The following is a 57,671-nucleotide window of genomic DNA, read 5'->3' on the forward strand; positions in this document are numbered from 1 at the left end:
GACCTTCCACCCCCACCTCCCCCCCCCCCCCCCCACCCCCACCTCCCCCCCCCCCCCCTCCCCCGCCCCCCCCCCCCCCCCCCGACTCCCGTACTCCGCCCTCTCGGTGGACCATCGCGCCTGGTGGCAGGCCTACTACCGGAAGAGTTTCCTGTCCGTCCCCGACGCCCGTATCCAGCGCTTCTACTGGATCCAGCTGTACAAGGCGGCCTCCGCGGCCCGCCGTGACGCCCCCGTGATGGCGACGAGCGGCCCCTGGCTGGAGCCCACGCCCTGGCCCAACACCTGGTGGAACCTCAACGCCCAGCTGGAATACTGGCTGATCCACGGCTCCAACCATCTCGAACTGGACGCCGTCACCCGGTCGTTGAGCGAGTTCCGGGACAACCTCGCCCAGGAGACGCCGGCCCCGTACCGCAGCGACTCGCTCGGTATCCCCCGCACCACCGATCCCCACCTGGTCAACGGCGCGGCGAGCACCCTCATGGGCTACGGCGTCGGCATCCCCGGCCAGGACCCACCCACCCCCGAGGTCGGGAACCTGACCTGGGCGTTGCACAACGTCTGGCTCAGCTACCGCCACACCATGGACAGGTCGATCCTCCGGGACGTCCTGTTCCCGCTCCTGCGCAAGGCGATCGCCTACTACCTGCACTTCCTCGAACCCGGCCCGGACGGCAAGCTGCATCTGCCCGCCACCTTCTCCCCGGAGTACGGCGGCGACTCACGCGACTGCTCCTACGATCTGATGCTTCTGACCTGGGGCTGCCGCACTCTCCTCGACTCCGCGGAAGTCCTCGGCATCGACGACCCGCTGGCGCCCCGCTGGCGTGAGGTGCTGGCGAAACGGGCGCCGTATCCGACGGACGCGAACGGCTTCATGATCGGCGCGGACATCCCCTTCGCCAAGTCGCACCGCCACTACTCGCATCTGCTCGCGATCTACCCGCTGTACGAGGTGACCGGCCGCACTGCTGACGAACGCGCCCTGATCGAGCGGTCGTTGGCGCACTGGGTGGGCTTCGAGGGCGCCCTTCAGGGCTACACCTTCACCGGCGCCGCCTCGATGTCGGCCCTGCTCGGCAAGGGCGAGGACGCGCTCGGGTATCTCGGCGAGCTCATGACCCGCTTCATCCGGCCCAACACCATGTACCAGGAGTCGGGGCCGGTCATCGAGACGCCCCTGTCGGCGGCCCAGTCGCTGCACGACATGGTGTGCCAGTCGTGGGGCGGTGTCATCAGGGTGTTCCCCGCGCTGCCCGCCGCCTGGCAGGACGTGAGCGTGCACGGCTTCCGTACGCAGGGCGCCTTCCTGCTCAGCGCGGTCCGCCGGGGCGGCGCCACCCGCTGGGTACGGCTGGTCAGCGAGGCGGGGGCGCCCTGCGTCGTACGGCACGGGATGGCGGGCCCCGTCGACGTACGGGACGAGCGGGGCCGCCGCCTGCGTCACACGGACGCCGGCGGCGGAACCCTCCACATCGCCCTGCGCGAGGGCCGGTCGGCACTGATCACCGCCGAGGGCGACCGCCCCGACCTGACCGTCGCGCCCGTACGTCCCGTCGAGGACGCCCCGCGCTGGGGGCTGCCCGTCTCCTGAACACGGTCGGGCCCGCCACTACCGGCGGCCGCGCGCGGACCAGCCGCTGCCGATGCCGGCCAGGTGAAGGGCGAGGACCATGAGGCCCAGCAGCATGATGTTCGTCGAGCTGAAGGTGTCGTTGGTCGAGATGTCCGCAGCGTTGATGAGGAAGGAGATGAAGAACAGGACCGCGGAAATGATGGCCAGCATGGTGCCCACCCCTTCGAATGATTTCGGATGACTCGGACGAGTCCTGGACGGGTTCGAACCGCTTGGTCGTTCACGCTGCGCACGACCCGAATGCCCGCAACTCGTGAAGACATGCAGGGCGACCGGTCAACACCGCGTGGAACACGGACCATTGGCACCGGGAAACAAGTCGTTCGACCAGTCGGACATCGTTCGAAACCTCTTGACGTGCCAGTAGAACGCGATTGACACTCTCGCAACACAACGTCACACAGCCGAAACGGCAGGGTGCCCACAGCCGAGGCCCCGCCATGCCTCAGCAGGGAAAACCCATATGACGTACTTCGCACGTCCGCGCACCCGCGCGAGACGCCGGGCGGGCCGCCTCGCCGGTCTGACCGCCGCGTCACTGCTCCTGGGTCTCGCCGCCCCCACGATCCCCGCCCTGGCGGCGGACACCGTGGACACAGCCGATGGACTGGCCCTCTGGTACAAGTTCGACGGCGCGTCCGGCAGCACCGTCACCGACGCCTCCGGCAACGGCCGCGACGGCACGGTGAACGGGACCGCCGACTGGTCGGACCCCGGACAGGGGCTCGCCTTCAACGGCTCCGACACCTACGTCAAGGTGCCGGACGACGTCATGAAGGGCATGAACTCGATCACCGTCTCCACGGACGTGCTGATCGACTCCGCGCAGAGCACGCCGTACTTCGTCTACGGCTTCGGCAACTCCAGCGGGGGCAACGGCAACGGGTACCTGTTCACCACCGGCAACTCCCTGCGCACCTCGATCGCGACCGGCAACTGGACGACCGAGCAGAACACCAAGCCCTCCGACGGGCACAACCTCACCCGCGCGGTGTGGAAGCAGCTGACCTACACGCAGACCGGCAGCACGGGTGTGCTGTACGAGGACGGTGTCGAGGTCGGCCGCAACACGGCGGTCACGATCACGCCCGGTGCCATCGGCTCCGGCTCCACCACCGCCAACTACATAGGCAAGTCCGTCTACTCCGGTGACAGGCTCCTCAAGGGCCGCATCCGTGACTTCCGCGTCTACGACCGCGCCCTGAACACCTCGGAGGTCGAGCAGCTCTCCCTCCCCGTCGCCACCCAGGGCGTCACCGCCGACAAGGCCGCCCTGAGCCTCGGCGACACCGGCGCGGTCACGGCCGACCTGGACCTGCCGAAGACCGGGACCGCCGGCGGCTCGACCATCAGCTGGGCCAGCGACAACCCGCAGGTGGTGACCGACGCCGGGAAGGTGACGCGGCCGGCCGCCGACGAGCCGAACGGACACGCCACCCTCACGGCGACCCTCAAGAAGGGCACCGTCACCGACACCAAGAGCTTCGACGTCACGGTCCTGCCCGACTTCGACGACACGACGGCCACCGAGCGGGCCGCGCAGGCCCTCGCCGTCCGCAACCTCGACGACGTCCGCGGCAACCTCACCCTGCCCGCCCGGGGCGACTACGGCACGGACGTCACCTGGTCCTCCGCGACCCCGGACGTCGTCTCCGCCGACGGCGTCGTCCACCGCCCCGCGCACGGCGACGGCGCCACCACCGTGGACCTGACCGCCACCGTCACCAAGGGCGAGGCGAAGGCGACCCGCACCTTCACCGCGAAGGTCCCCGAACTCCCCGCGAAACAAGCCCTCAAGGGCTACATGTTCAGCTACTTCACCGGCGAGGGCACCTCGGACGGCGAGCAGCTCTACTCGGCGCTCAGCAAGGGCGACGACCCCATGAAGTGGCGGGAGCTGAACGACGGCAAGCCCGTCCTGACCTCCACGCTGGGCGAGAAGGGCCTGCGCGACCCGTTCATCATCCGCTCCCCCGAGGGCGACAAGTTCTACCAGATCGCCACCGACCTGAGGATCTACGGCAACGGCGACTGGGACGCCTCGCAGCGCACCGGCAGCAAGTCCATCATGGTCTGGGAGTCCACCGACCTCGTCCACTGGACGAACCAGCGGCTGGTGAAGATCTCCCCCGACAGCGCGGGCAACACCTGGGCGCCTGAGGCGTTCTACGACGCGAAGCTCGGCGAGTACGTGGTCTTCTGGGCGTCGAAGCTGTACGACAACGAGGCGCACTCCGGCGACACGTACAACCGCATGATGTACGCGACCACCCGCGACTTCTACACGTTCAGCGAGCCCAAGGTGTGGGTCGACCGCGGCTACTCGGTCATCGACTCCACGATGATCCAGAACAACGGCACCTACTACCGTCTCTCGAAGGACGAGCGGAACAACACCTCCTCCACGCCCAACAGCAAGTTCATCTTCGAGGAGAAGAGCGACTCGATCCTCAACCTGAACTGGACCGCGGTCGCGGAGGGAATCGGCAAGGGCGCGATGAACGCCGCCGAGGGACCGCTGGTGTTCAAGTCGAACACCGAGGAGAAGTGGTACGCGTTCCTCGACGAGTTCGGCGGCCGCGGCTACATCCCGTTCGAGACGACCGACCTCGACTCCGGCACCTGGACCCCGGTCGCCGACTACGACCTGCCGGCCAAGCCGCGCCACGGCACCGTCCTGCCGGTCACCCAGGCCGAGTACGACCGTCTGCTGCGCGCCTACCAGCCGGACCAACTCGTCGAGAACGTCGAGAACGTGCAGGTGAAGACCCGGATCGGTGAGGCACCCGTGCTGCCGGCCACCGTCGTCGCCACCTACGCGGACGGCGTCAAGCGCCCCGTCGCCGTCACCTGGGACGAGGTCCCGGCGTCGAAGTACGCGCAGGCCGGCACCTTCACGGTCACCGGAAGCCTGCCCGACGGCGCCGCGCTCCCGGTCCAGGCCGAGGTCACCGTGTCACAGGAGGGCGCCGACGTACCGGCCGACCTGCTGCTGCACTACGGCTTCGACGAGAGCGGTGGCAACATCGCCCGTGACTCCAGCGGACACGGCTACCACGGCACTTACGTCGGCACGCCCGCCTTCGGCACCGGTGTCGAGGACGGCTCGTTCAAGATGTCCGGCGACTCGAACTCGCCGTATGTGAAGATCCCGAACGGTGTGCTGAAGAACGCCGACAGCGTGACCGTGTCGACGTACGCCAAGTGGAAGGGCGGCAGCAGCTTCCAGTGGCTGTTCGGACTCGGTCCGGACAGCAACAAGTACCTGTTCGCCACGCCCTCCAACGGCGGCAACAGCCTCTACTCGGCCATCAGCAAGGCGAGTTGGTCGGCGGAGTCGAAGCTGACAGCCGGTTCACAGCTCACGCCCGGCGAATGGCGGCACGTCACCGTCACCCTCGACGGGGCGACCGGGTCGATGGTCCTCTACGTCGACGGCGTCGAGGCGGCCCGCACGACCACCACCATCAAGCCGTCCGAGCTGTACGACGCGAACAAGGACTACAGCGGCTACATCGGCAGGTCCCTGTACGCGGGCGACCCGTTCTTCGGCGGCGAGGTCGACGACTTCCGCATCTACGACCGGTCCCTGACGGCCGCGGAGGTGATGGAGCTCAGCGGCAACACCGCGGGCATCGCCAAGGCGACGCACCCGGCGCTGAAGGTGGACGCCATCGTCGACAACGCCGACAGCAAGGTCACTCTGCCGCTGAAGGAAGGCACCGATCTCACCGCGCTGGCACCGGAGTTCACCCTGGCCCACGGCGCGGCGATCAGCCCCGCCTCCGGCAGCGTGCAGGACTTCAGCAAGCCGGTGACGTACGAGGTGACCGGGTCCGACGGCAAGAAGCGGACCTGGACGGTGTCGGCGCTCGTCATGAGGAGCCCGGTCCTGCCGGGTCTCAACGCCGACCCGAACATCGTCCGCTTCGGCGACACCTTCTACATCTACCCGACCACCGACGGCTTCGAGGGCTGGAGCGGTACGCAGTTCAAGGCGTACTCCTCCACCGACCTGGTCCACTGGAAGGACCACGGCGTCATCCTCGACCTCGGTCCCGACATCTCGTGGGCGGACAGCAGGGCCTGGGCGCCGACGATCGCCGAGAAGAACGGGAAGTACTACTTCTACTTCTGTGCCGACGCCAACATCGGTGTCGCGGTGTCCGACTCGCCGACCGGGCCGTTCAAGGACGCGCTGGGCCAACCACTGCTCAAGGCGGGCCAGTTCAGCGGTCAGATGATCGACCCGGCCGTGTTCACGGACGACGACGGGCAGTCGTACCTCTACTGGGGCAACGGCCATGCCTACGTGGCCCCGCTGAACGCCGACATGACCTCGCTCGACCTCACGAAGATGAAGGACATCACGCCCAGCGGCTACAACGAGGGCACCTTCGTCATCAAGCGGAACAGCACCTACTACCTCATGTGGTCGGAGAACGACACCCGCGACGAGAACTACCGGGTGGCCTACGCCACCGGCTCCTCCCCCACGGGTCCCTGGACCAAGCAGGGCGTGATCCTGGAGAAGGACCTCTCCCTCGGCATCAAGGGCCCCGGCCACCACTCGGTCGTCCATGTGCCGGGCACCGACGACTGGTACATCGCCTATCACCGGTTCGCCATGCCCGGCGGTGACGGCATGCACCGCGAGACGACCATCGACAAGATGGAGTTCGGCGCGGACGGCCTGATCAAGAAGGTCGTACCCACCCTGACCGGCGTCGACCCGGTGACCATCGTGCACGCCGGTGCCGACGGCACCGGCAAGGAAGGCGACGCGATCGCGCTGAACGGCACGATCTCCGGTGCGGGCAGCCCGAAGTGGACCGTCGCAGCGGGAGCGCCCTGCACCGTCGCCGCCCCCGGGGCTGCGGCCACGACGGTCACCTGCACGGACAACGGCACCTACACGCTCACCCTGACCGGCGGGCGTAGCAGTGACACGGTGACGGTCAAGGTGGCCAACGCGGCGCCGGCGATCGTCTCGGCCACGGGTCCGCAGTCCCCGGTGGCGGTCGGAAAGGGCACGGTCGTCACGGCCGCGTTCACCGACCCGGGCAGGAGTGACACCCACACCTGCAAGGTCGACTGGAAGGACGGGAGCGCGCCGCAGTCCGGCAAGGTCACCGCCTCCGGCTGCCGGGCCGAGCACACGTACACCAAGGCCGGGATCCGCCGTCCGGTGATCACCGTCACCGACGACGACGGCGCCTCGGACAGCAGGACGCTGCCCGAGCTGATCGTCTACGACCGCACGGCCGGGCCCGCGCTCGGTGCCGGCCTCTTCGGTTCTCCGGCCGGCGCCTACCCCGCCAAGCCGGGCCTGACGGGCAAGGCATCCTTCACCTTCGGCGCGGCCTACACGCCAGGAGCCGTCGCGCCCGTCGGCAAGGTCTCCTTCGACTTCGGCCCGGCCTGGCTGAAGTTCCGTTCCACCGGCTCCGACTGGCTCGTGGTGACCGGCTCCCAGGCCGTCTACCAGGGATCCGGCACGCTGGGCGGCAAGGCCGGGTACGCCTTCCGCGTCACCGCCACCGATGCCCCGGACACCTTCCGCATCAGGATCTGGAAGAAGTCCGGAGGTGAGGTCGTCTACGACAACCTCGCCGGTTCGAAGGTCAGCGGGATCGTCACCGTCGGCGCCAAGCGACGGTAGGCCCGGGAACCGCGCACGGACAGAGCCCCGCCGACAGACACCCTGTCGGCGGGGCTCCGCGTTGTCGCCTGTTCATGGACGTGGTCAATTAACCTCTGCGCAACCTCTTTCGCCCGGATGAACCTCATGGCATGCTCACCGGCCAACGCACTTCTGAACGTCGTTCACATCCATGAAAGGCACATGGGAAGGGCGAACGGACATGAGCAAGGCGCACACGGGCCCCCTGGGTCATCGGAATGGCATGGGCATGACCAGGCGGACCCTGCTGGGCAGTGCTGTCGCCGCGGCAGCCGCCGCCGTCACCTCACCGGCCGCCCACGCGGCCGAATTCCCCTCACTGTGGCGGGAGTTCAACCGCACCCCCTTCACCCACCCGCAGATCCCGTACGTCGGCAGGGCCGGCTGCCGCGGCGGGGCGGCGCACTTCCCCCGCCGCCCCGTCGTCGCCGACGTTCGCCGTTTCGGTGCCGTGGCGGACGGCTCCACCGACTCCGCCCCGGCGATCAACCGTGCCATCGCCGCTGTCGGAAAGGCCGGCGGTGGCACGGTCACCATCCCGCCGGGCACGTTCCGCATCGACGACGTCATCCGCCTGGACCGCTCGAACGTGGTCCTGAAGGGCGCCGGCAGCGGCCGTACGACCCTGTACGCGACGAAGAGCCTCACCGAACTGATCGGGGTGTACGGCTCCCGCTACGGCGGCGACAAGTCGTCCTGGTCCTGGGCCGGGGGTCTCATCTGGCTGGCACCCAGGGCCCGTTGGGAATCCCTCGTCGCCGCGATCCGGGCCCGGGCGTGGCCCTTCGAGGGCTGGACGGGCAACCGGCGCGACGAATGGCGGACGCTCACCGCGGTCGCCCCGGCACGGCAGGGCTCCTGGACGGTGACGGTCGCTGACGCGTCGTCGCTGCGACCGGGCACCCTGGTCCTCCTGCGGCTCTCCGACGACGCGGACCACACCCTCCTCGAGCACATGTGCGGCGGCGGCCCCGGACCCGAGGCCTACTACTGGGACGACAAGACGAAGCTGACCTCGTACGTCCCCTACGAGTGGCCCGTCCGCATCACCCGCGTCCACGGCCGCAAGGTCACCCTCGAACGCCCGCTCCCGCTCGACATACGCCCGGAGTGGACGCCGCAACTCACCACACATGTGCCTGAGTTGACCTGCTCCGGGGTCGAGGGGCTGACCCTGGAGGCGGTGCAGACCCCCCAGCAGCCGCATCTGCTGGACAAGGGGCACAACGGCGTCGTGCTCCAGTGCGCGTACGACTGCTGGGTGGACGATGTGACGGTCCGTCATGTCGACAACGGATTCGGTCTGGTGGCCGCTTCCGCGTGCACCCTGCGCAGGACGCGCGTGGCGGGCCGCGGCTCCCATCACCCCTACTTCTGCCGCGAGGGCTCGCACGACAACCTCATCGAGGACTTCACGATCGAGCAGCGCACCACGCCCGCGCCCGCGGGTACCCAGCTGCACGGGATCAACGTCGAGGGCCTGTCGTCGTACAACGTCTGGTCGCGCGGTGACATGCGGATGGGCACCTTCGACAGCCATCGCGGCCTGCCCTTCGCCAACGTCCGCACCGACATCACCCTGAACAACGACGGCCGTCACGGCGGTGACGCGAGCGCGGGTCCCCTGTTCGGCGCCCGGTTCACGCACTGGAACGTCCGGGTCACCAACGGCCGCGCGGGGCTGGTGAGGATCGACGGCCTGGCGCCGTACTCAGCCACCGTCGGCATCGACGAGGTCAGGGAGTTCGACCAGGTCGACGTACCCGACTTCACAGGCGATCTGCACACGCGCCTGGAGCTGTACGGCAGTCCGGGCGCTGTGCGGCCACGGAACCTGTACGAGGCCCAGCGCCGGCTGAGCGGAGCGGTCCGATGAGCGCTCGATCCCGCCTGTGCGTCCTTTTGACGGCCCTGGCCGCCTTCACCACAGGCCTCGCCGCCCCCGTGTCCGCGCAGACCGCGACCCCGCACACCGTGGTCCTGGACGGCACGCGTCTGCAGCGGACGAAAGTCCGGCTCGACCACGGCGACCCGCAACTCCGGCTCTCGGTCAGGGCGTTGACGTCCCGCGCCGACAAGTGGCTGAACCAGGGCCCCTGGACCGTCGTCGACAAGCCGAGGCCCGCCCCCGGCGGCGACGTCCACGACTACCTCAGCCAGGCCCCCTACTGGTGGCCCTCCCAGCCCCCGACCGCCGACAACCCCTGGGGCTGCCCGTACGTGCAGCGCGACGGCGAACGCAACCCCGAGGTCGACTCCGGCACCGACCGCCAGGACGTCGAGAAGACCTTCGACTCCGCCTACGACCTCTCCCTCGCCTGGTACTACACCGGCCAGAAGCGGTACGCCGAGAAGGCCGGGCAGGTACTGCGCACCTGGTTCCTCGACCCGGCCACGAGGATGAACCCCAACCTCGACCACGCCCAGTTCATCCCCTGCAAGTACGACGGCCGCGCCATCGGCATCATCGACTTCTCGCAGTCGTACACCGCCGTCCTCGACGCGCTCGCGCTGCTGGACACCGGTGCGCCGGGCTGGAGCGGGAAGGACCGCACCGGCATGGCCCGTTGGAACACCGACTTCCTCGGCTGGCTCAAGGACGGCGACTTCGGCAAACAGGAGGGCGCAGCCGCCAACAACCACGGCACCTTCTACGACATGCTGCTCGCCGGCCTCGCCTGCGCGACCGGGGACAGGGCCCTGGCCCGCCGGACAGTCCTTGACGCCCGCAGCAAGCGCGTCGCGCCGCAGATCGCATCCGACGGGAGCCAGCCGCAGGAGCTGGCCCGCACCCGGAGCTGGCACTACTCGACGTTCGACCTGGTCGCCTACACGCGGCTCGCGGCGATCGGCCGGCACGTCGGCGTCGATCTGTGGGCGTACCGCGGTCCGGAGGGGCAGAGCCTGTTCAAGGCGGTGGACTATCTGCTGCCCGCCGCGACCGGATCCGCCGCGTGGCCCCATCCCGAGCTGGAGTTCCTCCGGTACGCGGCGACCGACGTCGTGCATGCGGCAGCCGACGCGGGTGACGCACGGGCCCGGAGAGCGGTCCCGTCGCTTGAGGCACCGCCCGGCGGCGATCTGTGGGCCCTGCGCCCGGCGGCGGAACAACTGGACTCCATCGCGGGGTGAGGGTCCCGGCGGGGCGTGACACCCGGTGGCCTCCTGCGGCCGCAGCACACGCAGGAGGCCCGCCCCGCGCCGGTGGGAGTCGGCATCCGCTCCGGTACCCGTTCCTTTCGCCGGCCTTCGGAGACCGGGCAGGTCACAGCCGTGGTCGCGCCGACCGACCGAGCGTGCCGTTTGCGGGCCGCGCGGGTCGCGGTGACCATGGTGCCATCGAGAACCTGCGTGCCGTCGAGGAGCGAGGGTGGATACGGATCGCCGCCCTCGTCGTCGCCGTGCTCTGCACAGCGCTCGTCACCCTGGCGGCCACGGCCCGGGCCACGGTCGTCTCGCCAGGGTTCTACCAGTCCGTGCTCAACGAGGAGTCGGCCTACGACCGGCTCTACGACCAGGTCCTGGTCGACCCCCGGACGGCCCCCGTCACCCGTGGCCTCCTGGCCCGGCTACCGGTGCCCGAAGCCGTCATCACCTCCAACCTCAAGCTGGTCCTGCCGCCCGAGACGGTACGAGAACTCACCGACACCCAGATCGACGCCCTGGTCGGCTACCTCAACGGCGACCGGGACACCCTCGCCCTGAACGTCGACCTGCGACCGGTACTGGCCAACCTCAACGACCTGGCGCACACCTACTTCGGCGACCTCGTCTCCGCCGTGCAGCAGAAGCCGGAGCCGGACTTCGCGGCGTTCTCGACCGATCTCGACGCCGCCCTCAAGGCCCTCGTCGCCGGACACGCGCCCTCGGCGCTGCCCGCTCTGCCCCTTTCCGAGGAACAGGCCGCCACCGCGGCCCGCCACATCCTGGCCGCCGTGCCCGAACAGCAGCGCGAGGCACTGCGTGACGATGTCGAGGTGGCGCTGGCCGCCGGGGACGTCGCCACCGTCCTGGCCACCGTGGCACCCGCGGTGGTGTCCCGGCACACGCAGGACGCGGCCGCCCGGCTGCGCACGCTCTCCGGGGGAGACAACTGGAACGTCACACGGACACTGGACACCTCCGGCGACGATCCGGCCGCACTGCACCGGGTGCGCGCCTACACCGCCACCGGGCTGGGTCTGGTGGAGGCCCTCGCCGCCGCCCTGCTGGTCGCCGCCCTCGCCCTGCTGTGGGTCACAGGACCCGTATCCGCGGGCCGGAAGGCGATGCTGCTGGGCTGGTCCCTCGCCGCCGGCGGGTTTCTCGCCGCGCTCGTCGCCGTGCTCGCGCGTCTGATCAGCGGCGGCCGGGTGATCAGCCCGCCGTCGGGGTGGGCGCCGAGCATCGCCCGTCTCGTCGACGACCTCCAGCGCACGGCTCTCGACGACATGACGGCGACTGCGCTCGCCACCGCCCTGATCCCCCTGGTCGCGGGTGCGCTCCTCGTGGGGACCGGCTGGACCCTTCAGGTGCGTCCGCGCCTGCACGTCCCCTCCTCACGTCTGCGCCTTCTCGCGGCCGGCACGAGTGCCGCCGTCGTGGCCGGAGTGATCCTGGTGCCGCTCGCCGCGAGCCCCTCCGCGCCCCGCAGATGCCAGGGCAGCCCGACGCTGTGCGACCGGCGCTACGACGAGGTCGCGTATCTGACCTCGCACAACGCCATGTCGACCACCGTCGACCGGTTCATCGGCCCCCTCCAGGACCCGGGTGTCACGGCACAGCTGGACGACGGAGTGCGCGGCCTCCAGCTCGACACCTACCACTGGGAGAGCCCCGACCAGATCACGGCCCGGCTCGACGACTCCGACTTCACGCCCGAGCAGCGCACCCTGATCGCCTCCGCCGTCAACAAGGTCAACCCGCCGCGCGAGGGACTGTGGCTGTGCCACGCCGTGTGCCGGGCGGGGGCGATCCCCCTCGTGCCGACGCTGCGGGAGATCGGCGACTGGATGCGCGCCCATCCGACCGAGGTCGTGACGCTGATCGTCCAGGACGCGATCAGCGGCAAGGACACCGCGGAGGCGTTCCGGCAGGCCGGTCTGACCGACCTGGTCCACACGCCGGACCCGGATCCCGGCAAGGCCTGGCCGACCCTGGGCGACATGATCGACAGTGGCCGTCGGCTCGTCGTCTTCGCCGAGCAGGCGGACGGCCCGGCCACCTGGTACCGCAACTTCTACCGGTACGGCATGGAGACGCCGTTCGCCTTCCGCAGCCCCGGCGAGATGAGCTGCGTGCCGCACCGGGGCGGGACCGGCAAGAGGCTGTTCCTGCTCAACCACTTCATCACGAACAACGGTGGCAGCCGCCTGGACGCCGGCGAGGTCAACTCCCGCCGGTACGTGCTCGACCGCGTCCACCGCTGTGAGCGCGAACGCGGTCATCCGGTGAACTTCGTCGCGGTCGACTACACGACGATCGGCGACGCCGGCAGTGCGGTCGACACGCTCAACTCCGAGCGCTGAACGTGTCGTTGTGGCAACCGCGTCCCGGCGAGGTCACCCGCTCCTGCGGCCGACCCCCGCGTACACCCAGTACTCCGACGGGTTCTCCGGGATGTCCTCGTCGGGGCGCCACAGGGGTACGTGGACCAGGCCCGGTTCCGTGAGGTCGAAACCGGTGAAGAGGTCCCGGATCTCGTCGTGGGAGCGGGCGGTGACCGGTGAGGTGGCCCGGGAGCGGTACAGCTGGGTCACGGCGGCGGCCGTGTCCGGACGGTCCTCGTTGGTGGCGTGGGACATGGCCAGCCAGCTGCCGTCGGGCAGGGCGTCCCGGAACGCGGCGACGATGCCGGCCGGGTTCTCCTCGGGGGTGACGAAGTGCAGGATCGCGACCATGAGGACGGCGACCGGCTGGTCGAAGTCGATCAGCTTGCGCAGCTGCGGCGACGCCAGGACGTCGGCCGGACGCCGGATGTCGGCGTCGACGATGTCCGCGTGCGGGTTGTCGGAGAGCAGGGAGGTGCTGTGGGCGACGGCCACCGGGTCCTTGTCGACGTAGACCACACGGGCGCCCGGGCTCGCCGACTGCGCCACCTCGTGGACGTTGCCCTGCGTCGGGATCCCCGAGCCGAGGTCGATGAACTGCCGGATCCCCTGCCCGGCCAGGAAGCGCACGGCCCGTCCGAGGAAGGCGCGGTTGGCCCGGGCCAGCATGCGCACCTGGGGATCGATGGCCGTGACGGCTGCCACGGCCTCCCGGTCGATGGCGAAGTTGTGCTCCCCGCCCAGCAGGGCGTCGTACATCCGGGCTACGCTCGCCTTGTCCGGATCGGCCCCTGGCGGCAGAGCATCCGTGTCGGTCACCAGAAAGTCCTTCCCCACCAAGGTACTTGACGCCTCATCATATAGTTGCCGTCGACGCCTGGCGATCAGTTGTCCCCGCCGGGCACCCGGACCCCCACCCGGAAAGGCACCACGACCCTGCGGAACGAACCGCGCAGCCGCTCCGACGACACCCCCGCCGTGCCCCCGCCCCGTCGGTCGGCCTTCTCCCCCGCGGCCGACGTCATCGGCTCGGAGCTGGACCTGGGGCTGACCGGCAGCCATGTCGTGCACGCGCTGACGCCCGGCTTCTGCGACGCGGCGTCCCTGTATCTGCTGGAGCGGTGGCGGCGCGAGGAGACCACGTACGCGGGCGCGGATCCCGCCCAGATCGAGGCGCGCCGCCTGGCGCTGCGCGTGGGGACGGACGCGCCGGAGTCCTGGGACGGTGTGCTGCCTGTCGGCGAGGTGCTCGTCTTTCCCCGTGAGACGCCGTACGCCCGCGCACTGGTCGACGGGCACGCGCAGTTGCTCGACGGGGTCGACGACCACACCGCCGAGCGGCTCGCCGCGTCCGCCGGCGAGGACGCGCGGCTCGGCGAGCTCCTCAAGGCGCGTTCGTTCCTGGTGGTGCCGCTGCGGCTGCGGGGCGGGGCGATCGGTTTCGTCGCCTGCTCCCGCGGGCCGGACCGGGGGCCCTTCGTGACCGCGGAGGTCGCCGCCGTGGAGTCGCTGGCCGCGCGGGCCGCGGTCGCCCTGGACAACGCCCGCCGCTACGAGCACGAGCGCCGTACCGCGCTGGCCATCCGGGGCAGTCTGCTGCCGGGCACGATCCAGGAGGTCGAGGGCTGCCGCATCGCCCACGGCTCCCTCCCCGCCGGGCAGGGCTCGATCATCGGCGGTGACTGGTTCGACGTACTGAGACGGCCCGACGACCGGGTCAGCCTCATCGTCGGGGACGCCATGGGGCACGGTCCGGAGTCCGCCGTGGCGATGATCCAGCTGCGCACCGCCGTCCGCACCCTGGCGAGCCTCGACATCCCCGCCGCCGATCTCGTACGCCGGCTCGACGCGCTCGCCAGCGACACCCCGGGCGCCTCCTTCGCGACCTGCATCTACGCCGAGTGGGACCCGCGGCGCCGCACCTGCACCCTCGTGGGCGCCGGTCACCCTCCCCCGCTGCTGCGCGGGCCGGACGGCAGGACCGCTCCGGTCACCCTGGTCAGCGCGGGCCTGCCGCTCGGCCTGGGCGCGGGCACCTACGAACCGACCGTGCTGACGATCGACGCCCCGGTCCTTCTCGCGCTCTACAGCGACGGCCTGGTCGAGTCCCGGGACGCCGACATAGACCACGAGATCGCCCGTCTCGCCCGCTCCCTGGACACGGCCGCCGCCGAGGCGGCCGAGAGCAAGGACTCGCTGTCCGCCCTGTGCCGACGGCTGCTGCACGCCCCCTCCGATCCGGCCGGCGCGGACGACCGCACGCTGCTGCTCGCCGAACTCACGCCCACCGTGGGCTAGTTCAGGCCGTCAGGTTCGCCCATACGGCGTTGCCGCCGGTGAGCCTGGACCGATCCACTCCCCAGGAGTCCGCGAGCTGCTCCACGAGGAACAGCCCGCGCCCGCCCTCGTCGTCGAGGCCCGCCCGGCACTGCCGGAGCGTGGGGCCCGAGTGGTCGTGGTCGTGCACCTCCAGCCTCAGGACCCCGTCGGTGACCAGCCCGATGCCGCACAGGATGCGCACGCTGAGGGTGTGGCACACGGCGTTGGTGGCCAGCTCGGACAGCAGCAGGACCGCGTCGGCACACACGTCGTCCGGCAGGCTCCAGGACTTGAGCCGGGTACCGACGGAGCGCCGGGCCACGCCGACGCTGGAGCGGTGCGCGGGAAGTTCGATCCAGTGGGTTCGCTCCGGGTCCGCGGCGTCTAACAGCTGGCGGGACGAAGTCATGTGGGGGGACACGGTGTTGGCCTTCCGTGGGGGCGGCGGCGCAGCCGGGCGAGACGCATCGGGAAGCGGGACGGTGCCAACGCACGGGAGGGTAGGAGCGGTTGGCGTCACCGTGTTCGCGTTCGGCGGCACGGGTCACACAAGTAACTATGCTCGCACCCAAGTTCAACCTGCAACCAGCTCCCTGATAATTTCAGAAAGCCGGTATCGGTCTGGTGGCGTCATCAAGCCGCTGTCAGACTCGGGCCGGTGACAGACCCTCAGGAGGTCAGGACGTGAGCGAAGGCCGTACGGGCACGGGTGGAACCAGTGCTCCCACCGTTCTGCGCATGATCCTGGGCCGTCGTCTTCAGGAGCGGCGGCAGGACGCGGGGGCCTCCCTGGAGGACGCGGCCAGGGCGCTGCGGGTGACGTCGCTGACCATCCGCCGTCTGGAGAAGGCGGAGGTCGCGCTCAAGCCGCTGTACGTGGAGAAGCTCCTGGAGACGTACGGGGCCGACCGGCAGGAGATCGACGAGTTCATCGTTCTCGCCGAGCGGGCCAACGAGCCCGGCTGGTGGCACATGTACCGCAATGTGCTGCCGAACTGGTTCAGCGCCTACGTCAGCCTGGAAGCCGGTGCCAGGACGCTGCGCACCTACGAGCCCCACTACGTCACGGGCCTGCTGCAGACCCACGCCTACGCGCGGGGAGTGCTGCGCGGCGGCTTCCCCAACGAGGCCGACGCGGACCTCGGACACCGCGTCGACCTGCGGCTGCGCCGCCAGAGCCTGCTGGAGAGACCCGACGCGCCCACGCTGTGGGTCGTGATGGAAGAGGCCGTACTGCACCGCGTGGTCGGCGGCCCCGAGGTCATGCGGGAGCAGATCGAACGGCTCCTGGAGGCCACGGAGCTGGAGCACGTCAGCGTCGACGTCGTGCCGTTCACCGCCGGGGCCCACGTGGGGGCGTGTGCCCCGTTCACGTACTTCCGCTTCGAGGAACCGGAACTGCCGGACATCGTCTACACGGAGGTCCTCTCCGGCGCGATGTACCTGGATCAGCGCTCCGACGTGTCGGCGCATCTGGAAGCGCACAACCGCATGTCCCTGCTGACCTCGGACGCGGACAGCAAGGCGCTCCTGAACCGCATGCGCAAGGAGTACTCATGACCACCACCGACTGTGACGTCTACAACGGGATGCCCGCCGCCGAACTCGGCGACCAGGGCTGGGAATCGCCCTGGAGCGGCCCCAACGGGGGGCAGTGCGTGCAGACGAAGCTCCTGGCCGACGGCCGGGTGGCCCTGCGGCAGTCGACCGATCCGGCCGGGCCCGCGCTGATCTACACCCCGCAGGAGATCGCCGCGTTCGTCGCGGGCGTCAAGCGGGGTCTCGCCGATCATCTGACGGCCGGCTGATCCACGACCCGAGCCGGACCTGCCCCGGCAGCGACCCGCCCGACACCCCCACGCACACCACTTGAAAGGGACAGGATGAGCAACTCGCACGCCGCGCGGGAGATCGACACCAGCCGGCCCCACTCCGCCCGGATGTACGACTACTACCTCGGCGGCAAGGACCACTTCGACGTCGACAAGCAGGCGGCCGAGACCGTCGCGGCCACCTACCCCGGCATCTTCACGTGCGCCCGCGAGATCCGCTCCTTCATGCACCGCGCCACCCGCGTCCTCGCGCAGGAGTACGGCGTCCGGCAGTGGCTGGACATCGGCACCGGCATCCCCACCGAGCCGAACCTGCATCAGGTGGCCCAGTCCGTGGCCCCCGAGGCACGGGTGGTGTACGCCGACAACGACCCCCTGGTCCTCAAGTACGCCGAGCGCCTGATGCGCAACACGCCCGAGGGGCGGACGGCGTACGTCCAGGGCGACTTCACCGGCGCCGAGGCGATCCTGGGCTCCCCCGAACTGGCCAGGACCCTCGACCTGAACCGGCCGGTGGCCCTGTCCCTCAACGCCATCCTGCACTTCGTGCCGGACGACTGGGACCCGTACGGCACCGTGGCCCGCCTCATGGACGCCCTGCCCTCGGGCAGCGCGCTGGCCGTGAGCCACTGCACGGGCGACTTCGCCCCGGAGCTCTGGGAGAAGCTCGTCGGCATCTACGCCGCCGCGGGCACCCGGGCCCAGGTCCGCAGCCGGGAGGAGGTCGCCCGCTTCTTCAAGGGACTCGACCTGCTCGAACCCGCTATCTCCCTGACCCACCGCTGGCGCCCCGACGACCCGCAGGGCCCGGGCCCGGAACTCACGGACGCCGAGGTCAGCGCATGGGCCGGGGTGGGCATCAAGCCGTGACGGAGGCCGGCCGTGCGGGATCCGAGTGCCCCGCACGGCCGGTGCAGACGGCGGACGTGACCGCGGTGTGCAGGGTCGTCACGGAAGCGTGGCCGCAGGCGGGCGGTGATTCTCCGGGCAGGTGGGGGCCCTCGCCTGCCTGATCCGGCGCGATCGGGGCGTGGCACGATCATCGTCATGAGCATCGAGCAAGGGGACCGCCCCGTCGCCCTGGTCACCGGGTCCACGTCGGGGATCGGCGAGGCGGTCGTACGGCGGCTCGCGGGGGACGGGATGCGGGTCGTCGTGCACTCGCGGCGCAGCGCGGAGGCGGGCCGGGCGCTGGCGGCGGAGCTCGGCGGGGCGTATGTGCGGGCCGATCTTGAGGTGGAGGACGAGGTTCGGGGGCTGGTCGAGGCCGCGGTCGGTCACTTCGGGCGGCTGGACGTGCTGGTGAACAACGCGGGCATCAGCTGGCCGATTCCGCACGCGGACCTGGCGGCGGCGACACCGGCGGACTGGCGGCGACTGCTGGAGGTCAACCTCATCGCGCCCTGGGTGCTGTGCACGGCGGCTCTTCCGGCGCTGCGGCAGTCCCCCGGGGGCGGCAGCATCGTGAACATCACCAGCCACGCCGGGGTACGGCCCAAGGGTTCCTCGGTGCCGTACGCGGCGAGCAAGGCCGCGCTGAACCATGTGACCCGGCTCCTCGCGGCCGCGCTGGGGCCCGACGTACGGGTGAACGCGGTGGCCCCGGGCCTGGTGGACACGCCGATGACGAAGGACTGGGTCCAGGCGCACGAGCTGTGGCGGGAGCGCGCGCCCATGCACCGCCCGGCCCAACCCGCCGACGTGGCCGACCTGGTGGCCTCGGTGATCGGCAGCGGCTATCTGACCGGCGAGGTCATCGTGCTCGACGGCGGCCTCAACCTCACCTGAGGGACGCCCCCGGCTGGACCCCGGTCAGCCCGGCACGTCCGTCAGCATCCGCCACCCCGGCGCGTAGTTCCCGTGCAGCACCAGCGAGGCCGCCCCGACCGCGCCCACCGTCTCGCCGATCACGCTCTGTTCGACGGTGACCGCACGGATCGTACGGGCGACGGAGGTGCGGTTGACGGCGGCCTCGACCTCCTCACGGATGATCGGCTCGATGCCGCGCAGCGCCTCGCCGCCGAGGACGACCCGGCTGACGTCGAGAAGGCTGGCCGCGCCCCGGGCCGCCTCACCGATACGGCGCGCGGCGCGGCGTACGACATCGCAGGCGTCGGGGTCGCCCGCGCGGACGGCGCGGCGCAGGATCTTCCAGTCGTCGTGGACCGAGTCCGGGGCGCCGGTGAGGCCGATGCGGTCGGCGGCGGACCGGCCGTGCAGGCGCAGCAGGTCGTCGATGATCGCGGCCGGGCTGACGTACGGGCCGAGGCAGTCCATGGCACCGCAGTGGCAGACGCGGTCGCCGGGCTCCACGGCCATATGGCCGAACTCGCCTGCGTTGCCCGAATCACCGTGCAGGACGGTGTTGTTGAGGACGATGCCGGCACCCACACCAGTGCCGAGGTAGATGAACAGGAAGCTGCCCGCGCGGTCGGCGCCGCCGATCCAGCGCTCGCCGATGGCGGCGGCGGTGGCGTCGTTGTCGAGGGCCACGGGCAGGCCGGTGGCCTCGGCGAACATGTCCACGAGGGGGACGCGGCCCCAGCCGGGGAAGTTCGGCGGGGAGACGACTGCCCCGGTGGTGCCGTCGAGCGGGCCCGGCGCGGCGATGCCTAGGCCGAGCAGGCGGGTGCGGTCCACGGCACTGCGGTCCAGGAGCCGCCCGGTCGCACGGGCGATCCGGTCCACGACGTCGGCAGGGTCGCCGGGGTCGGTGAGCCGCAGGCGGCGGCTGCCGATCACCTCGCCGGCCAGGTCGACCACCACGATGACCGCCGCGTCGGGGTCCAGGTGGACGCCGACCGCGCAGGCGCCGTCGGCCCGGATAGTCAGCAGGGTGCGGCGCTTGCCGCCACTGGACGGGGCCTGGCCGGATTCCGCCACCAGGCCGGCGTCGAGGAGCTTGCGGACGACATTGGAGACGGTCTGGTTGGTCAGGCCGGTGAGGGCGGCGAGTTCGACCCGGCTCACCTGTCCGGTGGTGCGGATGGCGTCCAGGACGACGGCCTGGTTGTAGCCGCCCACCCGTGGCAGGTTCGTCCCGCTGAGCATCGTCACCTGTCGGTCACCTGGTCCCCTCACGTCAGCCGCACTCCCCCCTCGAAGGGCTTCGACGAGCCCTCCGACGGATGAAAGTTTACATACTCGAAGCATTGACTTCATCCATCAAATGGATTTAGCTGACGCCCATAAAATCCGGCCCCCCGGCCAGTCAGCGCAGCGCGGCGCCGAGCGTGGAACCGCCGTCCGACCTGGTCTCCCGGCCCCAAGAACTCGCGGCTTCCCCTCAGGTTTCGCGTCCCGGAGGAACCACTGTGCGCTCGAGAATCGTCACCGCCGCGGCCTTCACCGCCGCCACCGCCCTGGCCCTGACCGCCTGCGGTTCGGGCTCGTCAGGCAGCTCGGCCAAGTCCATCAAGGTCGTCTACTGGCAGAACCTGGACAGCACGAACAAGCTCCAGGCCAACTTCCTCGCCACGATGGTGAAGCAGTTCACCAAGGCCAATCCGGGCACCAAGGTCAATCTTGTGCCGGTGACCGCCTCCGAGAACGACTACTACACCAAGATCCAGCTCATGATGCGCTCCCCCGCGACGGCGCCCGACCTGGTCTACGAGGACACCGCGCTCATCAACTCCGACATCGCGGGCGGCTACCTCAAGCCGCTGGACACCTACACCGCGAAGTGGGCCGACTGGACGCAGTACGCCAAGGCCGCGAAGGGCGCGGTGACCGGAGCCTCCGACGGCAAGGTCTACGCCGTCCCGGACGACACCGACACCCGCGGGATCTGGTACAACAAGCAGCTCCTCCAGAAGGCCGGGGTCGCGGTGCCCTGGCAGCCGAAGACCTGGGCCGACGTGATCGCCGTCGCCAGGAAGATCAAGGCGAAGCTGCCCGACGTGACCCCGCTCAACCTGTACACCGGCCAGGCGGGCGGTGAGGCCTCCTCCATGCAGGGCTTCGAGATGCTGCTCTACGGCACCCCGGCCGGCGACAAGTCGCTCTACGACGCCTCGCAGAAGAAGTGGGTCGTGGGCAGCCAGGGCTTCAAGGACGCGCTGGACTTCGTGCACACCGTGTACGGCCAGGGGCTCGGCCCGTCCAAGGAGCAGGCGCTCGGCGCCAACTTCGGTACCGCCGTGGGCACGGAGCTGATCCCCGAGGGCAAGCTGGCGATCGACATCGACGGCTCCTGGATGCCCAACAACTGGAGTTCCGCGGCGGCCAAGCCGTGGAACGAGTGGCAGTCGGTGATGGGCACCGCGGCCATGCCGACACAGAACGGCCAGGCACCCGGCCGTACCAGCATGTCCGGCGGGTGGGCGTGGTCGATCCCCGCGAAGGCGGGCAACCCCGATCTCGCGTGGAAGTTCCTGTCGACCACACTGCAGACGAAGACCAACGCCGCCCAGTGGAACGCCACCAACGCCAACATCGCGGTGCGCACCGACGTGGCCTCGGACCCGGCCTACCTGAAGTCCGTGCCGACCAACAAGTTCTTCACCGAGCTGGTCGCCGACACCCACTACCGTCCCGGGCTGCCCGCCTACAACCAGGTCTCGACCGCGATCCAGAAGGCCATGGAGTCCGTGACCACCGGTCAGGCCTCCGTCGACAAGGCCGCCTCGACGTTCGATAACGATGTCAAGGCGGCGGTGGGCGGCGACAAGACCGTGGAGGGCTCTTCGTGACCGCTCTCGCTCCGGCGCCTCACGGGACCGGTGGTCACGACCGCCGGTCCCGCGGGGTGCCCGCTCCGGCCGTCCGGACGCTGCTGCGCGGCCTGCCGACGGTCCCGGCCGTGTTCCTGCTGGCCGTGTTCCTGGCCGGTCCGATCGCGTACTGCGTGTACTACGCGTTCACCGACATGCAGCTCACCGGCGCCTCCGGCACCCACTTCGTCGGGGTCGACAACTTCACCAGGGCGTTCAAGGACACGGACTTCCTCAACGCGATGTGGCTGACCCTGCTCTTCGTGGTCGGTTCCGCCGTGGTCGGCCAGAACACCCTCGGGCTCGCGCTGGCCGTCCTGATGCAGAAGGCCACCAAGCCGGTACGGTCCCTGGTCAACGGTGTGGTCATCGCCGCCTGGGTGCTGCCGGAGGTGGTCGCCGGCTATCTGATGTACGCCTTCTTCTACGACCAGGGCTCGCTCAACTCGCTGCTGGACGCGCTGCATCTGCCGGACCAGAACTGGCTGTACACGATGCCGATCCTCGCGGTGTGCCTGGCCAACGTGTGGCGCGGCACCGCGTTCTCCCTGATGGTCTTCACCGCGGCCATCAACGACGTCCCCCAGGAACTGGTGGAGGCCGCGGAGATGGACGGCGCGGGCCCCTGGCAACGACTGTGGCGGGTCGTCCTGCCGGTCATCAGGCCCTCGATCCTGACCAACCTGATGCTGATCACGCTGCAGACGCTCTCCGTCTTCGGGCTGATCTACACCATGACCCGCGGCGGCCCGGGCAACAAGAGCGAGACCCTGCCGATCTTCATGTACCAACAGGCCTTCCAGAACAGTCTGATCGGTTACGGCACCGCCATCGCCCTCGTCCTGCTGGTGGTCGGCGCCCTGTTCTCCGTCGTGTACATCCGGCTGCTGAAACTGGAGGACGACTGATGGCCGCCGTCGCCATGACTCCCCCCGAGACCGTCACCAAGGTCCCTACGGCGTCCGGTCGTCCACGGGGGCGCCGGATCCGTCCGGGGCGCGTCACGGTCAATCTCGTCCTGCTCGCCGTGTCCGTGCTGTACGTCCTGCCCCTGCTGTGGATGGTGCTCGCGTCGGTGAGCGACACCAACTCCTTCCGGCTCACGTGGCCTTCGTCGCTGACCCTCGACAACTTCGACGCGGTCCTGAACGTCGACACCACCTACCGGCCGATGCTCAACAGCCTGCTGCTGTGCGGCTTCGGCACTGCCGTGACCGTGGTGGCGTCGGTGCTCGCCGCCTACCCGCTGTCCCGCTACCGGTCCCGGGTGCGGCGGCCGTTCCTGTACACGATCCTGTTCTCCACCGGTCTGCCCATCACCGCCGTGATGATCCCGGTCTACAGCATGTTCGTGCAGGTCAACCTGATCGACTCGATGCCCGGCACGACCCTGTTCCTGGCCGCGTCCGCACTGCCCTTCGGTATCTGGCTGATGAAGAACTTCATGGACGGCGTCCCGCTCGTCCTGGAGGAGGCCGCCCGCATCGACGGCGCCAACACCATGCAGGTGCTGTGGCGGGTGGTACTGCCGCTGATGCGACCCGGTGTCGTCGTGGTCACCATCTTCACCTTCATCGGCATGTGGGGGAACTTCTTCGTCCCCTTCATCCTGCTGCTCTCACCGGAGAAACTCCCCGCGTCCGTCAGCGTGTTCACGTTCCTCAGCGCCCATGACCAGACGCAGTACGGACAATTGTCGGCGTTCTCTCTCCTCTACTCCATGCCCGTCGTCCTGCTGTATCTGCTGCTGGCCCGCAAGCTGGGCGGCGGCTTCGCGCTCGGCGGGGCCCTGAAGGGCTGACCTCGGCGTCGCAGGGCCGAACTCCCCCCGCCTCGTACGTCACACGGAGAAAGACACCTGATGCACAACGACCGTGAAGTCACCGAACAGCGGCTGGCCCGTGTGCTCGACGAGCGGATCCGGCCCGCCGTCCACGCCCGGTCCGTCCCCCTCGACGTGGAGATCTGGAGCGTTCCCGGCGAGCCGGTGCCGGTCCGTGAGGGGCTGGCCGCTCCCTACCGGCCGTCCCGGGTCGGCGAGCCGTGGGGGCCCGCCTGGTCGACGAGCTGGTTCAGGGTCAGCGGGACGATTCCGGCCGAGTGGGCCGGTGCGACCGTCGAGGCCGTGCTGGATCTCGGGTTCGCCACCCACTCCGCGGGCTTCTCCGCGGAAGGACTGGTCTACCGGGCCGACGGCACCGCCGTGAAGGCGCTCAACCCGCGCAACACCTGGCTGCCGGTGGCCGAACAAGCTGTGGGCGGTGAGGAGTTCGTGGCCTTCGTCGAGGCCGCGGCCAACCCGGTCGTGATGCACACCGCTCCCGGCGAGCTCGTCTTCGGGCCCACGTCCGTCGGCGGACGGGCGCCGTGGCTGGGCGACCCGGCCGCGGACCCCGGAGAGGCCCTGTACCGGCTGCGGCGCCTGGACCTCGCCGTGTTCGACCGGGAGGTCCACGAACTCGTGCAGGACATGGAGGTGCTGGGGCAGCTGATGCCCGAGCTGTCTCCCGACGATCCGCGCCGCTGGCAGATCCTGCGGGCCGTCGAGCTGGCCCTCGACGCGATCGACCTGCAGGACGTCAGCGGCAGCGCGGCCGCCGCCCGTGCCGTTCTCGCTCCCGTACTGGCGTCTCCCGCGCACGCGAGCGCGCACCGGATCTCGGCGGTGGGGCACGCGCACATCGACACCGCCTGGCTGTGGCCGCTGCGCGAGACCGTCCGCAAGGTGGCCCGCACCGTCTCCAACGTCACCCAACTCATGGACGACCACCCGGAGTTCAGGTTCGTCATGTCCCAGGCGCAGCAGCTCGCCTGGCTGAAGGAACACCGGCCCGAGGTGTACGCGCGGGCGCAGGAGAAGGCCAAGACCGGGCAGTTCCTGCCGACCGGCAGCCTGTGGGTGGAGCCCGACACCAACATCAGCGGCGGCGAGGCCCTGGTGCGCCAGTTCGTGCACGGGAAGCGGTTCTTCCTGGAGGAGTTCGGCGTCGAGACCGAGGAGATGTGGCTGCCGGACACCTTCGGCTACAACGCGGCCCTGCCGCAGTTGATGAAGCTGGCCGGTGTGAAGTGGTTCCTGACGCAGAAGATGTCCTGGAACACCACCAACAAGTTCCCGCACCACACGTTCTGGTGGGAGGGCATCGACGGCACCCGGATCTTCAGCCACTTCCCGCCCGTCGACAGCTACAACGGCGAGCTGTCCGGCGCCGACATCGCTCACAGCGTGCGGAACTTCCAGGACAAGGCCGGCGCCAACCACTCCCTGATCCCCTTCGGCTACGGCGACGGCGGCGGCGGCCCCACCCGTGAGATGCTCGCCCGCGCCGAACGGTTCAGGGACCTGGAGGGCTCGGCGCGCATCGACGTCGAAGGCCCCGCGGACTTCTTCCGGCGCGCGCACGACGAGTACGAGGCCAACGGCGGCGCACCCGTGTGGTCCGGGGAGCTCTATCTGGAGTTCCACCGCGGCACCCTCACCAGCCAGCTCGCCACCAAACAGGGCAACCGGCGCAGCGAACACCTGCTGCGCGAGGCCGAGTTGTGGGCGGCGACCGCGGCCGTACGGCACGGGTCCCCGTATCCGTACGAGGCGCTGGACCGGCTGTGGAAGACGGTGCTGCTGCACCAGTTCCACGACATCCTGCCCGGCACGTCGATCGCGTGGGTGCACCGGGAGGCGGAGGAGACGTACGCGGCCGTGGCCCGGGAGCTGGAGGAGCTGATCGGAGCGGCACAGGGCGCGTTGGCCGGGGAACCTGGAGGCACGGTCGTCTTCAACTCCGCGCCGCATGCCCGGGGTGGTGTCGCGGCGTTCAGCGCGGGCCCTCGCTCCGAAGCCGTCGACGCTCCGGTGACGCCGGTACCGGACGGGGACGGGTTCGTCCTGGACAACGGTCTGGTGCGGATCGTGGTGGACGCCGACGGTCTGATCACGTCCGCCTACGATCACACGGCCGACCGGGAGGCCCTGGCGCCCGGGGCGGTCGGCAACCTGCTCCAGCTCCACCAGGACTTCCCCAACCAGTGGGACGCCTGGGACGTCGACGTCTTCTACCGCAACACGGTCCGCGATCTCACCGACGCCGAGTCCGTCACGGCGACCGGCGACGCGGTGCGGGTGGTCCGGGTGTTCGGCGCGTCGAGGATCGAGCAGACCCTGACACTCCCGGCCGGTTCACGCCGGCTGGTGATCGACACCGTCGTCGACTGGCGGGAACGGGAGAAGTTCCTCAAGGCCGCCTTCCCGCTGGACGTCCGGGCGGCCCACTCGACGGCCGAGATCCCCTTCGGACACGTCGAGCGGCCGACGCACACCAACACCAGCTGGGACGCGGCCAAGTTCGAGACGTGCGCCCATCGCTTCCTGCACGTCGGCGAGCCCGACTGGGGAGCCGCCCTGGTCAACGACTCCTCCTACGGCCACGACGTCACCCGCGACGTCCGGCCCGACGGCTGTACGACCACCACGGTCCGGCTCTCCCTGCTGCGCGCCGCCCGCTTCCCCGACCCCGACCAGGACCAGGGCACGCACCGGCTCGGTTACGGACTGGTGATCGGCGCCGACGTGTCCGACGCACGGCGCGAGGGATACCGCTTCAACCTGCCCGAGCGGACGGTGCCCGGCAGCGCGACGGTCGCCCCGCTGGTCTCGGTGGACCACGCCGGGGTCGTCGTGGAGGCGGTCAAGCTCGCCGACGACCGCAGCGGGGACGTGATCGTGCGCCTCTACGAGTCCCGCGGCACCCGCGCCACGGCCACTCTCACCACCGGGTTCCCCCTGGCCTCGGCCATCGTGACCGATCTGCTGGAGCGCCCGCTGGACGACCCGTCGAGTCACCGGCAGGAGGGCGGAGAGGTCCGGTTGACGCTACGGCCGTTCCAGATCCTCACGCTGAGGCTGCGACCTGCGTCGGACACATGGGAGCGCCCGTGAGGGAACGCGCGCCATCTGCCCAGGGCCCGCCTGCGACACCTCGCGTCCCCGCGGCCCTCGACGTGGTCGACCTGGGTGCGGCCGATGTGCCCGACATGCTCGACCTGGCCACGCCCACCAGACCGGGGGCCCTCCGGCCGTGCACCCACGAACCCGGCACCCAACCGGGTTCCGCACGCCGTGGCAGCTCCGGGCTTGCGTCCATCGGAACCACGTGCCGGAGGCAGCCCGGTCCTAGGATCGGACCATGCACAGGACCGATCGCGCCGACCGGGTGATCGCGGCACCACCGGCGGCCGTCTACGGCGCCCTCCTGGACCGCGACGCCCTTGAGGCCTGGCTGCCGCCGGACGGCATGCGCGGGCGGGTCGAGCGGTGGGATCCCCGGCCTGGTGGCGGGTTCAGGATGGTCCTCACCTACCTCGACCCCACCGGTGGCCCCGGCAAGACCTCGGATGCGACGGATGTCGTCGACGTCGGGTTCGTCGACCTGGTGCCGTCGGAGCGTGTGGTGCAGCGGGCGGTGTTCGAGTCCGACGATCCGTCGTTCGCGGGCACCATGACGATGACCTGGCATTTCGCCGCCGCCGGTGACGGGACCGAGGTGAGCGTCACCGCCAGTGACGTGCCGCCCGGCATCGACCAGGCGGCTCACGAGGCCGGGATCGCCTCCTCGCTGGCCAACCTGGCGTCGTACGTCGAAGCGGCCGGCTGACTCAGGTCGGCCGCGAGGATTCACCGGGGTGGCGGCGCGTCGGTCCCGGAGGGGTCACAGGGAGTTCCACGGTGACGCGGATCCCGCCGGCGGGGCGCGCGGTGAGGGTGAGTGTTCCGTCGTGCGCGTGCGTGATGGTGTTGACGATGGCCAGGCCCAGGCCGACACCCTCGTGGTCGGTGCGTACGCGTTGCGTGCCGCGCTGGAACGGTTCGGTGAGGGTCGAGGCCAGGGCCGGGGTGAGGATCTCGCCGGTGTTCTCCACCGTGAGCACCACCGCCTCGGGGCGGACGCCGGTAGTGATCCACACGGTGCCCTGTTCGGGCAGGTTGTGGACGATCGCGTTGTGCACGAGGTTCGTGGTCAGCTGCTGCAGGAGCGCCGGCGATCCGGTCGTGGGAGTGATGTCGCCGCGGGTCTCCAGGGTGACGCCGTGCTTTTCCGCGAGGGGGAGAAGCGTCTCGACGGCTTCTTCCGCCATGAGGGACAGGTCGACCTGTTCCCGGGTGAAGGAGCGCTGTTCGGCGCGGCTGACCAGGAGCAGTGCCTCGGTGAGGTCGATCGCGCGGGAGTTGACGACGTGGAGGCGCTCGACGAGTTCACCGGCGTCGTGGTGCGGATCGGCGCGGGCGACGTCGAGAAGCGACTTGGAGACCGCCAGCGGGGTGCGCAACTCGTGCGAGGCGTTGGCCGCGAATCTCCGCTGTTCGGCCACGTGTGCTTCGAGCCGGGCGAGCATCGCGTCGAAGCTGTCGGCGAGTTCACGGAATTCGTCGGTGCGGCCCCGCAGCCGGATCCGGTGGGAGAGCGATCCGTCGGCGGCTGCGCGGGTGGCGTCCTTGATGTGGGTCAGGGGAGCGAGCATGCGGCCGGCGAGGATCCACCCTCCGACGAGGCCGAACACCAGCAGGAACACCATCACCACGGCTGCCCTCGGAGCGAAGACCTCCAGGAGGGCGGACCGGATGGGGAAGACACCACCCGTCGGTCTGTCATCGGGGTTGATCAGCATCGCGCGGTCGGGGACGTAACGGAGGAGGAAGATCCATACGGCTGCGAGCAGCAGGACACCGGCGAGCATGAGGAATCCGGCGTAGCTGAGGGTGAGTTTGAGGCGGACGCTCAACCCGGGCGCTCTATCCACGGCTCCCTCCTTCGTGTCCGGCCTCCGGTTGCGTGTCGATGCGGTAGCCGACACCTGGCACGGTGGTGATGATCCAGGGTTCGCCGAGGCGTTTGCGCAGTGCCGAGACGGTGATGCGCACGGCGTTGGTGAACGGGTCGGCGTTCTCGTCCCACGCGCGTTCCAGAAGGACTTCGGCGCTGACGACACCGCCCTCGGCGGCGACCAGGACCTCCAGTACGGCGAACTGCTTCCTGGTCAGCGCGACGTAACGGCCGTCCCGGTAGACCTCCCTGCGGAACGGGTCCAGACGCAGACCGGCGATCTCCCGCACCGGAGGCCTGTTGTGGGCGCGTCTGCGGTCGAGCGCTCTGAGCCGCAGCGCGAGTTCCCGGAGTTCGAACGGTTTCGTGAGGTAGTCGTCGGCGCCGAGTGCGAATCCGGAGGCCTTGTCGTCGAGACGGTCGGCCGCGGTGAGCATGAGGATCGGCATGCCGCTGCCGGATGCGACGATGCGTTCGGCGATCTCGTCACCGGAGGGTCCGGGGACATCGCGGTCGAGGACGGCGATGTCGTAGGCGTGGACGCTCAGCAGTTCCAGAGCGGTGTCGCCGTCACCGGCGAGGTCGGCGGCGATGGCCTCCAGGCGCAGGCCGTCGCGGATGGCTTCCGCCAGATAAGGCTCGTCCTCGACGATCAGCACACGCATGGCGTCGATGCTACGAGCCGACGCATATCGTCGACATATCGAAAACCGCATACGAGCCGGCAACACCACGCCGCCTTGACTGCCGGTATGCCTCAGACCCCACGCTCACCACGAGCGACGCCAAACCCTCCCCAGGGCTGCGACCGATGCCGCGGGCGATGCCCCGAAGCGGTCTCTCACGGCTGCCCGCGAAGGTGTGCCGACCCCGCCCAGGACCCCAGGACGCGCCAGTGACCAGCGGTGAACGGGGACAGGCGATGACGCAGGTGGACACGGCCGAGCCCGGGCAGCACGACGACGGCCGCCGGGCCTCCGGAGCCGGGACCCGGCGCGCGGGCATCCGCCGGGTGGTCCGCGTCGCCTCCCGGCCGGGAGCGTGGAAGCGCGGCCCGGTGCTCGCGGCGCTGGGACTGCTGCTGGGCCTGCTCATGCTGCTGCACGCGTGGATCACGGACGTCGGGGGCCTCGGCAGTCTGGTGGAGACGTTCCTGCCGTGGTTCGGCCTGTTCGTCCCGGTGCTCCTCGCCGGGGCCCTGTGGCGCCGCTCCGCCTCCGCGGTGGCCGCGCTGCTGCTGCCGACCGTCGTGTGGCTGAACCTCTTCGGCGGGCTGCTCGTCGACAAGTCCCACTCGGGCGGCGACCTCGTCGTGGTCAGCCACAACGTCGGCGCCGACAACCCGGACCCGGCCGGTACCGCCCGCGACCTGGCCGCCTCGGGGGCGGACCTGCTGGCCCTGGAGGAGATCACCCCGCAGGCCGAGGCCACCTACGCGAAGGAGCTGGCACAGGCGTACCGGTACCACGTGGTCAGGGGCACGGTCGGGCTGTGGAGCAGGCTGCCGCTGTCGGGGACCCGGACGGTGGACGTCGCGATGCTGGGCATGGCCGGCCCACTGGCGGCGAACCTGTCGGCCGAGGAGAGGGCCGCCACGCCCCGGGCGCTGCGCACCACGGTGGCCACGGACCAGGGGCCGCTGGCCGTGTACGTGGCCCATCTGGGGTCCGTGCGGGTCATGCCGAGGAACGGTTTCTGGACCAGTCAGCGGGACGCGGGCGCCGACGACCTCGGCAAGGCCCTGGCCGCCGAGCGGAACGAGCGGGTGGTGCTGCTCGGCGACCTGAACGGCACCACGGACGACCGCGCGTTCGCCGGCATCACCTCCCGGCTGCGCTCGGTCCAGGACGCGGCCGGGGACGGTTTCGGCTTCAGCTGGCCGGCGACGTTCCCGGTGGCGCGGATCGACCAGATCCTGGTGCGCGGTGTGCGGCCGGAGAGCTCGTGGGTCCTGCCGGCCACCGGCAGCGACCATCTGCCGGTCGCGGCTGGAATCAGCTGGTGAACCCGGCGGGCCGAGGTCACAGGAGCGGTGGTCGCCGCCACTCCTGACCCCTGACATGGTGGTCGAGGAAGTTCAGCGCCGTTTCGTACAGCAGGCCCAGGTGGTTCGGGGCCTCGACGCCGTGGCTCTCGTCCGGGAAGTACAGGAACTTGGCGGGCACGCCCTGGCGTTGGAGATCGTGGTGCAGGGCCAGGGACTGGCCGACCGGTACCCGGTAGTCCTCGCCGCCGTGCACGACCAGCATCGGCGTCGTCAGGTTCGCCACGTCGAGGTGGGGTGAGTCGGCGTCGTACCGTTCGCGCCGGATGCGCGGGTCACCGTAGATCTTCCGGAAGTACGGGTGCATGTCGGTGTCGCCCTGGAAGGCCTCCAGGTTCCACATCCCGGCGTGCGAGACGAGGGCCCGGAAGCGGTCGGTGAGGGTCGCGGTGCGGTTGGCGAGGTAGCCGCCGAAGGACCATCCTGCGAGGGCCGTCCGGGTCGTGTCGAGGTCGGCGCGCTCCAGGGCGGCGTCGGTCAGGGCGATGACGTCGGTGTAGGGCCGGCCGCCGTAGCTGCCGCGGCCCCGTTCCTGCATGCGTTGCCCGTATCCGCTGGACAGGGCCGGGTCGGGCAGCAGGACGGCGTAGCCGCGGGCCGCGAACGGCCAGGGGTTCCACTGCCAGGGCCAGGCGCTCCAGGACCCCTGGGGCCCGCCGTGCACCTCGACGAGGAGAGGTACCGGGTGTCCGGCTCCGGCGCCCTCGGGCAGGACGAGCCAGGCGCGCAGCGGGAAGCCGTCGTCCGCGGTCGTGTGCACCTCGGTCAGGGTGCCGGGGAGGGGGCCGAGGTCGCCGATCGGCTTGAGGGGGACGGGGTGTTGGCCGGTCCTGGTGGCGTCCAGGCGGACCGCCTGCGGTGGGCTGTCGAGGGTGCTGCGCAGTGCGTACAGCGTGGCGCCGTCGGGCGTCACGCAGAGGGAGGTGTAGGCGCCGGAGGCGGTGAGACGGGTGACCGTGCCGTCCGGGTCGCGGCGGAAGACCGGGCAGTGGCCGCGTTCGTCGCCGGTGAACCACAGGGTGGCGTCCCCGGGTATCGGCGAGGGGATCGCCGTTCCCGGCCAGGGCCAGTTGTCGAAGTCCGGCAGGAGGTCGGTCTCCTCGCCGGAGCCGGGGTCGAAGGCCACGACAGTGACCCGCCACTCGCTGTCGTACGTCTCCTCTTTCTGGCGTTGGCAGATCAGGCGGGTGCCGTCGGCGGTGAACACCGGGCGGTGGTACAGGTGGCCCGGGCGGGAGAGGGCGTGGCGTTCCTTGCCGGTGGCCGCGTCGGCGATCACCACGGTGTTCGTGTCGGGGGCGGTGCCGGTCGGGGCCCGGGTGTAGGCGACCACCATGGCGTCCGGTGAGAGGGCCATGTCCCCGGCGCCTGCGAGGCCTTGGCCGCCGGCGTCGACCGGCGGGGCGTCCGGGTGGAGGAGGAAGGTGTGCGGTTCGCCGGGGCCGAGGTCCACGCCGTCGGCGCGGGTGGGGGTCGTTTCGTGCAGGACGGCGCTGACGGCGGACCGGCGACGCTTCCCTAGGAGGTCGCCGTGTGTCCGGGCGTCCTCGGTGCCGGGGATCAGGGCGGCCGAGTAGGCGAGCGTGCTGGAGTGGGCGGCGGCGGTGAACGCGGTGACACCGCCGGGGTGGTGCACCATCCTCTCGGCCTCACCGTGGTCGGAGAGAGCCCACAGTGACGCTCCCGACGACTCGTGGGTCTCCCGGTCGGAGAGAAACAACAGGGTGCCGGCGGTGAACACCGGGGCCCGGTCGCCCTGGACGGACCCGGTCACGGGGTGGGACTCGCGCTCCCCGGCCGGGTCCACCTCCCACAGCTCCGACACGTACCGGGTGCCCTCGTCGCCGAGGCGCTGCACGGACGCGACCAGGCGGGTGCCGTCGGGCGCCAGGGTCAGGCCGGTAAGGCGCGGTTGTTCCACGAGGCGGTGGTGGAAGGTGCTCGGGTTGTCGACCATGGTGGTCATCCTGCCCGCGGTGCTTCAGGCGGCGAACCCGATCGCGGTGACGAACTCGTACTCTCCCCACTGGCTGCCGAGATCCACCACGACGTCGTTGACCCACGCCTCGTCGAGCGCGGAGTCGTCGCCCGCGGCCCAGGCCCGCACGATGCGGTCCCAGTGACGGACGTTCAGGGTGCGGTACTCGATCGCGCGCTGGTGCGGCCGGGGTACCTGGCTCTGGTTGAGCGGGTGGAACTCGACGCGGGTGCCCCGCCCTTCGCGGGTGAGGCGTACGAGCAGATAGCGCGCGACATTCTGCCGGCGCACGGTGCGGTACGCGCTCTCGATCTTCTCCAGGTTCCGCTTCGAGGGGCTGCGCCGTTCCTCCAACCACGCCTTGAGCGTGCGGTCCGTGACGGTGAGGCCCGCCTCGCGGGCGGTGGCGCGGGAGTGCTCGGTGCGGGTGAGGTAGTGCAGCCGGGCCAGCAGGCCGCGCCGGGTGGTGATCGGGGTGGCGATGAACGTGGCGAGCGCGTCGAGCCGGTGGGCCACGGCCTCGTGTCCCCTGATGCCCCGGGCCCCGTACTTCCCGAACTCGATGTTCCGCTCCGGCACCCCGTCTCCTTACGTCTGCCGCTGATGGGAGGATGCTCGCTGACCTGCGTCGCAGGTCACCCAGAGGCTACAGCCACGCCGGCTCACGCGTCCTCCGCGGTGGTGCCGACGGTGTAAGTGTCCTTCACCTTCACCTCGGTGACACCCCGTCCCTCGGCGAACACCGCACGCCAGTCACCGCTCACGTGCAGTTCGTCGGTGCCCATGGCGCGGACCACCGTCAGGCCCTCGTCGTAGGCCCGATGCGCCTTCCACCACAGGTTGACGAACGCCTGGGAGCGGATCAGGTGCATCCAGTCGGCGCGGTACAGCTCCCGGTTGTAGTTCGACTCCCCCATCGTGGAGACGAACTTGCTGTACATGGCCTTGACGTATTCCAGGGTCACCTCGTCGTCCTCGGCGATCGCTCGGTCACGGGCGTCCTTGAGGGTGATGCGGAACTTCTCCAGGAGGTTCTCCGTGGCGCCCGAGGTCCAGGACTCGTGGATCTCGGGAGGGTCGCACAGCCCGTACCGGGGGCCCGCCAGTCGCAGCAGCAGGCGCAGGGTCGGCTCGGTCACCCACAGCGGGCCCGGCTCGTCGCGGCTGCCGAGCGGGTTCGGCAGGTAGGCGTCGTGCTCCCAGGCGGACGGGGTGATCAGGTGGACGCCGGCGCGGCGGCGGTCGTGGGCGTCGCCGGTGGAGTGCTCCAGCTGCCCGAGCGGCAGATGCGTCTTGAGCGCGGACAGGTAGGCGCCGTTGACGTCCAGCGCGGTCACCTCGTGTGCACCGGGCGGGAGTTCGGGCCTGGTCCACTTGGGGCGGGCCTCCCAGATCTCGTCGGCGCCGCGCGCGGTCTGCTTGCGGAGGACGTCGGGCAGCCAGGGGTGCGCGACGACGTCGTACCGGCCGCCTTTGCGGGTGTGGTCGAGCAGCGCCATCGCGTCCGGGATCGCCCGTTTGACCAGCGCGGCGGTCGCCGCCTCCACGTCGCCCGAATGCTGGTCGAGGGCGGCCGCGACGGCGGAGCCGATCAGGTCCGGGGTGTCGGCCTGCTGCACTCGGCGGCCCACGGGTACGACCTTCACGCCGCGGGCCGGGGAGTCGGCGGTGGCCGGCCGGCGCGGCTGCCGTCGGGCGGCGGGCTCGGGAACCGCCGGCTGTGCGGGTTCGCCCGTGCCGCACTCGGCGGGGTCGAGGTGCTGGGGGAACCCCTCGACCTGATGGCGGGCCGGTTGCCCGCACAGGACACAGGGCTGCGGGTCGGACAGCTCGTCGACGTCGTCCAGAATCCCGTCCCGGTCGGCGTCCTCCTGGTCCTCCGCCTCGTCGGGTTCGTCGTCCGCGTCCTCGACGGCGCCCATGGGCTCCTCGGCCGCTGCCGCCAGCTTCGTCCGGGCTCCGTCGAGGAAGTAGGCGTATTTCTCGCGTACTTGCCCGCTCGGCTCCCGTCCCGACTCCCAGCCCCCCACCGTCGACGCGCTGACGTTCAGGACCTTCGCGAGCTGGGCGCGGGAGACGTTCAGTTCCTCGCGCAGGGCGCGCCGTTCCTCGACGGATGGCAGCGGGACCTCCTGCCTGGCCTCGGCGAGCAGGGCGTCGATCGCGTCGAAGCCGGTCATCGGGCTCCTCCGTCCTGGACGGCGGCGGAGCGCGCGGCGTCGACAGCGCGGCCGGGGACCCGGCGGCGCGGCACGGGAAGGGTCTCGGTGGCCCGGGTGGGTCCGGCAAGGAGGTCGAGCGGGTCGATGCCGTAGTGCGCGGCGACGGCGTCGCAGTCCGCCAGGCTCCAGGCGGCGGTGCCGGACTGACGGCGGCTCACCTGAGCCTGGCTCACACCCAGGGCGCCGGCCAGTTCCGTCTGCGACTCCCCGGTCGCGTGCAGGAGGGCTGCCACCGCCGATCGCACCCGCTCGTCAAGCGTCATCCGCATGGCGTGGAACCTACCACTCCGAACGCACCGGCTATGCGTGACACGCATACCGCACATGAAGAGTCGGAAGTGGCGGCCAGGTGCCCTTGGCGACGGTTTCTGTGTACGTACACATTCGACCAGCACGCCATCTGGGCTTCTAACCTCGATGAAATACAGCTGACACACGTATTTACAGTGCCCTCGACCTCTCCTACTGTGATCGTTCACAGACCCATCCCTACATGCGCATGTCAGGCCAGCCCCGACTTAGCGCCGTCTCGATCAAAGGAGGTCGGGATGACCGTGAACGGTCCGCGCCGCATCGTGAAGGCCGCCATGCTGTTGGCCGCACTCGCTCTGCCCGCATCCCTGCTCACCACGCCCACCACCGCCTCCGCGGCCGGTTCGCTCACCATGCGCGGTGCCGACGTGTCGACCGCCCAGCGCGCCCTCGACCTCGGCGCCAAGTATTACGACGCGAGCGGCACCGCCAAGGACCCGCTGGACATCCTCAAGGGCCTCGGCGTCAACTACGTCCGCCTGCGGGTGTGGAACAACCCCGCCAGCGGCTACAACAACAAGGCCAAGGTGCTGTCGTACGCGAAGCAGGTGAAGGCCAAGGGTCTGAAGCTGCTGGTCGACTTCCACTACTCCGACACCTGGGCCGACCCCGGCAACCAGAACAAGCCCGCCGCCTGGGCCGGCCACACCATCAGCCAGCTGCAGACCGACGTCTACAACTACACGTACGACGTCTGCAACAGCCTCAAGTCGCAGGGCACCACCCCGGACAGCGTGCAGATCGGCAACGAGATCAACGTCGGCATGCTGTGGAACGAGGGCAAGGTCGTCAACAACGACTTCACCAACCTCAGCCTGCTGCTCAAGTCCGGCTACAACGCGACCAAGGCATGCAACAGCGGCACCCAGGTGATCATCCACACCGCCGACGCCGACAGTGACGCCAACGCCCGCTGGTTCTACGACGGCATCAAGGCCAAGGGCGTCAACTGGGACATCACCGGGCTGTCCTACTACTGCCCCTGGCACGGCACGATCGCCAACATGGGCAGCGTGGTGGCCGACGTCAAGTCCCGCTACGGCAAGGACGTGATCATCGCCGAGACGGCCTACCCGTTCACCTCGGCCAACGCGGACAGCACCACCAACTCCATCACCACCGGCTGCTCGGGCTATCCGCTCTCGTGGCAGGGGCAGGCGGACAACTTCACCGCCGTGCAGAACGCCGCGCGCAGCAACGGCGCGATCGGGGTCTTCTACTGGGAGCCGACCTGGTACGCGGTGACCGGCAACGGGTGGAACCCGGCCGACATCAACAACAGCGGCAACGGCTGGGACAACATGGCCGTCTTCAACTGGACCGGCAATGTGAACCCGAACATCAAGTGGACCCCATAACAGCCGACTTGGACCAGGACGGCACCACCCCCGGGCGGTGCCGTCCGTCGTTCCTGTCACGTTCCAAAGGATCGGGTCGGCAATCACCCCCCGCCATGGGGGCACCGCAGCGGGTGACATTACCCTGTGGTACGCCTGATCGAGGGAAGGAAGCCATGGGGGTTCAACTGAACAGCGGCGCGCCAGCCGATCACGGGTCGCTGGAGTCGATGAGCCTCGAGCCGCTCATGACCCGCGACTACGAACGCGATCCGGCGATCGTGTACGAGCGTCTGCGGCGGACCCACGGTCCGGTCGCGCCGGTCGATCTGCTGGGCGTGCCCGTCTGGCTCGTGCTGGGCTACGAGGAGTCGCTGGAGGTTCTCCGTGACGACCACGCATGGCCGAAGGGGCTGGAGAACTGGCGGGCGCGCAGGGAGGGCCGGCTGCCGGCGGACTGGCCGCTGGCGCCGTCGCTGGACGTCAACCACATCCTGATCCAGGGCGGTGAGGGGTACCGCGGCCTGAAGGTGGCCTGGGACACCGCGCTGCGGCCGTTCCAGGACCCCCGGCACCCCGTGGCCAAGCAGCTCAAGGCGCGCATCACCCGTGACGCCGACGAGCTGATCACCCTGTTCACCCAGGGCGGCCGTACCGGGTGGGCGGATCTGTCGGCGCAGTTCTCGCGGCCGTTGCCGCTGATGGTCGCCAGTCATCTGCTCGGCTTCCCGGGCTCGCAGCACGACGACGCGCTGATGGACATGTGGCGGGTGCTGGACGCGGGACCGGACGCGGGGCCCGCGCTGGAGCGGCTGCTGGCGACGCTGTCGGAGCTGGGCGAACTGAAGATGAAGGAGCCCGGCGACGACTTCCCCTCCTATCTGCTCGCCTCCCATCCCGGCCTGAGCGTCGAGGAGTTGTCGCGCGAGCTGATGATGCTGCTGGGGATGACCTCGGACCACGTCGGCATCCTGATCTCCAACACCGTCGTCGAGGTCATCACCGGGAACCTCCCCCCGAGCGCCGGTCTGTCCGCGGGGCTGATCAGGGAGACCATGAACCGGGTGGTGATGCAGAAGCCGCCGCTGATCAACTTCGTCCCGAGGTTCCCGGTGGCCGACATGCGGCTCGGCGGGTACACCGTCGCGGCGGGCGATCCGGTGTGGGTGTCGGTCGGTGCCGCGCACGCGGACCCGGCGTTCGCCGAGAAGGTCTGCCCCGAGTCGACCATCAGCACGCGGGCGCATCTGTCCTGGGGTGCCGGGCCACGGCAGTGTCCGGCCCGGGAACTGGCCGGTGGCGCGGCGGCGATCGGGGTGAGCAGGCTCTTCGAGCGGCTGTCCGGGATGGAGTTGTCGCTGCCCGTCGACCAACTGCCGTGGCGGTCCTCGCCCTTCATGCGGGGACTGCGGTCGCTGCCGGTGCGGTACACGCTTTCGGACGCGCCCGCGCTGCCGGTGCCCCCTCCCCCGGCCCGGCCCGCCACGGCCGGTCCCGCCCAGGCCTACGAGAACGCGGTACGGCCGCGTTCGTCCCTGTGGCGTTACCTGGCGGGGCTCGTGCGGGGGCGGTAGGCGGTCCTGGGACGCCGTAGCGGGCCACTGCCTCGGGGGAGTTCGTGGCCCGCTCGGTGCGGCGGTGGGGCCGGTCAGCCGACGGGGGGCGTGCGGATCGCGGCGATGTCGAACTGGAGGCGTACTTTCTCGCTGACCATGGCACCGCCCTCGGCGAGCTTGGTGCTGTAGGTCAGGCCCCAGTCGGAGCGGTTGATGGTGGTGGTGCCGTCGAAGCCGGCCCGTTGGTAGCCGAAGGGGTCGGTGACATGGCCTATGTAGGTGAGTTCCAGGAGGACGGGGCGCGTGGTCGCCTTGATGGTGAGGTCGCCGGTCATGCGGTACACGTCGGGGCCTGCGACCTCGACGGCGGTGCTGGCGAACCGCATGCGCGGATAGGCCGCGGCGTCCAGGAAGTCACGGCCCACGAGGTGGCCGTCCCGCTGTTCCACGCCGGTGTCGACGCTGCCGGTGGAGATGATGATCTCCGCCTGCGAGCGGGACGGGTCGCGGCCGTCGAAGTACAGACGGCTCTGGTACTCCAGGAACGCTCCGCGCACGGTGGTGACCATGGCGTGGCGTACGGAGAATCCGATCCTGCTGTGGGCGGGGTCGATGGCCCATTCCCCGGTCAGGGCCGCCATTCCGGGGTCCGGGAGGACGGCTGTGGCAGTGGCCGACGACCCGGTGGGGGGCTGGGCGTCGGCGGCGGGTTCCGTGCGGTCGGCGCGACGGAACGGGGTGCCACGGTTGAACAAGTTCATGCATCACCTAATTACTGCACGGGAGTTGTCGCCGCAAGCCGTGATCCGCTGTCGACGAAATATCCACGCATTCGTCACACGTTTTCCGGAAGGCGGGAGGAAATCGGCTAGTCGGCACCGACAAGGGCGCGCACTTCGAAGTCCTCGTATGTCTCCTTTGTTTCGGGACGGCTGAGTATCGAACCGAGCCAGCCGAGGGCGAAGCCGGCCGGGATGGAGACGATTCCGGGATTCTGCAAGGGAAACCAGGCGAAATCGGCGTCCGGGTAGAACGAGGCGGGCGCGGAGGAGACGACCGGGGAGAACACGACGAGCAGGACGGAGCAGAGCAGACCCCCGCAGAGGCTGAGGAGGGCGCCCTGCGCGGTGAAGCGCCGCCAGAAGAGGCTGTAGACGAGGGTGGGGAGGATCGCGGACGCGGCGATGGCGAAGGCCAGGAAGGCGAGGGTCGCGGAGTTGGCGCCCCAGGAGATGAGGGCGAGCAGCATGCCTAGGATGCCGATGACGGCCGCAGCGAGGCGGGCCACGGCCAGCTCCTCCGTCTCGGTGGCCCTGCCCTTGCGGATCACCTCGCCGTAGAGGTCGTGGGCGAGGGAGGAGGCGGCGGCCAGGGTGAGGCCCGCGGCGACCGCGAGCAGGGTGACGAAGGCGAGGCAGGACAGCAGGGCGGTCAGGACGGCGCCGCCCAGTTCGTGCGCCAGCAGGAGCACGGCGGCGTTGCCCGTGCGGTCCTTCTGCGCGATGGTGTCGCTGCCCAGGGCGGCGGCCGCGCCGAGTCCGAGGACGCCGGCCGCCAGGCAGACGAGACTGACCAGGCCCATGGCCCACACCACCGAGGTGCGCAGGACGTCGACCGACTTCGGGGCGAGCAGCCTCATCATCACGTGCGGGAGGGCCGCGAGGCCGAGCACGATGGCCAACTGGAGGCTGAAGAAGTCGAGTTTGCTGGTGACGCCGGCGCCGTAGCGGAGCCCGGGCTCCAGGAACCGTGCTCCCTGCCCGCTGTTGTCGGCGGCGGCGGCGAGCAGGTTCTGGAAGTTCCAGTCGAAACGGTGGAGCACCATCACCGCGGTCACGGTGACGCCGGAGATGAGCATGACCGCCTTGATGACCTGGATGAAGGTGGCTCCCGGCATGCCTCCGATGGCGGCGTAGACGATGACAATGGTACCGATGACGACGACGCACAGGGTGCGGGTGGCAACGCTCGGCTCACCGGTGAACTGCGTCAACAGGGCGACGCTGCCGACGAGTTGGGCGACCAGGTAGAGGGTGGTGATGACCAGCGTGCACAGCGCCAGGGCGAGCCGGACCGGCCGCTGCATCCGCGACAGGCGCACCGCCAGGGTGTCGCCGAGGGTGAACTTGCCCGTGTTGCGCAGGGGCTCGGCGATCAGCAGCAGGACCATCATCCAGGCGACCGCGGTGCCGCACAGGTAGAGCAGTCCGTCGTATCCGGTCAGGGCGACCAGGCCGGTGCTGCCCAGGAGCGTCGCGGCCGACAGGTAGTCCCCGCACATCGCCAGCCCGTTGCGCAGCGGGGACATGGCGCGGTTGCCGAGGTAGAACTCGCCGATCTCGTCGCGTTGGGGTGCGGTCAGCAACGCGGTGAACAGGGTCACGACGACGACCGACAGGAAGAGCACGAACGTCAGTTGCAGGCTGAGGCGGTCCGTGACGGAGGCGCCGAGTGTCACCACGGGCGGAACTCCTCACCGCGGGGGGCGGTGCGCGCCTCGAAGGCCGCGCGCTCGCGGTGTGTGCTCCCGTGGTGGCGGGCCAGGCCGCGCAGTCCGCGGACGACCGGGGTGACGTGGGTGCGCATGTGCACGAGGTACCGCCACGCGATGACACCCATCAGCACGAACTGTCCGAGGCCCAGGGCCAGGCCGATCGTGAGGTGGCCGCTCAGGGAGGTGTTCATCAGGGCGGGCAGGAAGCTGGACAGCAGGACGTACAGGAGGAATCCGCCGACGGCCAGTGCGGTGGCCCGGACGCCGAACCGGCGGTGGGTACGGCGGAGCGACTGATAGGCCGGTTCCCGCGACACCGTCTGCCGGTCCGCCGGTCCGGTGCCTGGTGGGTAGGGGGGCGGCGGCCCGCCGAGCCCCTTGGAGTGCCATGACACATGCACCTTCTTTACTGCCGCGCCGGCCGTCGCCACAAAGGCACGCCGGAGTCATGCACGGAGCGGACTTGTGTGGGGGCGCGAATCTGGAATTCCAGTGATTCGCATTTCGTGCTCGACGACGAGCCCCGCGGGGCGGCCGGCCGGTAGGTCGAGGGGGACGACAAGGTCAGGACCGGGATTGTTGCAGCGCCCCCGTTGAACTATCAACCGGCCGGTCGAACGGAATCGACGGCCTGACTCATTCACACGCTTCGATACATGTACTCGCCATCGCACGGCCTGCGAAAAGGCCGACCTGCGGAATAGGTCTGCACCTTCTCTCCGGCCAGTTTGTCTCAAATGCAGTGCACAGACGACGCCTTGGCCGTACCCGGGCCCTTGTCACCCACGGAGCAAGGCCGGCCCCTCGGGACTCACCTCACGCAAACAGAACCGCGTTCTGCTCGACACGCCTCGGGGCGCTGCCATATTCGAAGGCCACTTCGGAGGTGGTTGTGACACTTGAGGTGACCTCGACACGTCTGCCCGACCGCACCGCCGACCGCGTCCTCGCACTCGAAGCCCGCCGGGCACAGGCCCTGGCCGGGAACGGGCCGAGAAGACGGGGCAGGTTCGGCGCCCGGGAGCGGATCGATCTGCTGCTGGACACTGGATCGTTCACCGAGACCGGCCTGTTCGTGCGGGCCCGCCCGGCCGGGGACGGTGCCCGCCGCCCCTACGGGGACGGTGTGATCACCGGATACGGCACGGTCGACGGCCGTCCCGTGTGCGTGTTCGCCCAGGACTCCACCGTCTTCGGCGGCAGCATGGGCGAGGCCTTCGGTGAGAAGACCGTGGCCCTCATGGACCTCGCCATCCGAACGGGATGCCCGGTCATCGGGCTCAACGACGGTGGCGGCGCCCGCATCCAGGAGGGCGTCGTCTCGCTCGCCCTCTACGCCGAACTGGTGCGCCGCAACGTCCAGGCGTCCGGGGTGATCCCGCAGATCTCCGTCGTCCTCGGCCCCTGCGCGGGCGGCGCCGCCTACTCCCCCGCCATCACCGACTTCACCGTGATGGTGGACGGCGCCTCGCACATGTTCGTCACCGGGCCCGACGTCATCGAGGCGGTCACCGGGGAACGCACCAGCGCCGAGGACCTGGGCGGCGCCCGCACCAGCAACTCCGTCAACGGCAACGCCCACTTCCTCGCCGCCGACGAGGCGGAGGCCCTGGACACCGTACGGGACCTGCTGTCCTACCTGCCCGTCAACAACCTGGAGCGGCCGCCGCAGTACGCCCCCGTGCCGCCCCCGGCCGACGTGGCGCTGGACGAGATCGTGCCGGACCGGCTCAGCCAGGCCTACGACATGCGGGACATCCTGCGGGCGGTCGTCGACGACGGTGAACTGATGGAGATCCAGGCGCTGTTCGCGCCGAACATCATCTGCGCGCTGGCGCTGGTCGAGGGCGCGCCCGTCGGGGTCGTCGCCAACCAGCCGCTGCACGCGGCCGGGGTGCTGGACATCGACGCCTCCGAGAAGGCCGCGCGGTTCGTACGGTTCTGCGACGCCTTCGGTATCCCGCTGCTGACCTTCGCCGATGTGCCGGGCTATCTCTCCGGGGTCCGTCAGGAGCAGGCCGGGATCATCCGGCGCGGCGCCAAACTGCTGTACGCGTACGCCGAGGCGACCGTGCCGAAGGTGACGGTGGTGGTGCGCAAGGCGTACGGCGGCGGATACGCGGTGATGGGCTCCAAGCACCTGGGCGCCGACATCAACCTCGCCTGGCCCACCGCACGGATCGCGGTGATGGGAGCCGAGGGGGCGGTGGGCGTGCTGCACCGGCGTGAACTGGCCGCCGCCGACGACCCGGAGGCGCTGCGGGCCCGACTCGTCGACGCGTACGAGAGCACCCACGGCACGCCCTATCTCGCCGCCGAACGCGGGTACGTCGACGCCGTCATCGCCCCGCACGACACCCGCGACCACATCTGCCGTGCCCTGCGCGCACTGCGTGGCAAGCGCGCCCCGATGCCGGAGCGCCGGCACGGCAACATCCCGCTCTGACCCGCACCCCGGCCAGCCGAATCCCGCGATGTGAGGAGCCGTACCCGATGCAGAGCCGCCGCCCCCCGCTCGCCCCCGCGTTCCGCAGCCTGCCGGAGTACGTGCGGCACTGGGCCGAAAGCACCCCCGACCGCCGGGCGTTCACCTTCGTCGACCATCCCGCGCCGCACTCGCGCGGTGTCCACCGCACCCTGACCTGGCGCCGACTGGACGTGCGGGTACGGGCGGTGGCCGCACGGCTGGCCGAGGAGGCCGAGCCCGGGTCGCGGGTCGCGCTGCTGTGCCCCCAAGGTCTGGACTACGTCACCGGGTTCCTCGGCGCGCTCGCCGCCGGCCTGGTCGCCGTTCCGATGTATCCGCCGGGTCTGCCCGGGCACGGCGACCGGCTGTCGGCGGTCCTGGCCGACGCGCGCCCGGCAGTCGTCGTGACGACCGGTCATTTGCTCGATGAGGTACGGGACTTGTGCGCCGACTCCGCCGCGCGGTTCGTCGCCGTGGACCAGGTGCCCGACAGCGCCGCCCGGGAACTGCCCCCGGTCGACGGCGAGATCGCCTACCTCCAGTACACCTCGGGCTCCACGCGCACCCCGGCAGGCGTGGAGATAGGACACGCCAACGTCGTCGCCAACGCCCGTCAGGCGCTGGGCGCCTACGGTGCCGACGTCCGACCGGTGACCTGTGTGGGCTGGCTGCCGCTCTACCACGACATGGGGCTCGTCCTGAGTGTCGCCGCCCCGGTCGTGCGAGGGCTGCTGTCGGTGCTCATGGACCCGGTCTCCTTCCTGCACGAACCCGCGCGCTGGCTACGGCTGTTGTCCGCGCATCCGGGGGCGTTGAGCGCGGCGCCCAACTTCGCCTACGACTACTGCGCCTCGGTGGTGACCGACGCGCAGAAGGCGGATCTGCGCCTGGACGGGGTCTTCGCGCTGATCAACGGCAGCGAGCCGGTGCGCCCCACCACGGCCGACAGGTTCCACGCCGCGTTCGCCGGTCAGGGGCTGGTGGCGGAGACCCACTGTCCGTCGTACGGGCTCGCCGAGGCGACGGTCTTCGTCAGTGCCGCCCGGCCCGGGAAGCCGTTGCGCCGGTTCGCGCTGGACCGGGACGCGCTCACCGAGGGCAAGGCGCTGCCCGCGCGGCCCGACGACCCCCGGGCCGTACTGCTGGCCGGCTGCGGTGCCCCGGCGGGACAGCGGGTGCGGATCGCCGATCCCGTGTCCCGTGCCGTCCTGTCCGAGGGGGAGGTCGGTGAGATCTGGGTGCAGGGCCCCAACGTGGGGCGCGGCTACTGGAACCGGGAGGAGCAGACCCGGCGCGTCTTCGGGGCCGCCCTCGCGGAGGCTCCCGGCGGCTGGCTGCGCACCGGCGATCTGGGCACGGTCCTTGAGGGGCAGCTGATCGTCACCGGGCGGCTCAAGGACCTCATCGTCGTCGACGGCCGCAACCACTATCCGCAGGACCTGGAGGCCACCGTCCAGGAAGCGCATCCGGCGGTACGGCGTGACCGGCTGGCCGCGTTCGGCGTGGCGGGCGGGGGCGGTGAGCGGGTGGTCGTGGTGGCCGAGCACGCGCGGACGACGAGCCTCGCCGAGATCGACGTACCGGCTCTGGTGCGGGGCGTGCGAGCGGCCGTGTCGGGGCGGCACGGGCTGCGGCTCGCCGATGTCGTCGTCGTCCCGCCGGGCACGGTTCCCCGCACGTCGAGCGGCAAGGTGTCCCGGGCGCTGACGCGTGAACGGTATCTGGCGGGCGTCTACGCGGCGGGCGGCGCCGCGTGAGGCCCGTGGACGCGGGTGCGGTGCGCCGGCTGGTCGTGGAGCGGGTCGCCGCGTGGACCGGTACGGCCGCGGCGGAGGTGCCGACGGACCGGCCGTTGGCGGACCTCGGCATGTCCTCGCGGGAGGCCGTCGTGCTGGCGGGTGAGCTGTCCCGGCTGACGGGCCGGGAACTGCCGGCGACGTTGCTGTGGGAGGCGCCCACCGCCGACGCGCTGGTGGCACTCCTGTGCCGGACGCCGTCCCGGACCGCCCAGGCACCGGCGACACCGACACCGACACCGACGGCTCTCGGCGAGCCCGTCGCCGTCATCGGGGTCGGCTGCCGCCTCCCCGGCGGCGTCCACGGACCGGCCGACTACTGGCGGCTGCTGACCGACGGCGTCGACGCGATCCGCCGGGTCCCCGAGGACCGTTGGCGCGACTTCACCGCCTTCCCGCCCGAGGACGCACTCGCGTACGGCGGCTATCTCGACGACGTCGCAGGGTTCGACGCGGACTTCTTCCGGATCAGCCCGCGCGAGGCGGCCGTGATGGACCCGCAGCAGCGGATCCTCCTGGAGGTCGTGCACGAGACGCTCGCCCATGCCGCCGTCCCGGCCGCCTCCCTCGCGGGCACCGCCACCGGAGTCTTCGTCGGAGTCTCCGCCCCGGAGTACGGCTCGCTCACCGGCGCCGACCCGGCCGCCGTCGACCCCTGGGCACCGGCGGGCGGGGCGCTGAGCGTGACGGCGGGCCGGCTGTCGTACGTGCTGGACACCCGTGGGCCGAGCATGGCCGTGGACACCGCCTGCTCGTCCTCGCTGGTCGCCGTGCACCACGCCTGTATGAGTCTGCGCACCAGCGAGAGCGACACGGCGATCGCCGCGGGCGTCAACCTGCTGCTCTCCCCCACCGTCACCGTGGCGTTCGGCCGGGCGGGCGCCCTCGCCCCGGACGGACGCTGCAAGCCGTTCTCACCGGACGCCGACGGCATCGGACGCGGCGAGGGCTGCGCCGCCGTACTGCTGAAGCGGCTGTCCGACGCCGAGCGGGACGGCGACCGCGTCCTCGCGGTCATCCGGGCCACGGCTGTCAACTCGGACGGCCGCTCCAACGGCCTCCTGGCGCCCAACCCCGCCGCCCAGCAGGCCCTGTTGACCACCGCCTGCGCGCGGGCCGGACTCACCCCCGCCCACATCGACTACGTCGAGGCGCACGGCACCGGCACCCCGCTCGGCGACCCGATCGAGGCGGGCGCGCTCGGCGCGGTGCTCGGCGCGGGCCGCGACCCCGACCAGCCGCTGCTGCTCGGCTCGGTGAAGTCGAACCTGGGGCACCTGGAGTCCGCCGCGGGCATCGCCGGGCTGGTGAAGACGGTGCTCGCCCTGCACCACGACGTCATTCCACCGTCCCTGCACTGCTCCGAGGGCAGTGCCCTGGACGACGTACGGCTGCGGGTGGTGTCCGAGGCCGAGCCCTGGCCGCGCTACGGCGGTTCCGCCACCGCCGGGGTGTCCGGGTTCGGGTTCGGCGGCACCAACGCCCATGCGGTGCTGGAGGAATGGCGGCCCGATGTCCTGCCCGCGCGCCCGGCCGAGGAACCCGGTGCCCGCCTCCACCTCCTGTCCGACCTGGACGAGGAGCGGCTGCGGGACACCGCGGCCCGGCTCGCCGACTGGGTCCGCACAGCGGCCGCGCATCCGGAGGACGTGGCGCGCACGCTGGCCGGGCGGGTCGGCCGCGGGAGTGCGCGGGCGGCGGTGGTCGCGCGGGACCGGGCGGAACTCGCCGACGGACTGGACGCGTTGGCCCAGGGCCGCCCACACGGACGGGTCGTGACCGGCGAACGCGATCTCGCGGGGCGCGGGCCGGTGTGGGTCTTCTCCGGGTACGGCAGCCAGTGGGCCGGGATGGGACGCCGGTTGCTCGCCGAGGAGCCCGCGTTCGCCGCGGCCGTGGAGAAACTCGACGCCGAGTGCGGGCTGTCCCTGTACGACCGTCTCGTGTCCGGGAGCGAACTCGACCGGCTGGAGGTCTCCCAGCCCGTGCTGTTCGGACTCCAGGTGGCGCTGGCCCAGTTGTGGCGTTCCTACGGTGTCGAGCCCGCCGCCGTGATGGGCCACTCCCTGGGCGAGGTGGCGGCTGCGGTGTGCGCGGGCGCCCTGGACGTGTCGGACGGCGCCCGGATCGTCGCCGTACGGGCCCGGCTGCTCAGCGGGTTGCAGGGCGGGGCGATGGCGGTCGTCGACCTGGACGACGGTGAACTCGACGCGCTGGCCCGGGACTTCCCCGGTGTGCACGTCGCCGTGCACTCCTCGCCCGGCCAGAAGGTCGTCACCGGTGAGGAGCGCGCGGTGGCACGACTTGTGCGGTGGCTGGAGGGCGAAGGGCGGGCGGCACGGTCCATGCGGGTCGTCGGCGCCGGGCACTCTCCTCAAGTCGAGCCTTTGTTGGCCGAGTTGACCGAGTCCTTGGCGGACATCGGAGGCAGACCGGCGCGCGTGCCCGTCTACTCCACCGTCCTGGACGACCCGCGCGGCGACAGTGTCTTCGACGCTGCGCACTGGGCCGCGAACCTGCGGCGTCCCGTACGGCTGGACCGGGCCGTCGCCGCGGCCGCCGCCGACGGTCACACCGCCTTCGTCGAGATCTCGCCCCACCCGGTCCTGGCCCGGGCAATCACCGACACCGCGCCCGGCGCCGTCGCGATCGGCACGCTCCGGCGGGACGCCGACACCGGCGCCGACTTCCTCACCCGGGTGGGGGCGCTGTACTGCGCGGGCGGCCGGCTGCCGCTCCCGGCCGGACAGGTCATCGATCTGCCCGCGCCCCGCTGGAAGCACGTGCGGCACTGGTGGACGGACGGGCGGGCGGCGGTGCCCACGAAGGTTCCGGGCCCGGAAGCACGGGCCGGCGAGGTAAGGGCCGGCGAGGTGCAGGCCGGTGAGGACACGTCCGTCGCCGCCCGGGTGTGCCGCCACATCGCCGCCGTCACCGGCCATCCCACCGGCCGTGTCACTCCCGGCACCGCGCTGGCCGACCTCGGCCTGGACTCCCTGATGGCGGTCCGGATCCGCACCGCCCTGGAACGCGAGTTCGCCGTCGAACTGCCCCTGCGCGAACTGCTGGGCGCCCGCACCGTCGAGGAAGTGGCCGGTCGCCTCCGACCGGCTCCGCCCACGGCCCTGACACGCCCTCTCCGCGCCACCGGCTCCCTGCCACCCCTGTTCCTGGTGCACGCCGCCGGCGGAACGACGGACGTCTACCGGGCGCTCACCGAACGCCTGGGCGGCGAGCGGCCCGTGCACGGTCTCGAACGCCTCGACGACGCCCGCACGGTGACCGAGAAGGCACGCCGCTACGCCGAGGCCGTCACCGCCGTCCACCCCGACGGGCCCTGTCTGCTGGGAGGCTGGTCCTTCGGCGGCTTCGTCGCCCAGGAGACGGCACGTCACCTCACCGCCGCGGGACGGGACGTACAGCTCGTCGTGCTGATCGACTCCGTCCGGCCGCTGCCCCGGCCGGACCGCACACCGGCCGACCGGACCCGCGACCACTTCGAGGGGTTCGCCCGCCACGTCCACGACGCCTACGGGGTCCGGCTGGAGCTGCCGTACGACGACCTCGTCGCGATGGCCGACGACGCCGAGCGCATCGACACCGTGCTGCGGATCCTGAGAACGGCCGCCGACGTGCCGCCCGCCGCCCTTCAGCACCAGCGCGCCTCCTACCTGGACCTGAAAATCGGCGAGGCGCACCGGCCGGGCCGCTACGACGGGCCGGTGGTCCTGTACCGGGCCACGGAGCCCGCTCCGCACACCGTGCGTGATCCCGCCTACGAACGCGACGACGAGGCACTGGGCTGGGACGAGGTGTGCCCGCGCCTGACCGTCGTACCGGTCACGGGGCACCACCTGTCGCTGCTCGATGCGCCACACGTCGACGAGATCGCCGCCCACCTGGGGCGGCGGCTCGCCGAAGGGACCCGCTGAACGTGATCCGAGGAGAGCCGCCATGCACCGTCGCACCACCGGAGTGTCCCGACGTACCGTCACCAAGGCCGCGGCAGGTGCCGGTCTCGCCGTCCTGTTCGGCGCCCGGAACGCCTCGGCGCTCGGGTCCCGCACCGTCGACGTGTCCGTGCCCTCAGCCGCCCTGGGCCGCAGCGCGCCGGTACGGCTGATCCTGCCGACGGGGTTCGACACCCAGCCCACGCGCACCTACCCCGTCCTGTATCTGCTGCACGGGGCCCACGACGACTACACGTCCTGGACCCGGGAGACGGACATCGAGGCCTTCACCGCGGGCCGCGACCTGATCGTGGCGATGCCCGACGGGGGACCCACCGGGATCCCGACCGCCTGGCGCGGCGGGCCCGACTACGAGACCTTCCAGCTGTCGGAGGTCCCGGCGCTGCTCGCCCGCAGCTACCGGGCATCCGGGGTACGGGCCGTCGCGGGCGTGTCCACCGGGGGTTACGGCGCCATGGCGCACGCGGCCCGGCATCCCGGCATGTTCGCCGCGGCGGCCTCCTACAGCGGGATCCTCGACACCATGGCCCCCGGTGTCCCCACCCTGGTCGACGCCATCGTGGCCCGGGAGAACCTGGCCCCCGCCTCGCTGTGGGGCAATCCGTTCCTGAACTTGCTCACCTGGCGCGACTTCAACCCGCGCGACCGTGCCCTGGGGCTTCGGGGCACCGCCCTGTACGTCTCCAGCGGCAGCGGGCTCGCGGGCGGCACCGGCGACTGGCTGCCCGAGGCGTTGGAGAGCGCCCTGTGGCCCTCCGCGCACAGTTTCACCGACACGCTCGCGCTGTTGCGCGTCCCTGTCACGACCCACTTCTACTCGGGAGGCGGACACAGCTGGGCCTACTGGAAGCCGGAGTTCACCGCGTCATGGCCGATGCTCGCCCGTGGACTGGGGGTGGCGGAGTGATGTCGGTCCCGTCGGGGCACGGAACGCAACGCAGGGGTCGTCCGTCCAACACGGGACTTACCCCTCGCCCCACGGGCACCAGCCCGCGGGTGAGCCGCTTCCGGGTGAAAGGAGGGTCCCCCTTGGCCACCCCCGCCCCGCACGGGACCCCGAAGGACCTCGGCGCCGCACCGGTCCCGCCCGACCTGGCCGACCTGCTGCGTTCCCAGCTGGAGGAGGTCGCCGACGAGGTCGAGGAGGAGGTCCGCAGGCAGGTGCCCGAGTACGCCCGCCCGGCCGACGGCACCTACCGCGAGCACCTGAGAGCCGGTGTGGTGCAGGCGCTGACCCTGTTCGTCGACCACATCGCCGACCCGCGCGGCCGCGGGGACGCGATCGCGGCGACGTACTACGAGATCGGCCGCGGCGAGGCCCTGGAGGGACGCAGCCTGGACGCCCTGCAGTCCGCGCTGCGGGTCGGCGGGCTGCACGCCTGGCGGATGATGGGCCGTACCGCGGAGGAGGTCGGCCTGGACTCGGCGGCGGTGACGACGCTCGGCGAGCTCGCGTTCCGTACCGTGCACGAGGTCGCGGAGGCGGCCGCCGCCGGATACTCCGAGGCCCGGGCCCACAACACGGACGAGCTGGAACGGCGGCGCAGACGTCTGCTGGACCTGCTGCTCGGCGACGGACCGGTGGCACAGGCGGCGGTGCAGGATCTGGCGCACGGTGCCCGGTGGCAGATACCGGCGCAGGTCGCGGTCGTCGCGCTGGCGGCCACGCCGGAGCAGCGGGAGGAGGACTGGCCGCTGGTCGCCGCGGGAGCGCTCGTGGACATGGAGTCGCGGCCACCGCGGATGCTCATCCCGGATCCGGAGGGTTCCGGGCAGTTCGGGGGCCGGGCGTTCGGTCTCGCGCTGCGCGGGAGGCCGGCGGCGATCGGGCCGACGGTGCCGCTCACACAGGCCGCCCGGTCGCTGCACTGGGCCGGCCGGGCCCTGGGGCTGATGGGGCGCGGGATCCTCCCCCGGACGGGGGTGGTGCGCTGCGCCGACCACCTGTCGACACTGCTGCTGCACAGTGACGAACCGATGCTCGACCATCTGCGTACGCGGGCTCTCGCCCCGCTCGAGTCGGTGTCGGAGGGGCAGCGCGAGCGGCTCGCCGAGACATTGCTTGCGTGGCTGCTCAGCGGCAGCAATGTCCCCGATGTGGCCGCCCGTCTCCATGTCCATCCGCAGACTGTGCGTTATCGGCTGCGCCAGTTGGAGAAGGTCTTCGGTGATGCCCTGCACGATCCGGGTTCTCGCCTTGATCTCATTCTGGCACTCACCACCGCACAAAAGAACGAGGAATTCCTGAATTCCCGTCCATAACACCGGACACGGTCAGGCGAATACGTTCGGGTCATCCTTTCCACAGGCGTTCCACACGCCCCACCCTCAAAGGATCCCCCCATGCGTATTCGCTTGTGCCTCGCCGCGCTCTCGCTGGTCGGCGGAGCTTCGGTGGCCACCGTCGCGGCACCGTCGGCATCCGCCGCGGCCTGCTCGGACATCGACGTCGTCGCTGCCCGCGGCACGCTCGAGCCGGGCGATCTCGGCCTGATCGTCGGCGACCCGGTCTACTCGGCCCTGCAGAAAAAACTCACAGGCCGCAGTGTCACCGGCTACAAGGTGAACTATCCCGCGGACCTTTCCCTCACGTCGGCCGCGCAGGGCAACGCGGATCTGGTGAACCACGTGAACAGCCAGGCGGCCTCGTGTCCGAACCAGCGTTTCGTTCTGGTCGGCTATTCGCAGGGCGCGAACGTCGTCGACAACTCCATCGGCATCAGCAGCGCCGGTGCGGTGGTCGGCAGTCCCATCGTGGCCACCATTCCCGCAGCCCTGCAGTCACGAGTGGCCGCGGTGCTGCTGTTCGGCAACCCGATCCGGGCGCTCGGCAAGAGCGTCACCGGCACCTACCAGAGCCGCACCATCGACTTCTGCGCGAAGGGTGACCCCGTCTGCGAGGCGGGCGGCAACGACACGCTGGCCCACCTCGGCTACACGGCGAACGCCGACGCGGCGGCGACCTTCGCCGCGGGCAAGGTCTGAGTGACAGCGTGAGGAAGGGCCCGGGAGGAGTTTTCCTCCCGGGCCCTTCCTCACGCCGCCGGGGCTATCGGGGTGTGCGGGCGAACTGCGTCAGTGCGGTGGACACCGGCTCGGGCCGGCCGTTGTTCTGGACCGGCGCCGCCGTCAGCACGTCGAGGTGCTGGTAGCCGTCGGCGACCACGGGATGCAGATCGGCGGGGACCCGGCCGGCGAGCAGTCCGTCGCCCGCGAGGACCGTCAGGGTCGGGTTCGCGGTGAGCCCGTCGGGGTGCACGACGAGCCGCTTGACCTGCGGGGAGGTGGCCAGTTCGAGGTCGGTGACCAGCTTGGTCGGGAAGTACTGCTCGGTGAAGTCCAGCGGCTGCCCCGCCATGCTGCGCGCCAGCTCCTGGATGTCGGTGACCTCCTTGCCCGGCGCGGTGAACGGCGTTCCGTCCGAGGACCGGTATCCGGGGTCGTCGGGGTCGCCGACACGGTCGTAATCGCGCCACGTGTACAGCGGACCGTGCGGCACGGCCGGGATGGCCTTGTACTCGGTGCCGAAGAGCCCGGGCTGCTGCGAACTCCCATTGGCGGCAGGGAAGTTCTTGTCGGTGATCGGTCCTCCGTCGAAGAAGCCCACGCTGCTCTGCAGGAAGGCGAGCGGGACGGACTGGTCGTCCATCAGCGAGCCGAGGACGGCCTCGTTGGTGAGCCGGAAGTCCTTCACCGCGGGTGAGCCGGTGAGGAACGTGGCGGTGTCCTTGGAGAACAGGAAGCGGTTGGTGGCCTCGATGTTGGTGTCGGCGGGCAGATAGCTCGGCAGGTCGGCCTCGCCGCCCGGGTCCTGCAGGGCACCGACGCCCGCGATGGCGAGCAGGGTCATGGTCTCGGGGTTGAGCAGGACGGGCGCGGACAGTGAGCGCGGGAGCACTCCGCTGTCGAGTCCGGCCTGCACGACTCCGTAACCGAGGCCCACGTCGGGCAGGTTGGTGTCGTCCGGGATGCTGCCGCTCAGGTCGCCCAGCGAGGTGGAGACGGTGGTGTCGAGGGCGAAGTAGCCGGCGCACTGGTTGTGTCCCGCGTCAGTGGTGGTGGCGGGGTCGCCGTCGAAGTCGGCGGTGGCGAAGTATCCGGTGATGACACCGCCGAGCGAGTGGCCGCCGCACAGCACCTTGTTCTTGCGGACGCCCTGGTCGGGCAACTCGGCTGCGAGGAGGTCGTATTCGTCGCGGACGGTCTGCGCGATGCCGAGCTTCGCCATCCACCCGAGCCGGTCGTTGCCGACGAACCCGGCGAAGGTGCGGCCCGCGACCTGCTTGCCGCGGTAGTAGTAGTCGACGGCGGTGTGCTGGTCGCCGGAGGTGATACCGGTGGGGTCCTCAAGGCAGTTGGAGCGCCGGTCCAGGGCCCAGAACTCGATGTGCCGGCCCTGTTCGGCGGCGCGGGTCACGGTGTTGCGGGCGACACTGTCGAAGGCTCCGGCACCCTCCAGGATCCCCGGCTGGGCGACGAGGATCCGGTCGGCGTCGGCCGAATCCGCCGGGCCCGCCGAGGACCGGTAGCGCAGGTACGACAGCCAGTCGCACGCCGCCGGCCGCGCCCCGAACGACGCCGGCAGCGGTGCCTTCACCCGTACGACCGTCTCGGTCACTGCGGCGCTCGACGTCACGGCTGTCTCGGTGCGCGCACTGTCTCCCTGGGCATCCGGGGACGCCACGGTGAACGCCCCGGTGGTCAGCAGCACCGCCAGCGCTGCGGTGCGCCACGTGCTTCCTCTGCTGCGACTCGTGTTCATGCTGGGACCGTAGAGCGGCGCGAGCCGGGCTCCGGGTGGTTGCTCACAAGAACGCAGTGCCTGCCGGCCTCTTTGTCACCAGCCGCAGAGGGGACGTCAGCCGCCGTGCAGGGTGCGGCGCGGCGGGCGGGCGTAGGAGTGCTGGTAGAGGGTGGCGAAGCGGCCCGGATGGTGGAAGCCCCAGCGGGCGGCGATGTCCGTGACCGTGGCACCGTCCTCGGGGTCGGCTGCCGTCAGCTCGTCGTGGGCGTGGGACAGACGGACCTTCCGGAGGTGTTCCAACGGGGTGCTGTCCAGGTGCCGGCGGAAGGCGTACTGAAGCGCGCGGACGCTGACGTGGGCCGCCTCCGCGATCCCGGCGACGGTCAGCGGCTGGTCCGCGTGGTCGTCGATGTGGGCGAGGGCGCGGCGCAGGGCGCCGGGGTGGGCGTCCTGGCGGTCGGCGCCCGTGGGCCCGGCGGTCGCGGTGTTGGGGAAGGTGGCCAGGACGGTCGCGGCCAGGTGCTGGGCCGCGGTGGAGGCGACGAGGGGCTGGTCGGCGACGGCCGGGTCCGCCAGGACGTGGTCGCGCACATAGCGGATCGTCGCCCGAAGCTGCTCGCCCGCGGCGGTGCTGACCGGCCGGTGTCCGGTCAGCCGGACCGGTTCCGGGTGCCGTCCGCCCGCGGTCCCCGCGACCTGGGTGAGCAGCTGCGGGTCCAGCATGGTGATGTTGTAGCGGGCGGCGTGGACACGGCCCGCGTAGGACAGTTCCGGCGGGGCGAAGGACACCACGTCGCCGGGGCCGAAGGAGTCCGAGACGCCCTGGTAGACGTGGTCCTCGATGGTGCCCTCGTGGACGACGCACAGGCAGATCCGGCCCAGCGGGGTGACGGCGTAGCTCATGTCGAAGTCGAGGTCGATTTCGTCGATGCTGAGCGAGTCGATGGCGGTGCGCCGGACCTGCGCGCGGCTGCTGTCCGCGGTGCCGTTGCCGATGTTCATCTTCGCGTAGGCATGGCTGAGGAACTCCTCGGTGCGGTCCAGGTCGTCGCTGTCGAACGTCAGCGTTTCCATGGCGGCCAGGTCCTTCCCCTCACGGCGCGGCTCCTCCTTTGGCCTCGTACCCTCGAATGCCGGGATGTTGCCGGTCCGCGTTTCGTTTTCTGTCCTGCCAGCTCGCGAAGTGTGCGCCCGATGGCTCGCGGTGGCCGTCCGGGGACGCGCAGGCTGGAGGGGCGGCGGCCGCTGGAGTCGCCGGGCGGCAGGGGGAGAGGGCGACGGGGCTGTGCATGACGGAACGCGAAGATTTGGTTGAGAAGATCGAGGAACTCCAGGGGGAAATCGCCCAGCTCAAGCAGGCCCTTGTCTCGCACGCCGTCGTCGATCAGGCGATAGGTGTGGTCATGACCGTGAGCGGCCTGCGCTCCGAGCAGGGGTGGGACGTACTGAGGACCGTGTCCCAGCGCACCAACACCAAGCTGCGGGACGTCGCCCTGCATGTCGTGCACTGGCCCGACGTCGGCAGCCTGCCCGCGGAGATCCGCCCGGCCCTGCGCAGCGCGCTGGCCGAGGCACAGGCGGTGCACGGCGGGCGGGCACTGGTGGGACAGGAACAGCTGTGCCGGGGGCACGGCGGTGTCCTCTCCGGGAAAACCCGGTGACGGTCCGGAGGTCGGCGGATACCGTTGGCCGCATGAAGGTCACCAGCTGTACCCACACCGCAGCCGCGCGAGCGACCAGCTCGCCGGCTGCCGACGCCTGACCTCTTCCTCTCCCCCGGCGGCCGGAAACGGACCGCCGGTGCAGGACCTCTGGTCGCCTCTGTGTCCCCGCGGTCGTTTCCGGTCCCACCAGACCGAAGGACCACCGCCATGGACACGGACCGGACCGTACGCGTCTTCACCGACTTCTACCGCGAGCGCGGACACCACCTGATCACGGGCGGCACACTGCTGCCGCCGCCCGGGGACCCGGTGCTCTTCACCACCTCGGGCATGCACCCGCTCACGCCCTACCTCGAGGGCCGCCCCCATCCACGGGGCCGCCGGCTGGTCAATGTGCAGCGCTGTCTGCGTACGACCGACCTCGACGAGATCGGTGACTCCACGCACCTCACGGTGTTCGACATGCTCGGCTCGTGGTCGCTCGGCGACTACGGCCACTCGCAGAGTCTTCGCTGGGGGTACGAGCTGCTCCGCGACGGGTTCCGCATCCCTCACGAGAAACTGCATGTCACGGTGTTCGGCGGTGACGGACAGGTGGGCCCCGACCTGGAGTCGCTGCGCACCTGGCAGGAGATGGACGTCCCGGTGGAACTCACCCGGGAGGACAACTGGTGGTCCAACGGGCCGGTCGGCCCGTGCGGCCCCGACTCGGAGATCTTCGTGTGGACCGGCGGAACCCCGCCCCGGGGCACCCCCACGACCGACCCGCGCTGGGTGGAGATCTGGAACCACGTCGTCATGCGCTACCGCCGCCGCGAGGACGGCTCGCTCCAACCCCTGGAGCGTCCCGGAATCGACACCGGCATGGGACTGGAACGCCTGGTCACCGTCCTGCAGGGCCACACCTCGGTCTACGACACCGACCTCTTCGAGCCATGGATGCGACTGCTGCCACCGCTCTGGGAGCTCGACGAACCCTCGCTGCGGCTGGTCTGCGACCATCTGCGCTCCGGTGTCGTCGTCATCGGCGACGGGGTAGGGCCGTCCAACACCGGGCGCGGATACGTCCTGCGCCGCATCGTGCGCCGGCTGCTCACCACCCTGCGGCGCGACGACCCGTCCCGCACCCTCTGCGACCTGCCCGTGGAGCTCCTCCAGCACACGCTGGACCACTTCGGGACGACGTCCGGGACGGATCTCGTCCGTGACGTGCTGCTGGAGGAGGAACGCCGGTTCGACCGGCTGCTGGAGCGCGGTCGCCGACTGCTGTCCGGGCCGCGGTACCGAGGGACGCTGAGCGAGGAGGACTTCGAGTACCTGCACGACACCCACGGTCTCCCCCGCGACCTGGTCCTCGGCCTGCGCGGCCAGGAGTGACCGCGGCCCGTCGAGCCGCTACTCCGTGCGCAGGGCCGTGGCGGTACGGGCCTTCGCCGCCCAGCCCGCCGGGAGCATCGCGCCCAGCAGGGAGATGACGAGCCCGGCGAGGCCCAGCAGGAGCAGCTGCGGGGTGTCGTACACGTCGAGGACGGACCTGGGGAGTTCGGTGCCCGCGGTGTGCCCCATCACCGGGAGCACGAAGCCGTGCAGGGCGTATCCGGCGGGCACTCCGACGAGTCCGCCGAGCACGCCGATGCCGACCACCGAGGCGAGGACGAGGCTCGCGGTCTGCCGCGGCGACATGCCGAGCGCCTTGCACACGCCCAGGTCGTGGACGCGCTCCCGGGTGTCGAGGACGACGGAGTTGAGCACGCCGAGCCCGGCGACGCTGACGAGCATGAGGGTGAGGAGCGCGGCCATGGTGTCCAGGATGAGGATGAAGTTGTCGTGCTCGGAAGGGGAGTTGGCCTGTGCGTCGCCCCCGAGGGGCTGAACCTTCGCGGCGAGCTTCTCGGCGTACGCGGGTGCGGAGACCCCGTCCTTCACGTCGACCAGGAACACCGAGGGCCGGGTCGCGGGGAAGTCGGCGAGGTTCACCTGGATCTCCAGCACGTCGTCCGAGGTGCCGAAGGCCTCGCCGACGATGCGCAGGGTGGCCGTCTCCTTCCCCACGGTCACGCGGACCGTGTCGCCGACCTCGGTCCCGGTGCTCTCCAGGAACTGGCCGGCCACGACGACCTGGCCCGCGCCGGTGATCCAGTGCCCGGAGATCATCGCGTAGCCGCCGGTGCTGGAGTCGCCCTGGTAGAGGGTGGCCCGGACGGATCCGGAGACCCCGGCCACGGTGGCGTCCTGCTGGGCCTTGCCGTAGTACGAGGCCGTGCCGGGCTGGGCCTCGATCGCGGCCCTCATACGTGCCGGGTCGGCCGGGGTGGACTCCGGGGTGCCCGGGGCGGGGACGTGTTCGCCGCCCGCGACGCTCGGGCCGCCGGTGAAGACGGTGACCGCGGAACGGTTCTCGGGGTCCTGTACCGCAGCGACCTCGTTCAGCGAGGAGGTGAGGCCGACGGCGAAGGTCGCCGCGATCGTGCCGAAGGCCACGGCGAGCAGCATCGCGAGTGTACGGACCGGATGCGCGAAGGGGGCGGCGAGACCGTAGGTGACGGCTCGGG

Annotated in this window: 41 protein-coding genes and 1 pseudogene (1 of these 42 running past the window's edge); 26 read left to right on the top strand and 16 right to left on the bottom strand. The window is 70.8% G+C overall.

Annotated features, from left to right (window positions below):
* Positions 1-85 precede the first annotated feature (85 nt).
* A pseudogene (locus ACZ48Z_RS15625) lies at positions 86-1,597 on the top strand (glycosyl hydrolase family 95 catalytic domain-containing protein); the annotation flags it as partial.
* An 18-nt stretch (positions 1,598-1,615) separates the two neighbouring features.
* On the opposite strand, the gene ACZ48Z_RS15630 reads toward ACZ48Z_RS15625, so the two are convergent.
* Positions 1,616-1,789: a hypothetical protein gene (locus ACZ48Z_RS15630; protein WP_328744308.1), complete on the bottom strand. Its 174-nt coding sequence runs from the start codon at positions 1,787-1,789 to the stop codon at positions 1,616-1,618.
* Between the two features lie 313 nt (positions 1,790-2,102).
* Here ACZ48Z_RS15630 and ACZ48Z_RS15635 point away from each other — a divergent pair, with 313 nt between their 5' ends.
* The 4 genes from ACZ48Z_RS15635 to ACZ48Z_RS15650 all read left to right on the top strand — a co-directional run bounded on the left by ACZ48Z_RS15635 (position 2,103) and on the right by ACZ48Z_RS15650 (position 12,829).
* A complete protein-coding gene (locus tag ACZ48Z_RS15635) occupies positions 2,103-7,301 on the top strand; it encodes a family 43 glycosylhydrolase (protein WP_468736375.1) in 5,199 nt (1,732 codons plus the stop codon).
* A 244-nt stretch (positions 7,302-7,545) separates the two neighbouring features.
* Positions 7,546-9,198, top strand: a complete 1,653-nt coding sequence (locus ACZ48Z_RS15640) for a glycosyl hydrolase family 28-related protein (protein WP_468736376.1) — start codon at positions 7,546-7,548, stop codon at positions 9,196-9,198.
* Positions 9,195-10,454: an alginate lyase family protein gene (locus ACZ48Z_RS15645; RefSeq protein WP_468736377.1), complete on the top strand. Its 1,260-nt coding sequence runs from the start codon at positions 9,195-9,197 to the stop codon at positions 10,452-10,454. The genes ACZ48Z_RS15640 and ACZ48Z_RS15645 overlap by 4 nt, the downstream gene beginning before the upstream one ends.
* A gap of 215 nt (positions 10,455-10,669) precedes the next feature.
* Positions 10,670-12,829: a hypothetical protein gene (locus ACZ48Z_RS15650; protein WP_468736625.1), complete on the top strand. Its 2,160-nt coding sequence runs from the start codon at positions 10,670-10,672 to the stop codon at positions 12,827-12,829.
* Between the two features lie 33 nt (positions 12,830-12,862).
* Here ACZ48Z_RS15650 and ACZ48Z_RS15655 read toward each other — a convergent pair whose 3' ends face one another.
* Positions 12,863-13,669, bottom strand: a complete 807-nt coding sequence (locus ACZ48Z_RS15655; RefSeq protein ID WP_468736378.1) for an SAM-dependent methyltransferase — start codon at positions 13,667-13,669, stop codon at positions 12,863-12,865.
* 69 nt (positions 13,670-13,738) lie between these two features.
* Here ACZ48Z_RS15655 and ACZ48Z_RS15660 point away from each other — a divergent pair, with 69 nt between their 5' ends.
* Positions 13,739-15,148 (top strand): PP2C family protein-serine/threonine phosphatase, encoded by a 1,410-nt coding sequence (locus tag ACZ48Z_RS15660; RefSeq protein ID WP_468736626.1) that lies wholly within the window; start codon positions 13,739-13,741, stop codon positions 15,146-15,148.
* Position 15,149: 1 nt separating this feature from the next.
* Here ACZ48Z_RS15660 and ACZ48Z_RS15665 read toward each other — a convergent pair whose 3' ends face one another.
* Positions 15,150-15,578: an ATP-binding protein gene (locus ACZ48Z_RS15665; protein WP_468736379.1), complete on the bottom strand. Its 429-nt coding sequence runs from the start codon at positions 15,576-15,578 to the stop codon at positions 15,150-15,152.
* Positions 15,579-15,853: 275 nt separating this feature from the next.
* On the opposite strand from ACZ48Z_RS15665, the gene ACZ48Z_RS15670 reads away from it, so the two are divergent.
* The 4 genes from ACZ48Z_RS15670 (at position 15,854) to ACZ48Z_RS15685 (ending at position 18,789) form a co-directional block, all read left to right on the top strand.
* The gene (locus tag ACZ48Z_RS15670) at positions 15,854-16,729 is read left to right on the top strand and encodes a helix-turn-helix domain-containing protein (protein WP_468736380.1); all 876 of its coding nucleotides are present in this window, start codon (positions 15,854-15,856) and stop codon (positions 16,727-16,729) included.
* Positions 16,726-16,977, top strand: coding sequence for a DUF397 domain-containing protein (locus tag ACZ48Z_RS15675; protein WP_468736381.1), 252 nt, complete (start codon positions 16,726-16,728; stop codon positions 16,975-16,977). Before ACZ48Z_RS15670 ends, ACZ48Z_RS15675 begins: the two co-directional genes overlap by 4 nt.
* Before the next feature lie 75 nt (positions 16,978-17,052).
* Positions 17,053-17,871 carry an SAM-dependent methyltransferase gene (locus ACZ48Z_RS15680; RefSeq protein ID WP_468736382.1) on the top strand — a complete coding sequence of 273 codons (819 nt, stop codon included), beginning with the start codon at positions 17,053-17,055 and terminating at the stop codon, positions 17,869-17,871.
* A gap of 177 nt (positions 17,872-18,048) precedes the next feature.
* Positions 18,049-18,789, top strand: coding sequence for an SDR family NAD(P)-dependent oxidoreductase (locus ACZ48Z_RS15685; protein ID WP_468736383.1), 741 nt, complete (start codon positions 18,049-18,051; stop codon positions 18,787-18,789).
* Positions 18,790-18,813: 24 nt separating this feature from the next.
* Here ACZ48Z_RS15685 and ACZ48Z_RS15690 read toward each other — a convergent pair whose 3' ends face one another.
* On the bottom strand, positions 18,814-20,052 hold the full coding sequence (locus ACZ48Z_RS15690; protein WP_468736627.1) for an ROK family transcriptional regulator: 1,239 nt from the start codon (positions 20,050-20,052) through the stop codon (positions 18,814-18,816).
* A gap of 263 nt (positions 20,053-20,315) precedes the next feature.
* Between ACZ48Z_RS15690 and ACZ48Z_RS15695 the strand changes: the two genes are divergently transcribed.
* The 5 genes from ACZ48Z_RS15695 to ACZ48Z_RS15715 all read left to right on the top strand — a co-directional run bounded on the left by ACZ48Z_RS15695 (position 20,316) and on the right by ACZ48Z_RS15715 (position 27,367).
* Entirely contained in the window at positions 20,316-21,695 is a 1,380-nt protein-coding gene (locus ACZ48Z_RS15695) for an extracellular solute-binding protein (protein WP_468736384.1), read from the top strand.
* Positions 21,692-22,624 (top strand): carbohydrate ABC transporter permease, encoded by a 933-nt coding sequence (locus tag ACZ48Z_RS15700; protein WP_468736385.1) that lies wholly within the window; start codon positions 21,692-21,694, stop codon positions 22,622-22,624. Before ACZ48Z_RS15695 ends, ACZ48Z_RS15700 begins: the two co-directional genes overlap by 4 nt.
* Entirely contained in the window at positions 22,624-23,517 is an 894-nt protein-coding gene (locus ACZ48Z_RS15705) for a carbohydrate ABC transporter permease (protein WP_468736386.1), read from the top strand. The genes ACZ48Z_RS15700 and ACZ48Z_RS15705 overlap by 1 nt, the downstream gene beginning before the upstream one ends.
* 60 nt (positions 23,518-23,577) lie before the next feature.
* On the top strand, positions 23,578-26,652 hold the full coding sequence (locus ACZ48Z_RS15710) for an alpha-mannosidase (RefSeq protein ID WP_468736387.1): 3,075 nt from the start codon (positions 23,578-23,580) through the stop codon (positions 26,650-26,652).
* 247 nt (positions 26,653-26,899) lie between these two features.
* Positions 26,900-27,367 (top strand): SRPBCC family protein, encoded by a 468-nt coding sequence (locus ACZ48Z_RS15715; protein WP_468736388.1) that lies wholly within the window; start codon positions 26,900-26,902, stop codon positions 27,365-27,367.
* A gap of 1 nt (position 27,368) precedes the next feature.
* Here the strand turns inward: ACZ48Z_RS15715 and ACZ48Z_RS15720 are convergent, their stop codons facing one another.
* On the bottom strand, positions 27,369-28,511 hold the full coding sequence (locus ACZ48Z_RS15720) for a sensor histidine kinase (RefSeq protein WP_468736389.1): 1,143 nt from the start codon (positions 28,509-28,511) through the stop codon (positions 27,369-27,371).
* Positions 28,504-29,199, bottom strand: coding sequence for a response regulator transcription factor (locus tag ACZ48Z_RS15725; protein WP_468736390.1), 696 nt, complete (start codon positions 29,197-29,199; stop codon positions 28,504-28,506). The genes ACZ48Z_RS15720 and ACZ48Z_RS15725 overlap by 8 nt, the downstream gene beginning before the upstream one ends.
* 257 nt (positions 29,200-29,456) lie before the next feature.
* Here ACZ48Z_RS15725 and ACZ48Z_RS15730 point away from each other — a divergent pair, with 257 nt between their 5' ends.
* Positions 29,457-30,539, top strand: a complete 1,083-nt coding sequence (locus ACZ48Z_RS15730; RefSeq protein WP_468736391.1) for an endonuclease/exonuclease/phosphatase family protein — start codon at positions 29,457-29,459, stop codon at positions 30,537-30,539.
* A 16-nt stretch (positions 30,540-30,555) separates the two neighbouring features.
* On the opposite strand, the gene ACZ48Z_RS15735 is transcribed toward ACZ48Z_RS15730, so the two are convergent.
* The 4 genes from ACZ48Z_RS15735 to ACZ48Z_RS15750 form a co-directional block, all read right to left on the bottom strand.
* Positions 30,556-32,544: an alpha/beta hydrolase family protein gene (locus ACZ48Z_RS15735; protein ID WP_468736392.1), complete on the bottom strand. Its 1,989-nt coding sequence runs from the start codon at positions 32,542-32,544 to the stop codon at positions 30,556-30,558.
* 15 nt (positions 32,545-32,559) lie between these two features.
* A complete protein-coding gene (locus ACZ48Z_RS15740) occupies positions 32,560-33,135 on the bottom strand; it encodes a transcriptional regulator (protein ID WP_468736393.1) in 576 nt (191 codons plus the stop codon).
* Positions 33,136-33,218: 83 nt separating this feature from the next.
* Positions 33,219-34,736, bottom strand: a complete 1,518-nt coding sequence (locus ACZ48Z_RS15745) for a helix-turn-helix domain-containing protein (RefSeq protein WP_468736394.1) — start codon at positions 34,734-34,736, stop codon at positions 33,219-33,221.
* Entirely contained in the window at positions 34,733-35,047 is a 315-nt protein-coding gene (locus ACZ48Z_RS15750; protein WP_468736395.1) for a helix-turn-helix domain-containing protein, read from the bottom strand. Before ACZ48Z_RS15750 ends, ACZ48Z_RS15745 begins: the two co-directional genes overlap by 4 nt.
* Positions 35,048-35,326: 279 nt before the next feature.
* On the opposite strand from ACZ48Z_RS15750, the gene ACZ48Z_RS15755 reads away from it, so the two are divergent.
* Positions 35,327-36,448: a glycoside hydrolase family 53 protein gene (locus ACZ48Z_RS15755; RefSeq protein ID WP_468736396.1), complete on the top strand. Its 1,122-nt coding sequence runs from the start codon at positions 35,327-35,329 to the stop codon at positions 36,446-36,448.
* Positions 36,449-36,603: 155 nt separating this feature from the next.
* Positions 36,604-38,001, top strand: coding sequence for a cytochrome P450 family protein (locus tag ACZ48Z_RS15760; protein WP_468736397.1), 1,398 nt, complete (start codon positions 36,604-36,606; stop codon positions 37,999-38,001).
* A gap of 74 nt (positions 38,002-38,075) precedes the next feature.
* Here ACZ48Z_RS15760 and ACZ48Z_RS15765 read toward each other — a convergent pair whose 3' ends face one another.
* From ACZ48Z_RS15765 to ACZ48Z_RS15775, 3 genes are all read right to left on the bottom strand, one after another.
* Entirely contained in the window at positions 38,076-38,744 is a 669-nt protein-coding gene (locus tag ACZ48Z_RS15765; RefSeq protein WP_468736398.1) for a YceI family protein, read from the bottom strand.
* Between the two features lie 107 nt (positions 38,745-38,851).
* Positions 38,852-40,444, bottom strand: coding sequence for a solute symporter family protein (locus ACZ48Z_RS15770; protein WP_468736399.1), 1,593 nt, complete (start codon positions 40,442-40,444; stop codon positions 38,852-38,854).
* Entirely contained in the window at positions 40,438-40,872 is a 435-nt protein-coding gene (locus tag ACZ48Z_RS15775) for a DUF485 domain-containing protein (protein WP_468736400.1), read from the bottom strand. The genes ACZ48Z_RS15770 and ACZ48Z_RS15775 overlap by 7 nt, the downstream gene beginning before the upstream one ends.
* Before the next feature lie 509 nt (positions 40,873-41,381).
* Between ACZ48Z_RS15775 and ACZ48Z_RS15780 the strand changes: the two genes are divergently transcribed.
* From ACZ48Z_RS15780 to ACZ48Z_RS15805, 6 genes are all read left to right on the top strand, one after another.
* A complete protein-coding gene (locus ACZ48Z_RS15780) occupies positions 41,382-42,923 on the top strand; it encodes an acyl-CoA carboxylase subunit beta (protein ID WP_468736401.1) in 1,542 nt (513 codons plus the stop codon).
* A gap of 47 nt (positions 42,924-42,970) precedes the next feature.
* Positions 42,971-44,701: a fatty acyl-AMP ligase gene (locus ACZ48Z_RS15785; RefSeq protein ID WP_468736402.1), complete on the top strand. Its 1,731-nt coding sequence runs from the start codon at positions 42,971-42,973 to the stop codon at positions 44,699-44,701.
* Positions 44,698-48,672, top strand: a complete 3,975-nt coding sequence (locus ACZ48Z_RS15790; RefSeq protein ID WP_468736403.1) for a beta-ketoacyl synthase N-terminal-like domain-containing protein — start codon at positions 44,698-44,700, stop codon at positions 48,670-48,672. The genes ACZ48Z_RS15785 and ACZ48Z_RS15790 overlap by 4 nt, the downstream gene beginning before the upstream one ends.
* 22 nt (positions 48,673-48,694) lie before the next feature.
* Positions 48,695-49,618: an alpha/beta hydrolase gene (locus ACZ48Z_RS15795; RefSeq protein ID WP_468736404.1), complete on the top strand. Its 924-nt coding sequence runs from the start codon at positions 48,695-48,697 to the stop codon at positions 49,616-49,618.
* 122 nt (positions 49,619-49,740) lie between these two features.
* Positions 49,741-50,973: a PucR-like N-terminal domain-containing protein gene (locus tag ACZ48Z_RS15800; protein WP_468736405.1), complete on the top strand. Its 1,233-nt coding sequence runs from the start codon at positions 49,741-49,743 to the stop codon at positions 50,971-50,973.
* Between the two features lie 81 nt (positions 50,974-51,054).
* Positions 51,055-51,696 (top strand): cutinase family protein, encoded by a 642-nt coding sequence (locus ACZ48Z_RS15805; RefSeq protein ID WP_468736406.1) that lies wholly within the window; start codon positions 51,055-51,057, stop codon positions 51,694-51,696.
* Between the two features lie 64 nt (positions 51,697-51,760).
* Here the strand turns inward: ACZ48Z_RS15805 and ACZ48Z_RS15810 are convergent, their stop codons facing one another.
* Complete coding sequence (locus ACZ48Z_RS15810; protein WP_468736407.1) at positions 51,761-53,473, bottom strand: hypothetical protein; 1,713 nt, start codon at positions 53,471-53,473, stop codon at positions 51,761-51,763.
* 96 nt (positions 53,474-53,569) lie between these two features.
* Positions 53,570-54,529, bottom strand: coding sequence for an AraC family transcriptional regulator (locus ACZ48Z_RS15815; RefSeq protein WP_468736408.1), 960 nt, complete (start codon positions 54,527-54,529; stop codon positions 53,570-53,572).
* Between the two features lie 215 nt (positions 54,530-54,744).
* On the opposite strand from ACZ48Z_RS15815, the gene ACZ48Z_RS15820 reads away from it, so the two are divergent.
* Together ACZ48Z_RS15820 and ACZ48Z_RS15825 are read left to right on the top strand one after the other, a co-directional pair.
* The gene (locus tag ACZ48Z_RS15820; RefSeq protein WP_468736409.1) at positions 54,745-55,116 is read left to right on the top strand and encodes an ANTAR domain-containing protein; all 372 of its coding nucleotides are present in this window, start codon (positions 54,745-54,747) and stop codon (positions 55,114-55,116) included.
* Between the two features lie 210 nt (positions 55,117-55,326).
* Entirely contained in the window at positions 55,327-56,496 is a 1,170-nt protein-coding gene (locus ACZ48Z_RS15825; protein ID WP_468736410.1) for an alanine--tRNA ligase-related protein, read from the top strand.
* 18 nt (positions 56,497-56,514) lie between these two features.
* Here ACZ48Z_RS15825 and ACZ48Z_RS15830 read toward each other — a convergent pair whose 3' ends face one another.
* Positions 56,515-57,671, bottom strand: partial view of an ABC transporter permease gene (locus tag ACZ48Z_RS15830; RefSeq protein ID WP_468736411.1) — the 3' portion only. Its footprint extends 1,192 nt past the window's final position; only the last 1,157 of its 2,349 coding nucleotides appear in the window; its start codon lies off the right edge, out of view; the stop codon is at positions 56,515-56,517.

Source organism: Streptomyces sp. NPDC031225, from assembly GCF_055570355.1.

Bases quoted from the DNA above. Each gene is read 5' to 3' on its own strand.
- ACZ48Z_RS15680 (WP_468736382.1), top strand. From the start codon at position 17,053: ATGAGCAACTCGCACGCCGCGCGGGAGATCGACACCAGCCGGCCCCAC.
- ACZ48Z_RS15815 (WP_468736408.1), bottom strand. From the start codon at position 54,529: ATGGAAACGCTGACGTTCGACAGCGACGACCTGGACCGCACCGAGGAG.
- ACZ48Z_RS15705 (WP_468736386.1), top strand. From the start codon at position 22,624: ATGGCCGCCGTCGCCATGACTCCCCCCGAGACCGTCACCAAGGTCCCT.
- ACZ48Z_RS15760 (WP_468736397.1), top strand. From the start codon at position 36,604: ATGGGGGTTCAACTGAACAGCGGCGCGCCAGCCGATCACGGGTCGCTG.
- ACZ48Z_RS15710 (WP_468736387.1), top strand. From the start codon at position 23,578: ATGCACAACGACCGTGAAGTCACCGAACAGCGGCTGGCCCGTGTGCTC.
- ACZ48Z_RS15730 (WP_468736391.1), top strand. From the start codon at position 29,457: ATGACGCAGGTGGACACGGCCGAGCCCGGGCAGCACGACGACGGCCGC.
- ACZ48Z_RS15755 (WP_468736396.1), top strand. From the start codon at position 35,327: ATGACCGTGAACGGTCCGCGCCGCATCGTGAAGGCCGCCATGCTGTTG.
- ACZ48Z_RS15825 (WP_468736410.1), top strand. From the start codon at position 55,327: ATGGACACGGACCGGACCGTACGCGTCTTCACCGACTTCTACCGCGAG.
- ACZ48Z_RS15735 (WP_468736392.1), bottom strand. From the start codon at position 32,544: ATGACCACCATGGTCGACAACCCGAGCACCTTCCACCACCGCCTCGTG.
- ACZ48Z_RS15820 (WP_468736409.1), top strand. From the start codon at position 54,745: ATGACGGAACGCGAAGATTTGGTTGAGAAGATCGAGGAACTCCAGGGG.
- ACZ48Z_RS15630 (WP_328744308.1), bottom strand. From the start codon at position 1,789: ATGCTGGCCATCATTTCCGCGGTCCTGTTCTTCATCTCCTTCCTCATC.
- ACZ48Z_RS15805 (WP_468736406.1), top strand. From the start codon at position 51,055: ATGCGTATTCGCTTGTGCCTCGCCGCGCTCTCGCTGGTCGGCGGAGCT.
- ACZ48Z_RS15685 (WP_468736383.1), top strand. From the start codon at position 18,049: ATGAGCATCGAGCAAGGGGACCGCCCCGTCGCCCTGGTCACCGGGTCC.
- ACZ48Z_RS15715 (WP_468736388.1), top strand. From the start codon at position 26,900: ATGCACAGGACCGATCGCGCCGACCGGGTGATCGCGGCACCACCGGCG.
- ACZ48Z_RS15675 (WP_468736381.1), top strand. From the start codon at position 16,726: ATGACCACCACCGACTGTGACGTCTACAACGGGATGCCCGCCGCCGAA.
- ACZ48Z_RS15645 (WP_468736377.1), top strand. From the start codon at position 9,195: ATGAGCGCTCGATCCCGCCTGTGCGTCCTTTTGACGGCCCTGGCCGCC.
- ACZ48Z_RS15750 (WP_468736395.1), bottom strand. From the start codon at position 35,047: ATGCGGATGACGCTTGACGAGCGGGTGCGATCGGCGGTGGCAGCCCTC.
- ACZ48Z_RS15785 (WP_468736402.1), top strand. From the start codon at position 42,971: ATGCAGAGCCGCCGCCCCCCGCTCGCCCCCGCGTTCCGCAGCCTGCCG.
- ACZ48Z_RS15640 (WP_468736376.1), top strand. From the start codon at position 7,546: ATGGGCATGACCAGGCGGACCCTGCTGGGCAGTGCTGTCGCCGCGGCA.
- ACZ48Z_RS15795 (WP_468736404.1), top strand. From the start codon at position 48,695: ATGCACCGTCGCACCACCGGAGTGTCCCGACGTACCGTCACCAAGGCC.
- ACZ48Z_RS15765 (WP_468736398.1), bottom strand. From the start codon at position 38,744: ATGAACTTGTTCAACCGTGGCACCCCGTTCCGTCGCGCCGACCGCACG.
- ACZ48Z_RS15810 (WP_468736407.1), bottom strand. From the start codon at position 53,473: ATGAACACGAGTCGCAGCAGAGGAAGCACGTGGCGCACCGCAGCGCTG.
- ACZ48Z_RS15665 (WP_468736379.1), bottom strand. From the start codon at position 15,578: ATGACTTCGTCCCGCCAGCTGTTAGACGCCGCGGACCCGGAGCGAACC.
- ACZ48Z_RS15690 (WP_468736627.1), bottom strand. From the start codon at position 20,052: ATGCTCAGCGGGACGAACCTGCCACGGGTGGGCGGCTACAACCAGGCC.
- ACZ48Z_RS15635 (WP_468736375.1), top strand. From the start codon at position 2,103: ATGACGTACTTCGCACGTCCGCGCACCCGCGCGAGACGCCGGGCGGGC.
- ACZ48Z_RS15745 (WP_468736394.1), bottom strand. From the start codon at position 34,736: ATGACCGGCTTCGACGCGATCGACGCCCTGCTCGCCGAGGCCAGGCAG.
- ACZ48Z_RS15725 (WP_468736390.1), bottom strand. From the start codon at position 29,199: ATGCGTGTGCTGATCGTCGAGGACGAGCCTTATCTGGCGGAAGCCATC.